Consider the following 57671-nt stretch of genomic DNA (forward strand, 5'->3'; position numbering starts at 1 on the left):
TATATATCGATACCGGTGCAATGTACCGCGCAGTTACTTTGTATGTGCTTGAACACGGCGATGATATTATTAAAGATATCGCTTCGCACATTCACATTACATTTGGCATCAACGACGAAGTATACTTAAATGATAAAGATGTCTCAAAAGAAATCCGCTCGCCGGAAGTTACAAATAACGTCAGCCGTGTTGCGGCAGCCGGCGAGGTCAGAACATATCTCGTTGACATGCAGCGTGAAATAAGCAGAACGAGCAGTGTTGTAATGGACGGCAGGGATATCGGCACGACTGTGCTGCCAGATGCGGACTTGAAAGTTTTTATGATGGCTTCTCCAGAAGTCAGAGCAGAGCGCAGGCTGCTCGAAGAGACTGCACGCGGCAACAACATAGATTTAGCCACACTGACTGCGGAAATCATCCGCCGCGATGAAATTGACAGCACGAGAGAAATTTCACCGCTCGTTCAGGCTCATGACGCAGTCCTTCTCGATACGAGTCAGCTGTCGATTGAAGAAGCTGAAGCAAAGATAATTCAGCTGGCGGAAGATAAACTGGAGGTACAGTAAATGATATATGAAAGTGCGAAGTTTTTAGTTAAATGCTATTACAAATTAAGATTTAAAATAACGGTAATCGGCGAAGACAGAGTACCATCATCGGGGCCGGTTATGCTGGTCTCAAATCATATTTCGGATTTCGATCCGCCGCTGATCGGTCTCGCTCTGGAACGCCAGCTGTCATTCTTTGCAAAATCGGAATTATTCGAACTGCCGGTCATCGGTAAAATATTCCCGAGCCTGAACGCGATTCCCGTATCCCGCGGGAAGAGTGACAGAGCTGCTCTGAAAACTTCTATTAATGCATTAAAAGAAGACCGCTGTCTGTTAATATTTCCGGAAGGCAGCCGCAATAAAGAAGACGTTAAAAAATTACAGCCTCTTCAGCAGGGGGCGAGCTTTATCGCCAGCAAATCAGAAGCACCGATTGTGCCTGTAATTATTAAAGGCGAGTATAATCGAAAAAAAGGTGTTACAATAGTATTTGGCAAGCCGATCGATACGAAAGAGTTTTTAGAGGCAGGCAATACACGCAAAGATTTAACGCTTAAATTAGAGGAAAATCTTAACAATTTACTATTTTCTGAATAATCACTTGACAAAAGACACGAATTGTAAGAAGTTATTTATATACACTGTATAGTAATTGGAGGCAAGCACATGGCGACAGAAGACATTAAGAACGAAGAATCAAACATTGAAGAAACAGAAGTAAACGATGCACCTGACAACAGCGAAGATTTACAGAATGAAACTGAAACGGCTGATAACAGTCCGTTTGCAGTTGGTGACACGGTAACAGGTACAATCTTTAACATCGAAGACAAGTTTGTAAAAGTTCAAGTGGATGATTCTGACTACGAAGGCATAATTCCAATCAGTCAGCTTACAAACAAACGCATCGAGCACCCGAATGACATTATTGCACTTGATGATTCAATCACTGCAGTAGTTATCAAAGTGGAAGATGATGCTAAAAACATCATCATTTCAATCCGCAAGCTCGATGAACAAAAAGCATACGAAGATTTAAAACAGAAACAGGATGCTGATGCAACGCTAGAAGGTACTGTTGTAGAAGCAGTTAAGGCCGGTCTTGTACTAGACGTCGGCGTGAGAGGATTTATCCCCGCATCACTTCTTTCTGATGAATATATTGAAGACCTTGAACAGTTCAACGGTCAGACTCTGGAAGTTAAAGTCGAAGATATCGATCAGGAGAAAAACAGAGTAATTCTTAACCGCAAACGCATCGTTGAAGGTGAGAAATCAAAACAGCGCCAGGAAGAACTTCAAAACCTGGAGATCGGCAGCATTATCGAAGGTGAAGTTGTACGTACGACTTCTTTCGGTGCATTCATTAATATCGGCAGTGCAGACGGTCTTGCACACATTTCAGAACTGAGCTACAGCCGTGTTAACAGCGTCGAAGACGCAGTTGAAATCGGACAAAAAGTTAAAGTGAAAGTTCTTGATGTTAATCCTGAAGAGGAACGCATCAGCCTTTCTGTGAAACAAGCCGGCGAATCACCATTCAATAAGTTTATCGATGCTCACAGCACAGGCGATGTGCTGACGGGAACTGTTAAACGTCTCGTTGACTTCGGTGCTTTCGTTGAAGTAGAACCTGGTGTTGAAGGACTGGTTCACATTTCAGAAATTGCACATGAACATGTAAATGTACCTGGCGATGTACTGAAAGAAGATCAGGAAATTGAAGTGAAAATCATCGGCTTAGACAAAGATAACGAAAAGATTTCACTGTCAATCAAGGCTCTAGAATCTGCTCCGCCAAAATCAAAACAGCCTAAGCGCGAAGAAAACGCACGCGTTTACACTGATGATACTGAAGACGATGCACCTACTTTAGGTGACGTGTTCGGCGATCGTTTTAAAAACTTAGACTTATAATATTAGAACTCATTAATGAATAAAGAGCGATGATACTATCGCTCTTTATTTTATTTGTGTTAAAATATATGTGCATACAGGGAGGGTAACAATGTATAAACCAACAGTAGCAGTAGTAGGTCGGCCGAATGTCGGCAAGTCCACACTTTTTAACAGAATTATCGGGGAAAGAAAGGCAATTGTCGAAGATTCTCCGGGCGTTACAAGAGACAGATTGTACGCCGAAGGTGACTGGTTAAATTATACTTTTAATTTAATTGATACCGGCGGTATTGAAATTAAAGATGAGCCGTTTCAGCAGCAGATTAAAATGCAGGCGGAAATCGCAATTCTTGAAGCAGATGTTATTTTAATGATTGTGAACGGCAGAGACGGTGTGACGAGCGATGATTTATTCGTTGCGAGAATTTTACAGAAGTCAAAAAAACCCGTCGTCCTTGCTGTAAACAAAATTGATAACTATGAAATGCGCAGTGAAATATACGAGTTTTACCAGCTTGGGCTCGGAGAACCCTGGCCGGTATCCGGATCACACGGTCTCGGACTCGGAGATGCGCTCGACGAAGTCGTCCAGCACTTTAAAAATCTGGAAACAGAAGTCGAAGAAGATCCGTCGATTAAAGTATCTTTAATCGGCCGTCCGAATGTTGGTAAATCCAGCCTGGTCAACGCTATTCTCGGCGAGGAGCGCGTTATCGTTTCCGATATAGCAGGCACGACGCGCGATGCGGTCGATACAGCGTATACTTTTGAAGATGAACCGTACACTTTAATCGACACAGCGGGTATGAGAAAGCGCGGTAAAGTATATGAAGCAACCGAAAAATATTCAGTGCTCCGTGCAACCCGGGCGATTGAACGTTCCGATGTTGTTCTCGTCGTGCTGAACGGTGAGGAAGGCATCCGCGAACAGGATAAAAGAATTGCAGGTCTTGCACACGAAGCGGGCCGAGCGATTATAATTGTCGTCAACAAATGGGATGCAGTCGAAAAAGATGAAAAGACAATGCGCAAATTTGAACTGGAAATCAGATCGAACTTCCAGTATCTGGACTACGCACCGATTACTTTCGTCTCTGCTATGACTAAAGTCCGTCTTAAAACTTTGTTCCCGCTTATTCAACAGGCGTACGCATCAAGTCATATGCGCGTAAAGTCGAGTACACTGAACGAAGTACTTGTAGACAGTGTCAGCATGAATCCAACGCCGACAGACTCAACAGGCCGCCGTTTGAGCATCTATTACGGTACGCAGGTGAGCGTCGGCCCGCCGACCTTCGTCCTGTTCGTGAACGACGTGGAGCTGATGCATTTCAGCTACAGGCGGTATATAGAAAATCAGCTGCGAAAAGCCTTTGATTTCACCGGCACGCCGATTCACATTATCAGCCGTAAACGAAATTAGAAAGTAGGGTATCAATATGAACATCTCAGTCATTGGAACAGGTAGTTTTGGTACAAGCCTCTCGATGGTCTTAAATGACAATAATAATCGAGTAATGATGTACGGGAGAAATCAAGATACTGTCCAGGAAATAAATGAAAGACACACCAACAGCCGATATTTAAAAGATATCAAGCTGTCTGAAACTATTACAGCAACAGCATCACTAAAAGAAGCTGCAGCACATGCTGAACTTTTAGTGCTTGCGGTACCCGTGAATGCGATGCGTTCAGTCGCGTCCGACTTAAACGGATACCTCGAAGAATTAAATAAACAGGTTCTTGTAGTACATGTAGCAAAAGGACTTGAATTAAATACCTACAAACGCGTTTCGGAAGTCCTCGAAGAAGTATTCGATGAAGCACGTGTCTCTGATATTTGTGTGCTCAGCGGACCGAGCCATGCAGAAGAAGTTGCTCTGAAGCAGCCGACAACTGTCAGCACAGCATCTCTTTCAGAAGAGGGTGCTGAAATTATTCAGGATGTCTTTATGACGGATTATTTCAGAGTATACGTTAATAACGATATGGTCGGAGTGGAAATCGGAGGAGCGCTGAAAAATATAGTTGCTCTCGCTGTCGGTGCACTGGCAGGTTACGGTTTCGGCGATAATCCTAAAGCTGCGGTTATTACACGCGGACTCCATGAAATCGCCCGTCTCGGTACGAAACTCGGGGCAAATCCGCTGACCTTCCTCGGCCTGGCAGGAATGGGAGATCTGATTGTTACAGCGACCAGCCAGCACTCGAGAAACTACCGCTGCGGCCAGATGCTTGCAGGCGGATTAACTCTTAAAGAAGCGACAGAACAAATGGGCATGGTGGTCGAAGGCGTCAATACGACCAGAGCCGCTTATGAGCTTTCTGAACAGCACGATGTTGAGATGCCGATTACGAAAGTTCTGTACGGTTACTTATTTAACGGCATCAGCGAAGATGAAGCATTCACTGCACTGATGAAGCGTGAAAAAACTTCGGAATCAGAAGGTTTGAAACAATTACTGGAGAGTCAAATAAAAAATAGTAAATAGTTAGAGGTAAATATATGTTTGATATTTCAAGAATGGACTTAATGTGGGTGTCATTTGTGTCAATCGGCTTTATGGCACTTGCGGCGGTCTTAATATATCTGGCAAGATTTGTTATTACTATTCGTTTTGTCAGCGTTATCGTTTCTTTAGTGGCGTGGGTGCTCTTAATACTCGCTTTTCTCCTGATGATTTTAGTTATCGGAGGATCCACACATGCGTAAACTGACTTATATTTTAACTGCAGCACTGGCGCTCTTCGTATTAACCGGGTGCATGTATCCGGACGACGAGCGCGCAGGAAGCAATATTCCGCCTGAAACCGATATAGACAACGTGCAGAGCGCAGTCGAAAACTTCAGGGAAAAGGAAGGCGGTATCCTGCCGATTAAAACGACTGAGGATTCTGCGGAGTATTTAAAATACCCGGTTGAATTTACCAGAATTGTACCTGAGTACTTAAGTGAGATTCCGGTAACAGCGTACGAAAACGGCGGGAACTTTCAATATGTTATACTCGATGCAGAAGATAATCCGACGGTAAAAATTGCGGATCTTGCCATTATCGAAGAGCTGCGTTCGCTGAGCCTCCGCATTAACGGTATGGGCGAGCACGTCGAACTCGGAGAACAGATTGGTCCGAACGTTTATCAGCTTGACCTGGAACATTACAATCTCGCTGAGAATCCGACTGTCACCAGCCCTTATACTGGACGCGAGCTGAATGTCTATTACAGCGGCGGTGAGGAATTTGTCGTCGATTACAGAGATGATCTGAATCTGATGATTGAAAACGAAGGACTCGAATTTGAAACGGGCGAGGATATCCGTGAAGTTCTTTATGAGCTTACCCCGATAGTGCCGATATATGCGCCTGAAATGACAGTTGACGAGAATAACGAAGCCATATTTATGACGAGTGTGCATAAAAGTTAATTTATGCCCTTTTTTTAAAGTAAAAAACGTTTAAATCCGTTGCAGTCCCTACGGCCGTATGGTAAAGTCAAAACATAATGATAAAATCATTATACAGATTATAGGAGGTCTATCAGATGAATAAGACAGATTTAATCAACGCTGTCAGCGACAAAGCTGACCTTACAAAAAAAGAAGCAGGAGCTGCAGTAGACGCAGTTTTTGAATCAATTCAATCTTCACTGCAAAACGGTGAAAAAGTACAGTTAATCGGATTCGGCAACTTTGAAGTACGTGACCGTGCTGCAAGAAAAGGCCGCAACCCGCAGTCTGGTGAAGAAATCGAAATTCCAGCATCTAAAGTACCTGCATTTAAAGCTGGTAAAGCACTTAAAGACGCAGTTAAATAATTTATCTACTAGGCCTAACATTGAAACGTTAGGTCTATTCATTTATAAGGTGATATTTATGAAATACTCAGCCCCGGAAACCTATAACGATTCGACACTTCAGGAATTGATTGAAAAACTGGATCAAAATGAAATTACTGAATTTTTTTCAGATAATAAAAATATAATTCATAAAAGACACATTTCTGATGCGGTTCTTTTATTTACATATGCTTTAAATCAGCTCGACAGAATACCATCTGCCGACAAGCGCGAACAGCATGTTCTGACAGGGGACTATTATTTCAGCGAGTTCTATTCGGCACTTGCACGCCACGGAGAAATGCAGGTTGTTCACGATATGGTTGAAATCTCGAAAAATCTGGCTTCTAAAAAATCCAGACAGTACGAACACGGGCTTGAACTTTCCGACAGCGAATTAAAGTACCTGCTATTTGCACCGCTTTTGTATTTAATAGATAATGGGTATGTGAAGTCTGACCTCGATGACGTACTCGGCTGTTTTATTAAAAACATGAACCGTTCGGAGCTGGCATACATAATAAATACAAAAGGTGAAAGCTAATGCAAACAGAAAATAGAATTCAGACAATCTTCAATTCCATTTCGGATGATTACGATCACATGAACGATATCATAAGCTTTAATCAGCATACGATATGGCGCAACCGGACGAACAAGGAAATCTTTGTGAAACCGGGCCATCAGGTGCTCGACCTGTGCTGCGGCACAGGAGACTGGACAATCCAGCTTGCCGAAGAAAATAAAGACGCTGATATTACCGGACTCGATTTCAGCGAGAACATGCTGAAAGTCGCAGACAAAAAAACTGCTGATCTTAAAAATATTACACTGGTGCAGGGCGACGCTACGGATCTTCCCTATGGGGATGATTCATTTGATATTATTACAATCGGTTTCGGCCTCCGCAACCTGCCTGATTATGAAGGTGCAGTCGAAGAGTTTTACCGCGTGCTGAAACCGGGCGGCCAGCTTGTGATTCTCGAAACTTCCAATCCTGAAAACAGCCTGATTAATTTCGGTTTTAATATTTATTTCGGTAAAATCATGCCGTTTCTCGGCCAGAAAATTGCCGGCAGTGGACAGGAATATACCTGGCTGTATGAATCGACGAGCAGCTTTTTAACAAAAGCTGAGTTGAAAATGATGATGCACCGCTCAGGGTATATAAATATCAAAGTAATCCCTCATACATTTGGTACTGCAGCAACTCATATCGGCTACAAACCGCTAGAGGCTGCAATGTGAAATCTTTAAAAAAATTCATGGCGGGAGAACTGACCCGTGTTAAAAAAATTGTTAAAGAGGAACTGAAACCAAATGGCACGATAGTTAACGATAAGAGTTTCGAGCTGTTTAACTCTGGGGGAAAGAAACTTCGTCCCATGTTTACGATACTTGCCGGTAAACTGGGAGGAGAAGAACATTATAATGATGTACTGAAAACAAGTGCGAGCCTCGAACTGCTGCATATGGCGACACTGGTCCATGATGATATTATCGATGACAGTGAGCTCCGCCGGGGCAAACCGACTGTATTTTATGAAGAAGGCTATTTTCAGGCAGTTAATACCGGCAACTATTTGCTTTCTTCTGCCCTGCAGATAGTCAGTAAAATAAACAATCCTGCCTTCCATGCAGTCTATTCTTCGGGCATCAGGGAAATTGTGAAGGGGGAGCTCGTCCAGTTTGATACGCAGTTTGATGCCGCTCAGACACTGGATGATTATTTCAAAAAAATCTACCGCAAGACTGCGCTGCTGATTGTTCTCAGTATTGAACTCGGCGCACATGCGGCGAAACTGGACGCTGAGCTGATGGAGAAACTCCGGACTTACGGCTATCATATCGGCATGAGCTTCCAGATTATCGATGACTGCCTCGATTTTACCGGCAGTACGAAAACGCTCGGCAAACCGAATTACTCGGATATTAAAAACGGGCATTATACGCTGCCTGTACTGCTTTTGAGAGACTCGGATTCCGAGTTTAAATCGATGCTCGAACAGTTTTCTCTGACAAAGGAAAATCCGGGCGCCTTGATTGACTATATATTAAAAAGTGATGCAGTGGACCGGGCACTTGCTGTCAGCACGGAACATCTCGAACTTGCCGAGGTTGAAATCAGCAATATCGATGAGCCGGTCAGACATTATCTGACGGAAATTGCCGGTATGTTGAAAAACAGGCGAAATTAGTTTGTAAACACACTGTATATAATGATAAAATGATATTCGAAAACACATTTAAGGAGCTTACTATAATGGAAAAAACATTTCTTATGATTAAACCTGATGGTGTCCAAAGAAATCTTATCGGACCTATCGTTGAAAGATTAGAAAACAAAGGTTTCAAAGTTGTCGGTGCTAAATTAATGCAAGTCTCTGAAGATCTTGCTAAAACTCACTACGGTGAGCACAGCGAAAGACCTTTCTTCGGCGAGCTTGTAGACTTCATCACTTCAGGCCCAGTTTTCGCAATGGTTCTTGAAGGTGAAAATGTTATTAAAACTGCACGTCTAGTTGTTGGTTCTACAAACCCTCAGGAAGCTGCTCCTGGAACAATCCGCGGAGATTTCGGTTTAACTGTCGGTAAAAACATTATTCACGGATCAGATTCACCTGAAAGTGCTGAAAGAGAAATTAACTTATTCTTCGACGAATCTGAAGTATTAGATTACGACCTATCTAATAGCGCTTGGATTTACTAAAACTTGCAACCAGGCTGGGTAATAACATTACTCAGTCTTTTTTTCATATATATAAATAATTCAGATAGAGGTGCTTACAATGAGATTTTTAACTTCAGGAGAATCACACGGCCCGAAAGTCAACGCCATTGTCGAAGGATTCCCTTCAAACCTTCCTGTTAACAAAGAACGCATGCAGGAGGAGCTGTTTAAACGCCAGGGCGGATACGGGCGCGGACGCCGTATGCAGATTGAAAAAGATACGTTCGAATTCGGTTCAGGCATCCGCCACGGCAAAACACTCGGCAGTCCGATTATGATGGAAGTCAATAACGATGATTTTAAACATTGGGTCAATATTATGGGAGCCGAGCCGATTACAGAAGAAGAAGAAGCCGAAATGAAACGCATTATTACGAAACCGCGTCCGGGACATGCAGACCTCGTCGGCGGAATGAAGTACAACCACCGCGATCTGCGCAATATTCTTGAGCGCTCTTCTGCCCGTGAAACAACTGCACGTGTTGCTGTAGGCGCACTCTGTAAAGAATTACTGTATGCTCTTGATATAAATATTACTTCCCGCGTGACTAAAATCGGCGAAGTTACAGATGACGGTGTATACAATTTCGATGAATTAAGTGATAAATCGTCTGATTCAAGTGTGCGCATGATTTCAGATGAGGCAACAAAACAGGCTGAGGAGACGATTGATGACGCGAAGAAGAGAGGCGATACACTCGGCGGTGTCGTTGAAGTCATTGTTGAAAATCCTCCTGTAGGCTTGGGATCACACGTGCATTACGACCGTAAACTCGATGCAAAAATTGCACGCAGCATCGTCAGTATTAATGCATTTAAAGGTGTCGAGTTCGGCATGGGCTTTAAGATGGCTGAAACTCCGGGTTCAAAAGTGCAGGATGAAATTAAATTCGACTCTGAAGACGGTTTTTACCGCAGTTCGAACAATCTCGGCGGTTTCGAAGGCGGCATGACAACCGGAATGCCGATTGTTGTCCGCGGAGTAATGAAGCCGATACCGACGCTTTACAAACCGCTGATGAGTGTCGATATCGAAACGAAAGAAGCATTTACCGCAACGATTGAACGCAGTGATCCTTGTGCGGTGCCGGCTGCATCCATTGTCGCTGAACACATGGTCGCAATCGAAGTGGCGGAAGCAATTTTAGACAAATTCCCAAGCGATGACTTCGGTGATCTGAAAGCTTCTCTCGAACTATACAACAAACGTTTAAGCGAGTATTAATATGGACATTTCGACGGCCTATAAAGATAATAATTATAAAATCCACGTTGACCGGAATATTTTAAAAAATTGTCTTGAAACTTATACCGAACAATACGAATCCGTATACTATATTATCGATGAGAATATCTATGATATATACAGGGATTCAAAATTATCATTTATAAAATCGCCGCTGGTCGTCACAGGAGGAGAATCGTTTAAATACGTTTCTCCTCTAATGCACACTATGGAAGCACTGCTCGCATCCGGCATCAAGAGGAATTCTCTGCTTGTCGTTATCGGCGGCGGCGCCACCGGGGATGCCGGCGGTTTTATCGCAAGCATTATTCTCCGGGGTGTGGATTATATTCATGTGCCTACGACACTCCTCGCACACGATTCCGCTATCGGCGGCAAGACTGCGATTAACTCCGAACATGGTAAAAACTTAATCGGCGCATTTTACCGCCCCCGGGCAGTCATTTATGATCTTGAATTTCTTGATTCGCTGCTGGAAGATGAAGTGCTGAGCGGTTTCGGAGAAGTTTTCAAGCATGCGATGCTTCACAGTCCCGCACTGCTGGATGAACTTATGGCGGCGACAGAGAACAGTATCGATATTACAGCGCTTCCGCCTTATATCATTAAAGGCATCGAAACAAAAATGAAAATTGTTATCGAAGATGAGCACGAATCGGGCAGCCGCAAGTTTTTAAATTTAGGACATACGCTGGCCCATGCTGTGGAATATAAATATAAAATTCCCCACGGCCAGGCAGTTATGCTCGGAATCATTGCAGCGCTTTATATATCTAACGAATTGAACGGCGCCGGTTTTGACCTTGATGCATACATTGCCTATATACGTCGTCACGGCTATCCGGTTCAGCTCCTTAAAGAGATGGATATTGACGAGATGATGCACTTTATGCAGAAAGATAAAAAAAATCACCGCAGTGATTATATAAGCTATGTTGTATTCGAAGATAAAAATACCCCTGCTGTCACGGATATAAAAATCGAAGATTTGAAAAATATGTTGACAGCATTAAAGGAGCGCATATGAAACAATTACTGAATGGAACATTCGAAGGCACTGTAAGAGTCCCCGGCGATAAGTCAATCACACACCGCGCTCTTATGCTCGGTGCACTGAGTGAGGGAACAACTCAGATTTACCGCCCCTTAATCAGCGCGGATACGCTCAGAACTTTTGAAAATATGCGTCAGCTGGGCGCGGAAGTGACCCAGGAAGGCGATGATTTTAAAGTTGTCTCAAAAGGGCATGACCATTTAATATCGCCTGATGCTGTCTTGTATACAGGCAACAGCGGCACAACAACACGGTTGATTACAGGCCTGCTCGCCGGTCTTAATAATATTACTGCATCGGTTGAAGGTGACGTAACAATCGCTAAACGGCCGATGGACCGCGTTGTTATACCGCTGTCGGAAATGGGTGCTGATATTTCTCTGAAAGACGACAGATATCCGCCGGTAAATATTCATCCGGCAGTATTAAAACCATTGGAGTACGATATGCCGGTTGCATCTGCCCAGGTGAAAAGTGCAATACTTTTTGCTGGACTGTTTACTGACGGGGAGACCGTCGTCCGTGAAACACACCAGTCCCGTAATCATTCAGAAATTATGATGGAACAGTTCGGTGCGGACATTTCCGTCTCGGGGACAACTGTTAAATTACAGGGCGGCAAAAAGCTTTCAGCCTCGGACGTGACCGTGCCGGGCGATATTTCATCGGCGGCATTTTTGATCGTGCTCGCACTGATTACGAAAGATGCTGATATTACAATTGAAAATGTCTCACTGAACGAAACACGGTCAGGTATTATCGACGTCGTGAAGGCATGCGGCGGGAACATCACAATTACCGAACACGATTCTAAAGGTGAGAAGTTCGGAGATATCAGAGTGCAGTATACACCTGATTTAAAACCTTTCCATATCAGCGGCGACATTGTTCCGCGCCTGATTGATGAAATTCCGATTCTCGCTGTGCTTGCAGTATTCGCTGACGGTGAGAGCACTGTCCGCGGTGCGGAGGAACTAAGATTTAAAGAAACAGACCGCATTACAGCTGTAATTGCGGAACTGTCAAAATTCGGTGTATCATTTGAAGAGTACGAAGACGGCTTTAAAGTGAAACCGGGATATAAAAAAGTTAAACAGGATGAACTGTTTAAAGGCTATCATGACCACCGTATAATTATGATGCTGATTGTCATGGCGGCAGCAGCGAATACAAATATTGAAATTGATGACCAGAGCGCAATAGACGTATCGTTCCCTTCGTTTGTTAGTGATCTTGAGGGTTTAAGAAAGGACCGGTAATATGCAGGAAGAAATACTCCGTATAATCGATAAGCTCCGGCAGGGGACTTATCCCGAAGAAGATTTAAATTATATACTGAACAGTTTAGAGCAGTTTCATTCGGATGAATCGCTGGAGGCTTTGTTCTTACTCGGCGATGCGCTGCAGAATGCAGGGCTCGACTATCAAGCAAGACAGGTCTTCCTACATTTAAACGACAATGTTGATCACGATGATTACGTCATCAGCTATCTCGTTGATTCGTATATCAATGAAGCGCGTTTAGACGAAGCGCTCACATTGATTAACAACAGTCCTGAAACACCGACGGTGCTGATGCTGAAATCTGAAATATTCCAGCAGATGAACTTAAATGATGTAGCCGTGCGTCTCTTGTTTGAAGCGAAAACGATGACGGATGATATTATTATAGACTTTGCAATCGCAGAGCTTTATTACACGCTCGGAGACCTTGAAGAAGCAATCCGTTTTTATGAAACAGTGCTGAACGAAGGTCTTGAGGAAGTCAACGGCATTATCATCAGCCTGCGCCTTGCGGATATTAACTTAAATCTTTTAAACTTCGACGACGCACGCGCATATTTTGACAACGTGCCGGACGAAAGCTACGGAAACGAAGACTTTTATAAAGAAGCTCTCCTCGAGTACAATTTAAAAGAATACGACCGTGCGAAAACTCTGCTTGATAAAGTTATCGATAATGAACCGTACTTTATCAATGCTTACATTCTTCTGATGAACATCTATGAAACTGAGCATAATCTCGATGAGGCCCTGGAAACGCTGCTCCGCTACCTGCGTGAAAATGATAAGAACGCATTGATATACTTCCATATCGGACGTCTTTACTTCAGGCAGAACAAACCGGAGGAAGCTATTGAAAACTTCAGTCTTGCAACATCGCTTGATGAAGACTACGATGACGCTTATCTCATGCTGTTTGAAAGCATTTTGAAAACAGGAGAAACAGAGACTGTGGACGAATACGTGAAACATCTTGACATCAACGCGCTGAGCGGGGAGTCCATTTATCTTCTTGCGAAGATTGAAGCAGAGAATGAAAACGACGAAAAAGCACTTAAGTATTACGAAGATGCGGAAGCACTGATTGGAGAATCAGCAGAATTTTACGCCGATTTCTATTACTATCTGATTGAAATCAATCATCCGAAGAAAAAAGAAGTACTCGAAAAATTAATCAAACTAGAACCCGATAATCTGGAATGGCAGCTGGATTACGAGCGAATAGCAGGTGAGGAAGACGAGTTTTAAAAAAGATTTTATAAATTATTGTTTGTATAATTATGAATTCAAAGACCATACTGCAGTGTGGATTTTAAATTTTATAAAATCCCATCCTCTGATAACGCATAATATTTCGTTTACAAAATCGGGACTCAGCCGCAAGCTCCGTATTGCTGAAAAGAGAACAAACCGGCCGACTTTAATGTTTGAAAAGAACGGCACGGTAACCGCTGACGGCGAGACGATTTTCCATGAGCTCAACCTGAACAAAACCGAAGAGCTGTACGTCGAATTTATCTTCTCAAAAAACGATGTCCGCTACAATCAGGCGAAGACTGAAGAACTGATGAAAAACGATGAAATTCTATTGGAAGATATTAAAGAACTCGAAGTTTTAATCGATGAGGCGCTCGTGTCAAAAGATAAAGAACGCTTTTTCGAACTGACAGATGAACTCCAAAAATTAAATGATAAAAGAGGTTAGTATTTGTGCTTTATAATAATCGCGATTTACGTGTGTTAAAAGATGAAATTGAATTTGTCGATACGGCAATCGTTCCTTTTGCCAAGGTTGATTTTGACGGCGATCTGCTGCATCACGCTAATAATCTGGAACTGGTTCAGCTCGTTACAATCCAACTTGAAAAGCAGCTGAAGGGCCGCCTGATGATTACTCCGGCTTTGACAAATGTAGGCGGGGACAGTTCGGCGCTCGAAACGTACAGAGACCAGCTTACGGGCTACGGTTTTAAACATGTAGTCAGCTTGTCGTTTGATTCCCTCGACATAGAAGGCGTCCATCATATAAAAATTAACAGCATCCCGATCAGCGATATGGATAACGAAATGAAAATTTCAATTATTAACGATGAGGTTAAAACCGTTATCAAACAGATAATCGGAGTGTGGAATCAATAATTAAAAGTATAATTACACATTTCTGTTTATAACATGTGTCAATTATTTGAAAACCGTATTGACCGCCTAGTTTTAATGAGCTAAAATTGAAATGTCCTAGTTATATTATATGTAAAAGTATGTGCGTTTGAGGGGGGAAAGAAAAATGTCGCAAAAAGTAACAAGACGCCAGTTCCTGAACTACTCATTAATGGGTGTAGGGTCGTTCATGGCGGCAGGTATGATTCTGCCAATGGGAAGATTCGCACTCGATCCGCTTTTCCAGGAATCTTCTGCAGGTGACATGATTACTACAAGTGTAAAGATTGATGACATCACAGAGGAACCGGTCAGTGTAGACTTCACATTCGAACAAGAAGATGGTTGGTATGTGAGTGAGGTAACGGATTTCGCTTGGGTTTACCGCGAAGGCGATGAAATCATAGCGTTATCACCTGTGTGTAAACATTTAGGCTGTACGGTTTCATGGGCAAGTGATGCCGCTAACCCGGATAGATTCTTCTGTCCGTGTCACAACGGGCTTTACGAAAAGAACGGTGCTAACGTACCGGGAACACCGCCTCGTGGACCGCTTGATATGTTCGAAGTCGGAGAATCAGACGGCTACCTGACAATTGGTGCTATACACGAGAATGAATTGGTATAGGAGGGAATTAAATGCTAAATCGTATTTATGATTGGATTGATGACAGAATTGACATCACGCCGATCTGGAGAGACGTAGCTGATCACGAAGTGCCAGAGCATGTTAACCCTGCCTACCACTTCTCAGCTTTCGTCTACTGTTTTGGAGGACTGACGTTCTTTATTACAGTAATTCAGATTTTATCTGGAATGTTTTTAACAATGTATTACGTGCCGGACATTATTAATGCCTGGAACTCTGTATACTTCCTGCAGCAGGATGTAGCAGCGGGTGTTATTGTCAGAGGTATGCACCACTGGGGTGCAAGTTTAGTAGTGGTTATGATGTTCTTACATACTCTCAGAGTATTCTTTACAGGTGCTTATAAGTCACCGCGTGAATTAAACTGGGTCGTAGGCGTTCTGTTATTCGCAGTTATGCTTGGTCTGGCTTTCACAGGTTACTTACTGCCATGGGACATGAAAGCATTATTCGCTACTAAAGTAGGCTTGGATATTGCTGAGAGTGTTCCGTTCATCGGAGAATGGATTAAGACACTTCTCGCAGGTGATTCAACTATTATCGGTGCACAGACACTTACAAGGTTCTTTGCCATCCACGTATTCTTCCTGCCTGCTGCACTATTTGTATTAATGGCAATTCACTTTATCTTAATACGTAGACAAGGTATCTCAGGACCACTATAAGGGGAGGGAAAATATATGAAACGCGGTAAAGGTCTCACTTTTGTCGGTGACTCACGAATTCAAAAATATGACAAACCAAAATTAAATCGTGACTATTCAGAATTCCCTGGTCGTACAGAGGAGTTCTGGCCCGATTATCTGCTCAAAGAATGGTTGGTCGGAGCAGTGTTCTTAATCGGATTCCTATGTTTGACGGTCGCTCATCCGGCGCCGCTTGAACGTATGGCAGATCCAACTGATACAGGTTATATTCCATTACCTGACTGGTATTTCCTTTTCCTTTATCAGATTCTTAAATACACATACGCTTCAGGTCCGTTCAACATTGTCGGTGCCATGATTATTCCTGGTATTGCTTTCGGTGCTTTACTTCTTGCACCTTGGCTTGACGGCAAAAAAGAACGCCACTGGAAAAAACGCCCGGTAGCAACAGGAATGATGCTGATTGCAGTTGGTATAATTTTCTATACAACTTGGGAATCGGTAGCTTACCATGATTGGGAACAGCAAAATCAGCAAGGACAGATTGTCTTCTCAAACTTAGATGCTGAAGACCCTGTCTTTAACGATCTGATTCGTACAAACTGTACGAGCTGTCACGGCGGAGAGCTTGCCGGGGGATCGGGTCCTAACCTGATTGAACCGGAACTTGCTCCGGAAATGGTTGAAGCTTTTGTTAGAAACGGTACAGAAGAAATGCCGGCCTTCGAAGGTCAATTAACAGATGATGAAATTACAGCAATTTCTGAGTATGTTGCAGGACTCGAACTGACAACAAAAGATGAAGCAGCGAACACTGAAGAATCAGCAGAATAATAATAATGACCCTTCTGGCAACAGAAGGGTCTTCTTATAGGTGAAATGATGATATATAACTTATATAAACTGATGTTTAACAGACTCTTCCTGGTCTTTCTTTTGATTTGCAACATCGCTGGAACAATATACGGTTATATATGGTACGGCGGCCAGCTGTCTATTACACCGTGGTATTTTTATCCATTCGTTCCTGACAGCCCGACAGCCACTCTGTTTTTATGTATATTAATTGTCTTAATATTATTCAATCAAAAATTTGGCCTGATCGATGCCTTGGCTTTTACTACGCTGATAAAGTATGGGGTATGGGCAGTAATTATGAATATCTGGAACTTTATCGATATGGGTTTTGTGTCTTGGATCGGACTGATGCTTATCGCTTCGCATGCTGCCATGGCGCTGATGGCATTTATGTTCCTGCCTTATATTGAAATTAAACCTTGGCATTTTTACGTTACAGCCGTCTGGCTGTTTCACAACGATGTCATTGATTACGTCTATATGCAGTATCCGAAATACGGCAATCTTCATCCGTATGCACAAGAGATAGGATATCTTGCCTTCTGGCTGACAGTCATTGTCCTCGTGCTATTATATAAGCTTGCGGCTAGACGTAATAATTGACTAAAGTAAAAACAGTTTAGTAAAATAGTGTTATGAATCAGACGGAGGGACTAACTTGTATCTTATAATCTATTTTGTAATTTTAATGATTGTACCAATGCTTGCACAGATGAATGTCAAATCCACCTTTAACAAATACTCCAAAGTACGCTCAACAAGCGGTTTGACAGGACAGCAGGTTGCAGAAGACATCCTCCGGGAAAATGGAATATACGACGTCACCGTTGAACGCGGGCAGGGTGTTCTCACGGACTACTACGACCCGAAAAACAAAAAAGTCGTTCTGTCTCCCGGCAACTTCGACAACCCGAGTGTTGCAGGCACAGCAGTAGCCGCACACGAAGTCGGGCACGCAATCCAGCATGCTACCGGCTATAAGTTTTTAAATTTCAGATCAGCATTGTTCCCGCTCGCACAGCTCGGAAGCAACTTCTCGTACTTCCTGATTATTGCAGGTATCATTCTGACAGCGGCACAAAGCGCTGCAGGCGGCGGACTTGGTGAAATACTTCTCTGGTCAGGTATCGGATTAATGGCCTTTGCCGTACTCTTCCAGATCGTTACACTTCCTGTGGAGTTCGATGCATCGAGACGGGCAATGAACCAGATTGAAGAACTGAACATCGTGAACAGTAAAGAATACCGCCACGCTAAAAAAGTGCTGAACGCTGCAGCAATGACTTACGTTGCCGCAACAGCAGTAGCTGTAGCCGAACTGTTACGCTTTATCATGATTGCAAGAAACTCAAATTAATAATTTTTAAAAGCAGCTGCAGAATCCTCATTACAGGATAGTGCAGCTTTTTTTGTTGAGTTTAGGGGTCGGTGTTGTACCGGTCATATGAGCTCATGGAGTTTCCATGCGCCTGATTAATACGCAATTTTTATTAAAACACAGCTTTCCAAACTTATATCATCAATGTAAACAGATTCATTTCCCTTATACTCTCATATTCATTATAATTAATATTGATAAACGATACTATAAGCATTAGAGGTGCATGATTATGAAAATTGGAATTACATGTTATCCAAGTGTCGGCGGCAGCGGTGTTATCGCTACGGAACTTGGTATTCAAATGGCCCGCCGCGGGCACGAAGTGCACTTTATTTCATCGAGTGTGCCGTTTAGGCTTGAGCATAATTATGATAATATATACACGCATCGGACAGAGGTTAATGACTACAGCGTCTTTAAATATCCGCCGTATGATATTACTTTATCGAGTAAAATATCAGAGATTATCAACCGTTACGAGCTAGATGTTATTCACATGCATTATGCAATTCCGCACGCAGTCTGCGGTATACTTGCGAGACAAATGTCGAAAAAGAAAGATGTCGGTATTGTCACTACGCTGCACGGCACAGATATTACAGTTCTCGGCCACGATATGTCGCTCGTCAGCGCCATAAAATTCGGCATCGACAACTCCGATATCACAACTTCTGTCAGCAGCAGCCTGACGGAGGAGACTTATGAGTTAATACAGCCTGAAAGCGAGATTGAGACTGTTTATAATTTCGTTGATGAATCCCGTTTTAATACCGGCAAGAGAGATGAAATTAAACAAAAACTGAAAGAAAAGCTCAATATTCCAAAGAACTCTAAAGTGCTTATGCACACATCGAATTTCAGGAAAATTAAAAATGCTGATGATATTGTCCGCACCTTTTATGAGACTTCAAAAGAAATCGACTGCCATCTGGTCTTTGTCGGGGATGGTCCCGATATGTACAGTATCAGATCTCTCGTCAGCAGTCTCGGCATTGAGGACCGTGTGCATTTTGCCGGTCAGCAGTCTGATGTGAGTTCATATTACAAATTAAGCGATGCTTTTTTGCTTTTGAGCGCTAAGGAAAGTTTCGGTCTCGCTATGCTTGAAGCAATGTACTGCGGTGCCGTGCCGGTGGGCTCGACAGCTGGAGGCATATCCGAAGTAATCAAACATAAGGAAACAGGTTATGTCGTCGAGGTCGGCGATTATAAGCAGGCAGCAGCCTATCTGATAGAACTGCTCAGCGATGATACATTGTACGAAGAGATGCAGGACAAGATGCTGAAAGATGTTAAAGAACGATTTAACATGGACAGTATCGTTACCGAATACGAAAATCTTTATACCAGACTTTTGGCAGGTGCAGACAATGACGGAACAAAATCTATTTAAAATCGGCGCCAAAATTATAGAGCGCTTGGAAGAAAATAATTATGAGGGCTACTTTGTCGGCGGGGCGGTGCGGGATTATACGCTCGGTCGCGCTGTCAGCGATGTCGATATTACGACGAACGCGCTTCCTGATGAAATCGAAGCTTTATTCGATAAAACAATCGATGTCGGCAAAGAGCACGGCACGATTATTGTCCTGATGGACGGACTTCCGTTTGAAGTGACGACTTACCGTGTCGAAGGCACTTATACCGATCACCGGAGACCGGATAATGTTTTTTTTACTCAGCATCTGAAAGAAGACTTAAGCCGCAGGGATTTCACAATTAACGCGATGGCGATGACTGCTGATATGGACTTGTACGACCCTTATAACGGCTTAAAAGATCTCAAAAGCAGGCTGATCAATACAGTCGGCACTGCTTCAGAACGCTTCGATGAAGACGCACTCCGCATGCTCCGTGCTGTCCGCTTTATGTCGCAGCTTAATTTTAAGCTTACTTCTGAGACAGAAAAAGCCGTTGCAGAACACGCCGGCATGCTCCGCTATATTGCCGTCGAGCGGATTACAGCAGAGCTTCGTAAATTATACCGCGGCATCAATGTTCAAAGTGCAAAAGATGTTATCGCAAAAACAGATATGCTCAGCTATCTCCCATTCTTTCAATCTATCGATAAAGAACAGTATATTCAGTCGAGAGCGCTGTCGCTGGAGCAGGAAGCTGTCGTTCATATTTACAGAGACAGCGCTTTGCAGAAACATCTCGGCACGCTGAAACTGGCTAACCGTCAGAAAACAGTGATAAAAGAATCTTTGAAAGCAATCGAAGCGCTAGAGAACGGCATGAATACAAAGCTTTTGGCTTACCGCTATGAAGAGGACATTTTAATTGGTGTAAATGATATAATAAAATTAAACGCACTCGTCAGTGCTGACCTTGAAGTTCATCTTGAGGCAGCCATTGATGCGCGTCCGCAGCTCGCTTTAAAGAACAGGAGCGAACTCGCTGCCGACGGCAATACTCTGATGACCGCTTTAAATGCAAAAGGCGGACCCTGGCTGCGCGAGTGTCTGAATGCAATTGAGGAAGAAGTGCTCCTCGGAAATCTTATCAATAACGAAAAAGAAATAGTTAATTGGGTGAATTTACATGTCAAAAACGAAGACGGAAATATTGTCTTTAATGATGGAAGGTAATTATCTGTCGGGCACCCGGCTCGCAGAGGAACTGAATGTTTCGCGGACTGCAGTCTGGAAAAATATTCAAAAGCTGAAAAGTGACGGCTATAATATTGAAGCTGTAACAAACAAAGGCTACAGGCTGCTTGAACCGCCGGGCAGAATTAATGAAACACTGCTCGCCGGCACGGTGCAGAAATCCGTTCTCTTTGAAGAACTGATTTTCAAAAAAACCATCGATTCCACGCAGAATCATGCATTCAGGATTTTAGACCGGTATGATGGTAATATAGTAATTGTCAGCGGTCAGCAGACCGCGGGACGCGGCCGCTTTAAACGCGAGTGGCTGTCGCCGGAAGAAACCGGACTCTATATGTCGCTTGTGCTCCGGCCCAAGGTGACTAACCAGGAAATGATTGTCTTTAATTTATTTATGTCGCTTGCCATCAGCAGCGCAATACGTGAATCGACAGGTTTAAAAAGCGGTATAAAATGGCCGAATGATATTTTTATCAACGATAAAAAAGTGTGCGGATTTTTAACGGAGGTCATCAGTGCGGACAATATCGTAGATACGATTGTCTGCGGAATCGGCATCAATATTAATCCTTCGCCTGTAACCGGTTCTCTCGGGACCGCGACATCGATTGCCGGTGAGCTCGGCAGAGAATTTGATGTCAATCATTTTACCGAGGTGCTGTTTGACAAAATAGAGTATTACTACGATAAGTTTTTACACGCGTCATTCAGTTCGATAAAAGAAGACTGGCTCTGTCAGGCAATCATTTTTAACCGCGAGCTGACAATCACGACTGTCAAAGAAAAATTGAGAGGCAAAGCTCTCGATATTACTGATGAAGGCTACCTGGTCATTTTAGACGGGGACCAGAACATACATAAGGTAATCAGTGCCGATATTGAAATTTAACTTGGTGATATAATGTTAAACAAAACATTCGCAGTCGTCGATCTGGAAACGACTGGAAATAATCTGAAAAAAGATAATATCATTCAATTAAGTATTGTGTTCGTACGTAATTTGAAAATTACAGGACAGTACAATACTTTTTTAAGTGATGAAACAGCTGTGTCACCGTTTATACGCGAACTGACGAATATTTCTTCAGACATGCTGGTCGGCGCACCAAAATTTAAAGACCTTGCAGAAGATTTGCTGAGCCAGCTTGAAGATGCGGTTTTCGTTGCACACAATGTTGATTTTGATCTGACTTTCCTGCAGGCTGCCTTCCAGTCTCAAGGTCTGTCCTACAAGCCCATGCACAAACTTGATACGGTCGAACTCGTCCGTATCTTTCTGCCGTCTGTATCCGGCTACCAGCTTCATCTCGTTGCGGAACATCTCGGCATCGAACTGTCTCAGGCGCACCGGGCGGATGAGGATGCCTATGCCACAGCCGAAGCGCTGATATTTATCATGCAAAAAATGATCGGCCTGCACCGTGAAACGCTGATAAAAATCTACCATCTGTCGAAGATGATGCGGACCAGCCTGACCGATTTGATTTTCTCAATATTAAACCGGTATACAGATGATAACGATGACAATATTATCAGCTACAACCAATTTTATATTAAGGATACGAGTGTTACCCATAAATCAATAGATCCTGTGAGCGTACATGATCTGTATCATAAATATCTCAGCATTACGGGGAATGACTACCGGGAAGATCAGTACAAGCTTGCGCTGTTAATTTACGACTCGCTGGTCGAAGAAAATTATCATGCGATTGAAGCTTATACCGGACTCGGAAAAAGCGATGCATTCTTAATAGCGGCTCTCAGCTATTACTCGGCTTACGACGGTCAGGTCGTCGTGTCGACCTCGCGGAAAATACTGCAAAATCAGCTGATTGAAGAGTCGCTGATGCGGCTCAGAAAAGTAGTGTCATACGATACGCCGTTTGCGCTCTTAAAAGGCAGGCTCAATTATGTTGACCTTAACGCTTTTACAGCTCTGCTCGGACTCGATGATGCAAATCCTGAAATATGCTTTCTTAAGATGCGCATGCTCATCTGGCTTATTGAAACAGAAACCGGCGATCTGTCAGAAGTAAATCTCCGGGGGCCGGAAAAATCGTATTATGAGACCATGCTGATTCAGGCAGGGAATAAAAAGCACCATTTTTATTTTAAGCGTGCGCTGTCAAACGCAAGGAAAGTGCCGATTATCGTTACCAATCATTACTTTTTAAACGACTGTCTCAATAATCTCAAAGACATTCAGGCGCTGATTATCGACGAGGCCCATCAGCTGAAACAGGCACTTGATCTGAAAGAACGCAGAAAGTTCAGCTATCCTGAACTGAAGTTCTTTATCGGCCAGGTCGGTCTGATTAATCAGGACAGACTGCTCAGCCAATACAGTAAAACCAACAGTGCAGTATCTATGTATCTGCTTGAGGATCTTGTAATTAATCTGAATAAAAATATCGATTTATTATTTCAGGAGCTGTCACGGAAAAAAGTGAGTGAGGCGCTCGAAACACTCGACAGTCTCATAAAATTTACCGATATGTTTTTAAGCACCGTACGCGGCACTGATAATTATCAGGCTTTGTATAATCACATGCATTATTTCGATGATTCCCTGAAGAATCTGCGCTATGCGCTCGCTTATGATGATTATCATATTAAAAACAGCAAAAACTTCCAGAAAACAGAAGTAACCATCCGGACAGATGTCCTCGACACACTGGCTGATGCCCTCAGATCCATTCCCTGTCAGATTCTCCTTTCCGGCACGCTGGAAGTGCACGACAGCTTTAAGCATTTAAAATACTGGTTCGGCGATTATGACTTTAAGACAACGGTCATGAACCGGACAGAAATGTATAATGATATTAAATTATTTATACCGAATGATATCAGCAGCTATGATCCGCATGACAGTGCCTATATCGTCGACATACTCGATTATATTGCGCTGTATTTAAGCGAAACGAACTCGAAGCTCATCGTTATATTTTCAAATTATGAACTGCTGGAGAGAGTTTACAGCTTTACCGAAGACATTGAACTGTTTGAACAGATTCCCGTTCTCCGCCAGTCTCATAACTCAAATAACGAGAAGCTGCTCAGCCAGTACAACCAGCTGAGCCAGTGCCTCCTTCTCGGCACCTATACTTTTACCGAAGGGATTAATCTCGTCAGCGATCAGGACAAGGCGCTGATGCTGACAAAACTTCCGTTCCCGGTGCCTAAAGGCGACAGTTTCAGAGATTTCTATACGGCAGACCTGCCGGAAGCTGTCATTCATTTCAGACAGATTATCGGCCGGGTCAAGCGGAGCAGAGAAGATAAAGGAATCGTACTCCTGTTCGATGACAGGATTATGACCAAGCCGTACAGGCAGGCATTTTTAAAATATTTTCCTAAAGAAAATATTATTCATGACACGAGGGAAACTTTTAAAGCGCTGCTTTTTGGTTTATAATAAGGAAAACATAATTGTTAGGAGACTGCAGCTTGGAATTATCAAAAAAGGTAAAGTCAATCACGCCCAGCCAAACGATAGAAATTACTAATACTGCAAGACAATTAAAAGCTGAAGGCGTCGATGTTATCAGTCTGTCAGCCGGGGAGCCTGATTTTAACACGCCCGATGAAATCATCGATGCTGTGAATGCTGCTGCTAAAGCGGGGCATACGAAATATACAGCTTCTGCCGGGCTGCCGGAATTACGCGAAGCTATTGCTAAAAAAATGCAGCGCGATAATAATTTGACGTATGATTCAACTGAAATATATGTCGGCAACGGCGCCAAACAAGTGCTGTACAATATTTTTCTCGCGACCTTGAACCCGGGAGATGAAGTGATTGTGCCGTCACCTTACTGGGTCAGTTATACTGAACAGATTAAAATGGTCGGCGGCGAACCGGTCACTGCAGTTACCGGAGAAGATACTCATTTTAAATTAACTCCGGAGCTCCTCAAAGCTCATCTGACTGAAAAAACGAAGATGCTCGTTTTAAACAGTCCGAACAACCCGACAGGTTCTGTCTATTCCAAAGATGAACTGCAGGCGCTTGCAGATGTGCTCGCTCACACTGACATCATCATCGTTGTCGATGAAATTTACGAGGTGCTCACTTACGGGACCAAACATGTTTCAATCGCATCTCTCAGTGATGAAGTTAAAGCCCGGACTATCATTGTTAACGGCGTCAGCAAGTCGCATTCTATGACAGGCTGGAGAGTCGGCTACGCCTGCGGCGATGCCGAGCTTATTTCTGCACTCGCAGCTTTAACATCACAGTCTACTACAAGTGTGGCAGAACCCGCGCAGTACGGTGCTATTGCAGCATACAATATGGATCCTGGAGAAACTGAAACGTACAGGGCGATATTTGAACGCCGCCGGGATAATGCATACGAAAAAATTTCTGAACTGCCGCATGTCACATGCCTTAAACCGGAGGGTGCATTTTATCTGTTCCCTCACATGCAAACATGTGCAGAAACATGCGGTTATAAAACAGTGAATGAATTTGTTAAAGATATTCTCCGCGAAAAACATGTTGCTTTTGTTCCAGGATCAGGCTTCGGGGCTCCGGAATATGCAAGAATCAGCTATTCGCTGGGTGAAGAGAAATTTAACGAAGCAATCTCTCGCATTAAAGAATTTATCGAAGAAAAAACTCAACTCTAAGGATGTATTAAGTTATGAAAATCACTATTAACCAGGCACCACAATATACAGGACAGGAAGTTACTATCGGCTGCTGGCTGCTGCAAAAACGCGGCAGCGGAAAGCTGCAGTTTCTTCAGCTCCGTGACGGCACAGGTTTTATGCAGGGTGTTGTAGTCAAAGCTAATGATGAAGATTTGTTTGCCACAGCTAAAGGACTGCACCAGGAAACATCGATGTATGTTACAGGAACTATTAAAGAGGACGAACGTTCTTCTTTCGGCTACGAGATGGAAGTTTCAAATATTGAAATTATTCAGGCTGCAGAAGGCTATCCGATTACACCGAAAGAACACGGTCCTGAATTTCTTTTAGATAACAGACACTTATGGCTGCGTTCGAGAAAACAGCATGCAGTGATGAATATCAGAAATCAAATTATTAAAAGCACGCATGATTTTTATTTCAACAACGGCTTTAAGAAAATTGACTCGCCGATTTTAACGAGCAGTTCTCCTGAAGGCACGACGGAATTATTCCATACTAAATACTTCGATGAAGATGCTTACTTGTCACAAAGCGGTCAGCTGTACGCTGAAGCTGCTGCAATGGCACACGGCAAAGTCTTTACTTTCGGCCCGACTTTCCGCGCTGAAAAATCAAAAACGCGCCGCCACTTAATCGAGTTCTGGATGATCGAGCCGGAAATGGCTTTTTACGATCACGAAGACAGCCTGGTAGTGCAGGAGCAGTATGTTGAATACCTGGCTAAAAATGTACTTGAAAACTGCAAACTCGATTTAGAAGCACTTGGACGTGATACGACAGCGCTTGAAAAAATTAAAGCACCGTTCCCGCGTATTTCATACACGGAAGCAATCGATCTGCTGCATGAAAAAGGTTTCGATGATATAGAGTGGGGCGATGATTTCGGTTCACCGCATGAAACTGAAATTGCAAACAGTTTCGACAAGCCGGTCTTTATCGTCAACTATCCGAAAGCAATTAAATCATTTTACATGAGTACAAATCCGGAAGATCCTCGTACAGTGCTGTGCGCCGATTTAATCGCGCCTGAAGGCTACGGAGAGATTATCGGAGGCAGTGAACGTATTTCCGACTACGATGAGCTGAAAGAGCGCATTGTGGAGTCAGGACTGAACCTTGACGCTTATGAATGGTACCTTGACCTCCGTAAATACGGCAGTGTGCCGCATTCAGGTTTCGGACTCGGTCTCGAGCGTGCAGTTGCCTGGTTCTCAGGTGTTCAGCACGTCAGAGAAACTGCACCATTCCCAAGATTATTAAATCGTTTATACCCGTAAAATCAATGGAGATGTTAGGTTCCCTAATGTCTCCATTCTGCTGTTGGAGGGAAATATATGGTTAACGATTATTTAAAATATATTACGATTCCGGTCAATAAAATACTGCTGGATAATTATGCAAAAATAGGGCTTGATGAAGCCGGTGTCATTATTTTAATCAAGCTGCTCGAACGCTACCGCACACATAATACGCCGCTTAATTTCAGCGAGCTGCTTGCCGGCACGACTTTAAACGAGAGTGAATTGACTCATATTATTCAGTCGCTGATAAAAGAAAACCTGCTCGAACTCGATACGCATCAGATCGACGGCAAGTACACCGAAACGTATAATTTTGAACCGCTGTATAATAAGCTCGAGGATTTTATCATGCTGGAAGAAAAAGCACCGGTCAAAGACGATACGACGCTGCGCGGTTTGTTCGAATATATTGAGCAGCTGTACGGCAGGGCGATCAGTCCGAACGAGTACGAGCGTCTGAACAGCTGGATGAACGATTCAAACTATCAGCCGGAAGCTATTCAGGATGCGGTGGATATCGCGTATAAAAGCAATATTACATCGCTGCAGTACGTGGAGCGTATTTTGAGCAGCACGTCGAAAAGCGAATCGGTAAAAGGGACAGGACTGCCTGTTATATCATGGCTGGATGGAGGTAGCCGACTTGACAACAAGTAAGAAAAAAACGATGGAAATGATCGACGTTATCGCAGAGATGTTTCCGGATGCTGAAGCAGAACTTAATTATACAAACCCGTTTGAACTGACCATTGCTGTGCTGTTAAGCGCACAGACGACAGACGTCGGGGTAAACAGGGTGACGGAGGGACTGTTTAAGCGCTTTAAAACGCCGGAAGATTATTTGGAAGTCGATGTTACAGAGATCGAACAATACATTAAAACAATTGGTTTATATCGTACAAAAGCTAAAAATATTCAAAAACTCTGCCGTGATCTAATCGATAAATACGATGGCGAGATTCCGGGGAACTACGATGATTTAGTGTCGCTCGCGGGCGTCGGCCGGAAGACTGCGAATGTCGTTTTATCCGTCGCATTCGATACGCCGAGAATCGCAGTCGACACGCACGTTGAACGGATCGCAAAGCGTTTAGGCATCGCACGCTACAAAGATTCACCGCTGCAGGTTGAAGAAACTTTGATGCGCAAAATTCCTGCCGAACGCTGGAGCAAGACACACCATCAGCTGATTTTCTTCGGCCGTTATCACTGTCTCGCGCGCAATCCTAAATGCCACGTCTGTCCGCTGCTGGATGAATGCCGGGAAGGACAGAAACGTTTGAAAAAAGGATTAGTTAAAAAGTAATGATTGGATGTTCGAGCCGCATTTCCTGTGAGGAGGTGCGGTTTTTTTGTTTTGGATAATGAAGATTCGAGGCTGTCTGGTAAATGTTATTTTTCTCATTTTAAACGTAAATAAAAGCAAGACTACTTCAGAATAGACAAACTTGCTCATAATGTGTATGAAAATGAGCAGGGTATAGTCGAAAACGGCAACCTTGCTCGAAAAGCGATCAAAAATGAGCAAGGTCAATCAAAAATGAATGAGCTTGCTCATAATGTGTATGAAAATGAGCAGGGTATAGTCAAAAACGGCAACCTTGCTCGAAAAGCGATCAAAAATGAGCAAGGTCAATCAAAAATGAATGAGCTTGCTCATAATGTGTATGAAAATGAACAGGGTATAGTCAAAAACGGCAACCTTGCTCGAAAAGCGATCAAAAATGAGCAAGGTCGATTAAGAATGAGTGAGCTTGCTCATAAAAGGTGATAACTCCAGCAAACTCCCCTAACTTATCACCATATACAACTTATCCAGACGATAAACGTCATCGCTAATATAGATCAGCAAAAAAACACCCCCAATCACTGAGTGATTGGGGGTGTTCGGCAATTCATACATATTATTCTTCGTCAGCTGCGTCTTCTTCATCTTCCGATGAGCTTGAGCCTGAGTCAGATGCTCCTGAATCTTCGTCTTCAGCTGCGTCATCCTGCGGGGCAGGGTCTTCGTCTTCTCCAGAGTCTTCCGGTTCAGCGAGATCAGCGTCTTCAGGCAGTTCACCTTCAGGCACATCACCTTCTGTTTCTATTTCACCGTCTTCGTTGTACTGCCAACTCCAGGCGCCGCCTGTCGAGCCGCTGCCATTATTATTACTGTTGGAGTCAGAGTTACTGCTGCCATTGCTATTGCTGTTAGAGTTATTGTTGCTGCCGCCGCTGTTCCAGAAACCGCCACCGCCGGCAACTCTAAATTCATTGCCGTTAATCTGTTCAACGCTGTCAGGCTGTTCAAAGTCCTGCCCGTTGAATGTACTGATATACTGCATGATATCTTTGAAGAACCACTGCGGTGTAATGTGTTCATCAGTACCGACAAATACTTTGTCTTCAGAGTAGCCTGCGGATGCATTATCGAATCCTGTCCATACGCTCATCGTATATTCAGGGGTATAGCCGACGATCCATGCGTCTTTTGCACTGTTGCTCGGCAGATTGTTTTCTTCCAGAATACTCGTATCAAGCGAAGTGGTTCCTGTTTTCGCTGCGATATTCAGACCGTTCATCTGAATGTAGTCGGCGCTTCCCTGATTTTCGAATGTATCTTTCAGCATATCTGTCAGCATGAAGGCTGTAGAGTCTTTCATAGCCTCGTGTGTTTCGTTGTCAAATTCAATTTTATCGCCTTCTGCTGTAACGATGTAGCGGATGGACTGCGCTTCATTGAATTCACCATTGTTGCCGAGTGTCGCGTAAGCCTGGGCCATCTGCAGCGGGCTGAAGCGTGATTCTCCGCCGCCGAGCACGTCGTTAAATGATACGGTATAATCTCCCTCATTTTTCGTTGAGTAGTCGAGGCCCGCTTCAGCTGCAAATTCTGCCGGTGCATTGTAGCCCGCTTCTTCCTGAACCGCTTCGAATGCTTTTACGGCCGGGACGTTAAAGCTCTGACGCAGGGCGTCACGCATCGTCACATTTCCGTGTCCCTGATTATCGTAGTTGTAGACCGTGTTGTTTGGACTGTCTTTTGGCGTATACGACTGTTCATCCTGGATGGTCTGATTCGTTGCCCATTCCATATGTTCAATTGCCGGACCATATGCCAGGAACGGTTTCATCGTGGAACCGACGTTGTGCTGGACAAGTGCTAAGTTCTGGTCGACCACTTCCTGATAATCGCGGCCGCCTGATATTGCCACAAGGCCGCCGGTTGATGTGTCGAGAATCGTCGATGCGATATTAAAGTCATCGCTCTGGAATTTATCGTTATAGTAGTAGTTTCTGTTATTCGTCATATTCTGAAGGTAGGACTGAACGTTTGAATCCATATTCGTATAAATCTGTATGCCGCTTGATAGTACTTCAGAAATGTCTCTATTGCGGAATTCATCATGTGACTGAAGCTCTGTTTTAATGTAATTAATATAAGATGCGTATTCCGGATCTTCCTGTTCTGTCGAGAAGCGTTCTGCCTCGTCACGCGGTACTAAATTTTCCGTAATATCGATATTCATTGCCTCATCGTACTCTTCCTGCGTAATTCTCTCGTGTTCGAGCATCAGGTATAAGACCGTGTCTGTCCGGCTCTTCGCCGCTTCCGGATCCATGTATAAGTTATACACGTTCGGCAGATTTGAGAGCCCTGCCAGGTAAGCACTTTCTGCGATGTTTAAATCAGCAAGCTCTTTATCGAAATAATATAAGCTCGCTGTACGAATGCCGTAGATGCCATCGGAGTAGTAAATCTTATTCAGATACATTTCGAGAATGTCATCCTTTGAATACTCCTGCTCGAGGCGGTATGACAGATACGCTTCCTGTGCTTTACGTTCGATTGTCTGTTCTTCTGTCAGGAAGGCGCGTTTAACAACCTGCTGGGTAATCGTACTGGCCCCTTGAGAGGCAAAGCCGTCCGTAAAGTTGCTGATGACCGCGCCGCCGAGACGGATAAAGTCAATTGCACCGTGATCGTAAAACCGGTTATCCTCTATTGCAAGCACCGCGTCCGACACATGTGCCGGCACATCTTCGATACTGACATATTCCCTTTTCTGACCCTGAAAGAGGGTGGTAACCAGTTCATCGTTCTGGTCATAAATTTCAGCGGGAACAGGATCTTTCAGCTTTTCATCGCTGAAAGCGGGCGCCTGTGATGCGTAATAGGCAAACAGCACCGCTCCGATAACAAGACCGATCAGTGCAAGCAGTGCACCATATAAAAACACTTTTTTAATAATTGATGATTTGGATTTTGACTGCTTTTTCTGTTCGGATTTCGCACCGGACTGTTTACTCCTTTTAAAATTCGATTCCATATATATTCTCCCTATTCAAAATAAAATTCGTCAACTGCAGCTAAATAATCATAACGCGGATTGTATTTTATTGGTAGTAAAATACTCTCTTTCTTAATGTCAGCATAGGTTATGGACTTTCTTCCGTCGCCTAAAAAGTCATCCCAGTGTTTAACAAAATGTTCAAATGGATAAAGATAGACTTCATCGTAAACGGTAAACTTAAGAATGATAAAAACAAGGCCGCCCTGATTATGACAGGCGCGCATATGCTCGACCTGGTGTCCATGGATGTTGATAAAAGGAAAGCGTGTTTTGTTGCGTGTTTCCTTCGCTTCAAAATCGATATATCTTCCTTTATATATACCATTATAGTCACTCGTCGAGGGAACTTTAAAGTAAGCTTCCGTTATTTTAGCTTTTTTCCGTGACGGATAATCCACGTCGACAATCTGTACCGGTGTCGGCTTTTTATGAATGATTGCCCGCTTCGTATCCAGATAAAACTGATTGGTCTTATCGAGATCTTTTTCCAGTGTCATGCCGCGCTGGCCGTAGTTAATTTCTTTATTCGCACGCGTTATATTGGATTTGTTTCTCTTGACTCCCTGAGGGTACTTCATTAAATTCGCACTCCAAACTATTATTATATATACTGTTTATTATATATTAATTAAAGTTTGATTAACATTTCATTATTATAGGTGGTGTGTCCAATTTGTCAAGAAATGCATCGTACAGCGATTACCGGGCTATGCTCGAAGAAATTGCGAGACGCTATGACAAGGCAAGAACGGGTTACGAGTTTGATTTTAAAACTGAAATAGAACCCTTTTTAAATGAAAATAAAAAACTCGCAGACCAGCTGCTTCATATAGAAACCGATGAGCGGCTGACTGAACGGGTCAGAGAAATTATGAGCGATGAGCTGATGGAACTCTTAATGAGCTGCCACGTTTCCCGCTTCAGTTTAAAATTGTATCATGAAAAATTCAAATATATTAATATGTGGGTCAATCACGCCGGGAAAGAAGGATTGCTGTGAGAGTATTGATTACAGGCTACCGTCATTACGAGCTCGGCATCTTTAAAGACTCGCAGCCGGAAGTCAAAGTGCTGCGCGATTTTTTACGCGCCCGCATTATTAATCTCGCAGAAGAAGGCGCGGAGTGGTTTATCATCCAGGGCTATACGGGCATAGAAATGTATGCCGCCAATGAAATTATCGATCTGAAAGCGGACTACGATATTAAACTCGGTGTCTTAAAGCCGTTCCATAAGTTCGATGACCGCTACAATGAATCCGATAAAATTAATTTAAACAATATACTCGAGCATGCCGATTTTCATCAGTTTATCTTTGAGAGAGAGTACCGGGATCCGGGGATGTTTAAAGCGATTAATCAGTTTTTGACCGCCCACACAGATTACGGTCTGATTGTCTACGACAGCGAGACGGAAACAAATTTAAAATATATATACAGTGTTATGCTTGAATTAAGCGAGAAAAGTCATTATAATATTGAAAGAATACAATTTGATGATATTAATGACTTTATTAATGACAGATATGATAGTTAAGAGGTGTAAGTATGAGTGACTATACGCTAAAGCTGTCTGCAAAGGATATATTCGAGAAAGAATTCGAAAAATCACTAAGAGGTTTTAAACCGATAGAAGTAGATAGTTTTCTTGACGACGTTATCAGTGATTATCAGAAAATGGCAGACATGAACAACAATATTAAAAAACTTGAAGAAGAAAATGCAAGATTAAAAAAAGAAGTTGAAGACCTCCGCATCAGGGTGGCAACAAATACACGCACCCAAGGCGGCAATGGACAGAGTCAGCAGATTGATATTTTAAAACGTCTGTCGAGTCTCGAAAAGCAGGTTTTCGGCAGTACAGCAAAACAGTAAGACAGATTATATGCATGTATTTTAAGAACTTTAAAATACACAGACGGTAACTCGGATAATCGCTATGCAGCATGCCTGCATAGAGGAAAGTCCATGCTCACACGGACCTGAGACGGCCGTAGTGTTCGTGCCAGACGAAACAATAAGTCTGGGCAATGATATTTTATATCTTGACGGCTGCGAAATATTCTAAGTGTGTAAACATACGGATAGAGTAGCTTTAAAAGTGCCACAGAAACGAGCTTCAGAAGAAATGATGAAGATGGAACGCGGTAAACCCCTCGAGTGAGCAATCCAAATTAGGTAGGAGCACTTTCCAACAGGAATTCAACTGGCGGAGAGATATTATTCATTTAATATAGACAGATGATTATCACCAATGTGCGAGTGTATACTAGTGCACGCCGGCAGCACAGCGGGACAGAACATGGCTTATAGAGAAACCGGACTAGACAAAAAGCTCTCCACTTATGAGGAGAGCTTTTTTTATGCCTATATTCATACTATAATGTAAACAAATCTAACTTTAGGAGCTTCTTAATATGAACTTTAAATTTATAGTCAATACACCGATGGGACTTGAACGCGTCGTCTCGGATGAAATCAAAGCACTCGGCCTCGACACTACTTTAGAAAACGGCCGCGTCTATTTCGAAGGCGATGAACGCACCATCGTCGAAACCAATTTGAAACTCCGCACGGTCGACCGTATCAGAATTGTCCTCGGCGACTTTACTGTAAAAACGTTCGACGAGCTGTTTGAAGCGGTAAAAGCTTTGCCGCTGTCAGATATTCTCGGGCCGAATGCAGAATTCCCGGTGACAGGACGCTCCCATAAGTCGACCTTATACAGTGTGCCGGATGTGCAGCGTATTACGAAAAAAGCCATTGTTGAACATTTAAAAGAAGCGTTCAGCATGACAGGCAAACTGCCTGAAGACGGCCCCCGCTATAAAATCGATATTAATATTTTAAAAGACAGAGCGGTGCTGACTGTAGATACGAGCGGAGACGCTCTGCACAAACGCGGCTACAGACTCGCCCAGGGGGATGCTCCGATTAAAGAAACGCTCGCTGCCAGCATGCTGAAGCTTGCCAACTATACAGGGGACAATACGCTGTATGATCCGTTTACCGGTTCGGGCACTATAGCGCTTGAAGCGGCGATGATTGCCCGCAATATCGCTCCGGGTTCCAACCGCACCTTCGACAGCGAGTCATGGGATATTATCCCGGAAGAATTGTGGACGGAAGTCCGTACACAGTGCGAGCACGAAGCAGATTTCGACAAGGATGTTAAAATTTACGCGACAGACATTGAACCCGATATGATTAATATCGCGATTAAAAACGCGGAAGAAGTCGGTCTGGAAGCAGATATTGAATTTGGCACACTCGATGTGCACGATTTAAATCATCTGGATTCAAATGCCCAGCTTGTAACCAACCCGCCTTACGGTGAACGTATCGGGGAAGCGAAAGCCGTGGAGTCGATGTACGCGAAGGTCGGCGAACTGATGAAAGAAAATCCGTCGCTGAACGTTTATTTAATGACATCGAACAAAGAGTTCGAAGAAATCATCGGCAAAAAAGCAACGAAACGCAGAAAGCTGTTTAACGGCTACATTGAAACAACCTTCTACCAATATTGGGGAGTGAAAGAATAGTTGTCATCACAAGGGGAAAACAGACAGACACTTAATACGCTGTATAAACTAAAAAAAGAAATTCTGAAGTCGGACAACGATACACTCGTATCACAAATTGACCACGCAATCCAAAAGACGTATAACGACCAGCTGGTATTTTCATTTATCGGCCATTACTCTGCAGGGAAGTCGAGCCTGATTAATTATCTTTTAAATCAGGACATCCTGCCTTCATCACCGGTGCCGACGACAAGCAATACCGTCTCGGTGCAGATCGGCAATAAGAGCGGAATCCAGGCCTTTATCAACCAATATCAGTATGCCGCAGTCGATAACTACGAAGAATTAAAAGCGCTCAATACTAAAGATATGGATATCCAGGCGATTACGATGGACATCCAGTCGGATGACTATCAGCAGAATACAGTCTTCCAGGATACACCGGGTGTGGATTCCAATACGGACAGCCACGAGGAAGCGGCCAACAGATTTTTACTGAACAGCGATTTAATCTTCTTTACGGTGGAATACAACCACGTGGAGAGCGAGCACAATTTAACGCTGTTAAAAGAAATTGCCGGCCTCGGTATTCCGCTCGTTTTAATTATTAATCAGATCGATAAGCACGACGACCGGGAGATAACGCTCGACACCTTCTTAAATCGCGTTAAGACGACGCTCACGAACTGGAATATTTATCCGGAGCATCTGTTTACAACGTCCATCTACGAGTCGACACACAACCATATAGACGATTTAAAAGCTTTTATTAAAGAGATGGAAAAGAAACGCGCTGAACTTGAAGCGGCCTATGACACCCGTATTACAAAGAATATAGAAGATAAACAGCTCGAATATTTACGAGATGAGCTCGAGACGCTGACAGACGAACTGCAGCTTGATAATCCACTGACGAAAGAACGGGCAGCAGAACGTATTGACTATTTAAACAAGGAAATCGAAAAAGCGGAAATCGATCATCTCCGGAGCGACGAAGATGAATTAAGATTCCACGTGAAAGAGTCCGTTAAAAAACTCGTTAAAGACAGCTACTTATTTCCGCATCAGGTGAAAGACGCCATAACGGAATATTTAAAGGTTATGGCAGGGGAGAAGAAGGCAGGGGGCTTGTTCGGTAAAAAGAAAAAAGAACAGGCGCTGCTGGAAGATACCCTCGCTCTAGTAGATGAGGCGATACAGCCGGTCATACATACTGAAATCAATGCGAACATTAACAGTTTCTTTCAGTCGCTCGGTTTAATCGGTGAACCGTTCAAATTTGAATGGAATCATGCGCTCCTTGGAGACGAAAAGATTACTTCGCTGAACCAGACGTATATAAGCAATTACTTCGATAAGCTGAAGAGCAGTCTGACTCAGGAAGTTTCCGAGCGGAGCGTTTCGCATCTAGAGACGCTGACACCTGAAGAGACGGGAGAGATAAAAGCGCAGACGACACTCACAAGAGAGAAAGCTTTTTATATTAAAGCAAAAGACCTGCTCGAACTGATAGAGTCGCTCGATACACAAAATTACCGCCATTTCTACATTCATCTGGATGACGAGATCGATAAGCTGAATCTGCTGGAAGAGATTACTTTGACGTACGATGAGGACAAGCAGACAGAAGCGGAAGAAAGTAGACATAACGAATTTACAGTTAACAATGAGGACAGCATGAATTTACAGGCCTTCCGCGAACTTAGAGATTTACTGGAAGACTCACCGCGCTATACGGACTATCAGCGCCTGTTAAACGATAAGCTTTCACGAATTGATAACGGTAAAGCCAATATCAGTGTCTTCGGCGGCTTCAGTGCCGGGAAAACTACTTTTATTAATGCCCTGCTCGGCGATAAGTACTTAGCGACGAGTCCAAATCCGACGACCGCAACGATCACCGAAATTAATAATGATGACACCAGTACAGTCGTGTATAAGAGTGAAGCGGATTTAACAGAAACGCTTCAGACACTGTCCGGGGAAGACCATAAGACAGCGGACGGTTATAAGAAATGGATTAATAAAAATATCTCAAAAGTTGATGAAACCTATAAACCGCTTCTGTCGGGAATTCTCGAGAATTACGACAAGTACAAAGACGATTTAGGTCAGACGGTGAGTATCGATACGGATGTGCTCATAGAAAAAATAAGCAATGATAAAGATTCGACCTTTATCCATAAGGCGAATGTGTCACTCGAAAATGAAATGACAGAAGCTTATACGCTGGTGGACTCGCCGGGGATTAACTCTATAAACGCCCGTCATACGTCAGAAACGAGAGATATTATTACAGAGAGCGATATGATTATATACGTTTCTTACTATAATCACGTCTTTTCGCGCTCGGATGAAACCTTCCTGCAGTATATCCAGTCGCTGAAAGGTAAAGACTTCCCGATTATTTTCATTATTAACGCGGTGGATTTAATGAAGTCTGAAGCGGATAAAGAAAAAGTACTCGACTATATGAGGAATGCTTTAAATACTATGCATATTAAACATGTCCTGTATCCTGTTTCCAGTAAACGGGCACTTGACGGAGGAGACGGGTATTTCAATACAGCACAGAAAGAGATTAAGGAAATTGCTGACCGGCAGTCTGGGAACGTCCAATATCAGACACTGAAGGAAACGCGCCAGCAGCTCTTGAATACACTGGAGAGCAATATACGCCAGTTTGAAGATAACGGGGAAGAGCGCAGCAAACTGCTCGACTTAAGACAGAATCTGTTACGAGATATTGGGAGTATTAAAGCAGACAGTCTTAATGAAACCCTGAAGCAGGAAATTGATATTATCTTGACGTATCTGACGAAGCGGCTTGAACTTCAGCTGTACGACCACTTAAAAGGTCTGCTGACAGTATCGCATATGAGCGACAGGCATTATCTAAAGGACAACAGTTCTGTACTCGTACGGAATATCGAAGACTTCCTGACGCTAGAGACGAGTATTGCCTTTAACGCAGTCTACCGGCAGGCGGATCAAAAAACGCTGCAGATGATTACGCAGTTTAACGAACGTCTTGCCTTATCAGGTACACCGGGCACCTTGTCTGTAACGAGTGTCAAAATAGAGGAGCCTCATGTTCGTATTGATGCGGACGTATTAAAACCTTTTGGCAAAATTCTTTATCAGCACAGAAATAAAACACAAGATTATAGAGAGACCCTGCTGGAGCTTGCAGAAACGCTTGTCCGTTCAGTGGATCAAAACGACTTAAGAGCTCAGATGGAAAAACTGGCAGAAGAATATACGGCACTGCTCGACAGACAGCTGTCAGCAGACCGAAGAGAGATAACCGCAGCGCTTAAAGAAGAGCCTGAAGAAATATCACGTACGGATTACGATAGAGACCGAGCTCTGCTTAAAGCAGTACAGCACATCTCTATATAACCATGGAGGGAACTTTTTGACACAGCATACTTTAATAATAGACGGCATGGCCTTACTTTTCAGACACTTCTACGCAACGAGTTTCCGCAATCAGTTCATGTACAATAACAAGGAACTCCCGACGAACGGTGTTCAGGGCATGCTGAGGCATACTTTCAAACTGCTCGACCTGACTCAGCCGGATAATGTGATTATCGCCTGGGATATGGGGTCGAAGTCGGTGCGGAATGAATGGTACGAAGGCTATAAAGCAAATCGGGTAGCACCGCCTGAAGAAATGGTGCCGCAATTTGATATGATCAAAGAAGTCATGCATGATATCGGATTTTACCAGGATGGCATTGCAGGCTATGAAGCGGATGATGTTATCGGCACAGTTGCACAGCATGTCGATAATCTGACGATTGTCAGCGGCGACCGCGACCTCCTGCAGCTGATTAACGGGACCAACCGGATCTGGCTGACGAAAAAAGGCTATACGGAATATCATTATTATGACTACGAAGCATTTAAAGAACAATACGGAATTACCCCGCAGCAGTTTATCGACGTCAAGGCGCTGATGGGGGATGCGAGTGATGGATATTCAGGTGTTCAGGGTATAGGAGAAAAGACCGCGCTTAAGCTGATTCAGACTCATGGTTCGGTTGATACGCTTCTCGATAACCTCCATATGCTGACACCGAAAATGCAGGAGAAGATTACCGTTGATATGGAATCTCTCCGCATGTCGCAGCGTCTGGCCGAAATTATTACGGATGTGCCGATTAAACTCGACGGCCTGATGGACAAGAGCCGGCTTAATTTCGATACTGCACACGTTAACAAAGTTTTGAAGGACCATGACCTCCGTCTCGCGGAGAAGTATTTATCAACTTTAAATTTAGGGTGATGTAAATGGCGAAAGTATATATCGATGCGGCAGCGAGTTTTGAACCGAAATTTGCCTGCGGCGGGGTGATTATTAAAGACGCGGACCTCGACTTTCAGGAAACTGTCCTGCTCGGCGAAATGGATAACCATGAAGCGGAATGGGCGACACTTGAATTTGCCCTGAAAGCAGCAGAGGAATTAAAGCTTACCTCGCTGATTGTCTATACGGACTCTAAAATTATCGTCGACACGTTCGATAAACAGCACGTCAAAAATAAAACGTTCAAATCTTACTACGACAGAGTGCTTCCTTTAACAAACGCGCTCGATATGTTTATAATTACTCATACACCGAGAAAAAATAACCGCGGTGCGGATAAACTGGCTAAAGACCGTTTATACAAAGAACGCAAAAAATTAAATCTGAATTAGCTGTTTTGCAATTTTAAGTAATGAGGTATGATAATGAATACGAAAGTCCTTGATAAAATTAATCATCTTGAACGCACTTACTGCAGAGGATGTCTCTTGAAAGAAGTCAACAGAACCGAAGGTTCGAAATCAAGCGCGCATTCATTCTGCATTACGGAGTGTTCCGTCGGCATTGAAATGAAAATGCACGGCAATAAACTATAATACTGGAGGCACGACTATGGAAATCGTAAGAATTGAACCGACACCAAGCCCGAATACTATGAAAATCACTGTCAATGAAACAAAAGAAGAAATGAAATCTTCAACTTATAAAGAAATCACAGAGGATACACCGACATTTATTGCACGTGTGCTGGAACTTGAAGATGTCACAAGCGTCTTCCATGCACTGGACTTTATCTCTGTAGATAAAAGTGCCAAAGCTGACTGGGAAACACTGGTTCCGAAAATAGAGGCTACTTTTAATAATGAGGATGCTGGTGAAGTAAAAAAAGACTGACACCTGAGTCGAACTTTGGTGAAGTGAACACTCAGGTGCTCATGTTTAAAGGCATTCCTTATCAGATCAAGTTAAATGACGGCGGGGAGCACCGGCGTGAACTGCCCGTGCGTTTTACTAAAGCTGTGGAAGAAGCGACCCTGCCCGAAGACAATATTATTTTCGACCGCAAATGGGAAACTTTAAGCACCCGCTACGGTACACCGGATGAAGTATTTTCAGAGGTTATTGAAGAGCTTGAAGCACTTTATCCGGAAGCTGTATTGAGAGAGCTCGTCGAAGAAGCGAAAAACCGTGTGCAGCCGGCGCCGATGAAATACTTTAAAGTTTCGCTTGATGAATTTAAAAATACAGAAGACTGGAAAGAGCGGCTCTATATGCTCAATCACTTTGATACCCCGGATGAGAGCGATTATCCACTCCTCGAGTACGCGCTTTCTGATGAAAAAATGCAGGTCAGACGGATGAGTGTCAGCCTTCTTGCCATGATTGAAGTGCCGGAAACGCTCAAATTTTTAAAAATTGCGATGGCAGACCGGGCAATTCCGGTCAGAAGAACAGCGGCTGACGCTTACAGCGATCTCGGTTTTAAAGAAGGTCTTCCCGATATGTATGAAGCACTCGGCGATAAAAACCCGATTGTCCGCTGGCGCGCGGCAATGTTTATATACGAAACAGGCGACGAGGACAGTCTCGGAGTATTAAAAGCGCATCAGCATGATCCGCAATACGATGTGAGACTGCAGATTGAAATGGCGATTGCCCGTATTGAAGAGGGCGAAGATGCACTCGGCAGTGTATGGAAACAAATGCAGAACAGGGAGCGATAACATGGATGCATATCAGGCATATATGAGAGAAATTGCAGAACCTATGAGGCAGGAACTGACAAATTATAATTTTGAAGAGTTAACGACACCTGAGGGTGTGCATGATTTTATGAAGGACGCCGGAGAAGATGACACGACTTTCGTCGTTATTAACAGTGTCTGCGGCTGTGCAGCAGGGCTCGCAAGGCCCGCTGCAGTAACAGTCACGAATCAGAATCCGGTTAAACCAGACCGTCTCGCGACAGTCTTTGCCGGCCAGGAGCGTCCGGCAACAGCTGCTATGCGTGAATATATTACAGCTGAACCGTCAAGCCCTTCCTTCGCTTTATTTAAAGGAAAAGAACTCGTCTCATTTACAGGACGGGAAAACATTGAAAATAGAAGTATTGAAGATATTATGATGGATCTGAAAGCGGATTTTGACGAATATTGTGCAAAATAAAAAAAGGAAAGGGCGCACCCTTTCCTTTTTTTATAAGTCGCTGCCTACTCGTAGATGCACATTGTAATCATGTAGCCCGCAAGTAAAGTCAAACCGATTGTGAATAAAATTTCCATTATGAACACTCCGATCACAATTATTTTTCTCGTCTCATTAATACTAATTATATAGAACTGCACAATAAAAGAAAAGGGTGATTTTAATGAATTCATTTGATAATACTTATCACAATCTGATGAACCGGGTCATGGAGTCGGGCACTGAAAAAACTGACCGGACCAATACAGGGACTAAATCTGTCTTCGGCCATCAGATGCGTTTTGATTTAAGTAAAGGTTTCCCGCTTCTTACGACTAAAAAAGTATCTTTTAAACTCGTGGCAACCGAGCTGATCTGGTTTCTCCGCGGCGATACGAATATTAAATATCTACTCCAGTATAACAACAATATATGGAACGAATGGGCCTTTAAAAAGTATGTCGAGTCCTATGACTACACAGGACCGGATATGACGAATTTCGGTCACCGGGCGCTAGAGGACGAAGCATTTAACGAGCAGTATAAAGCTGAAATGAAAACTTTTAAAGAGAAAGTGCTGAACGATGATGATTTCAGCAAGAAGTACGGAACACTCGGCAATGTTTACGGCAAACAGTGGCGTCACTGGGTCGGTCCAAACGGTGAGGTCATTGATCAGATGAAGAATCTTATCGACGGTCTTAAAAATAAGCCCGATTCGAGACGTCATATCGTCAGCGCATGGAACCCGGCGGAAATTGAAACGATGGCGCTGCCGCCGTGTCATACGCTGTTCCAGTTTTATGTCGCAGACGGCAAATTAAGCCTGCAGCTCTATCAGCGGAGCGGGGATATCTTCCTCGGCATTCCGTTTAATATCGCAAGCTACAGTCTGCTTTTAGCCTTAGTCGCACGCGAATGTAATCTGGAAGCTGCCGAGTTCGTGCACACGATAGGGGATGCGCATATTTACTCCAATCATTTCGATGCGGTCAATACTCAGCTGTCCCGGACAAGCTACGCACCGCCTCAGCTTAAAATTAAGTCGGACAAATCGATGTTCGAACTTGAATATGAAGACTTTGAAGTTGAAGGCTATAAATCCCACCCGGCAATCAAAGCACCGATTGCAGTATAGGAGGAGACAGATGGTATCATTAATAGTTGCTCATGCAGACCAGAACGTCATCGGCTTTAAAGGTGATATGCCCTGGAGCCTGCCCGCAGACTTAAAAAGATTAAAAAAACTGACCACAGGGAACACTATAGTTATGGGCCGTAAAACTTTTGAGACACTTGGACGTCCGCTGCCGAACAGAAAAAATGTCGTGCTCACATCGAATAAGGATTTTTCAGCACAGGGCGCGGAGGTTATCCATTCAATTGATGAGATTAAAAACCTGCCGGGTAAAGTGTTTATTTTCGGCGGCAGTACGCTTTATGAACAGACCATGCATCTAATCGACGAGATGTATATTACAGTGATTGACAAAACTTTTGCAGGCGACACGTTTTTCCCTGACTACACGATGAACGAATGGACTGTGGAATCAGAAGAGGACGGTTCAGAAGACGAGAAAAACCGCTATCCGCACAAGTTCCTGCACCTGACAAGAGAGCTGTAATATGAAGAAGAATATATGGATGATTCTGTTCTTTGTCTTACTTGCGGTAAATATAGCGGTAATTATTATTGCCGTGTCTTTCTTCAATCAGTCTTACGAACAGACGAGCGGCGAGGCGCCGCCGGAAGAGCCGCAGGAGCTCGAGTTTATTTTAACGAACAGTACAGTTGAAACATTAATTAATGATAATATTCCATATGACGAATTTACCGTTAATATTAATACTGAAGGTATTACGGTTGATATTGAACAGAAAGTGCTCGGGTTTTCCATCAATTCAAGTATTTCCGGCGAACCCGTTGTCAGTGGCAGTAATATTATTATTCACTTAACAGATTTGAATTTAGCAGGGCTGCCCCTCTCAGAAGATGCCCTGTATACAGCACTTAGAAAGCTCGTCGACTTGCCTGACGGCATAGCGATGAGCGAAACAGAACGCGCACTTGTCATCGACATGTCGCTGTTTGAACAGTATTTCGGCGTAGAACTTCAAGCCGATAAAATAGACTATGAGAACAATGCGTGGTATTTTTCAGTAAACAACACTTTCTAGGAGGAATTTATTTATGGCAACAGCAACTTTAGCAGGCGGATGTTTCTGGTGTTTAGTTAAACCGTTTGACCAGTGGGACGGCGTAAAAGAAATCGTCTCGGGTTATTCGAACGGCGATGAACCGAATCCGACTTACGAACAAGTTTCAACAGGTACGACAGGACATATCGAAGCTGTGCAGATTGAATTCGACGAAGACGTTATGAGCTACCGTGAACTGCTGGAAGTATTTTTCAAGACTTTCGATCCGACCGATACCGGCGGCCAGTTCGGCGACCGCGGACCGCAGTATATGCCGGCGATATTTTACCACGACGAAGCACAGCATAATACAGCACTTGACGTAATTAAAGAGCTCGATGAAGCAAATGTTTTCAATGCGCCAATTAACACACCGGTGCTGCCTTATAAAAACTTCTACAGAGCAGAAGATGAGCATCAGGACTTTTACAAGAAAAATGCAGGACACTATAATGCGTACTATAAAGGATCCGGACGTAAAGGATTCGTTGAAAATGTATGGGGTGAAAAATAATGGCAAGAAAAGATATCAGTGAATTAACAGAACTTGAAAGAAACGTGATGAAAGAAAATGGTACGGAATCACCATTTGAAAACGAGTACTGGAAACATTTCGAAGAGGGGATTTACGTCGATAAACTGAGCGGCAAGCCGCTGTTTACGTCAAAAGATAAATTCGATTCTTCATGCGGCTGGCCGAGCTTTGCCCGCTCGCTGTCTGAAGACGATGTATCCGAACATGTAGATACGTCATTCGGCATGCGCCGCACAGAAGTCCGCAGTGAAACTTCGGACTCGCACCTCGGCCATGTTTTCCCTGACGGACCGCAGGAACTCGGCGGCTTAAGATACTGCATCAACTCTGCAGCGCTTGATTTTATCCCTAAACAAGACCTTGAAAAAGAAGGTTACGGGGAATACGTCAATCTCTTAGATTCAGAGGAGTAGTATGAAAGACCGTCCATATTATCAATATATGAAGACACAGCTCGGGGCAAAGACCGCTGTCGGGAAACTCGCAGATTATATTGCAGATGACATGTCCTTCCCGAAATACTCAAATAATTACGATGAAATCTCGGATTATCTTGAAAAGAACCCGTATCTTAATATATCATTAGATACGTTCGATGAAAGTTTTTCAGACTACAGAGAATGGCTACAATCATAGAGGAGATGAAAATATGAGTATTCATATTAATGCGAAACAGGGCGATATTGCCGACACTATTTTACTGCCGGGAGATCCGCTCCGTGCGAAGTACATCGCCGAGACATTTTTAGAAGATGTTGTGTGCTACAACGAAGTCCGCAATATGTTCGGCTACACTGGTACTTATAAAGGCAAGAGAATTTCAGTTCAGGGTACGGGAATGGGTGTACCGTCAATTTCAATTTACATTCATGAACTGATGCGCGACTACGGCGTTAAAAACTTAATCCGCGTCGGTACTGCAGGCGCCTTAAAAGAAGAAGTTAAAGTACGTGACGTTGTTATCGCACAAAGTGCGACAACTGACTCTTATCAGAACGTTAAACTATTTGAAAACGTAAGCTATGCACCGACATCAGACTTCGAGCTGCTCTTAGCAAGCTATAACGAAGCTCAAAAACGCGGTCTCGATGTGAAAGTCGGCAATGTCTACACAGCAGACTCGTTCTACGATTCTAAAACAGATACTAAACAGCTTGCTGACTACGGTGTTCTTGCTGTTGAAATGGAATCTGCAGCTCTGTTCACTATCGCACAGGAATACAAGGCGCGCGCACTGGCTATTCTGACGATTTCTGACCACCTGATAACAGGCGAAGCAACAAGTGCCGAAGAAAGACAGACAACTTTCAATGATATGATTGAAGTTGCACTCGATGCAGCAGTGCCATTTATCGGAAAATAGAAGATTAATTTGAAGAACAGTGATTTCACTGTTCTTTTCTTTTCTTTAATCAAGTAAACTGATAATATATGAGTAATACATAGGTAGAAATTGGGTGCATATCTTGAGCGAAGAAAACAATGATAAGAACGTCCAGCATAAGCTGCGGTCCGTTCAAATGAATATATTCTGGTTTATCGTCATTATTTTAACGACGATAATTGCCAGTGTAGTAATTACAGCCGTCGCCATATCAAATAATCAGGAGCGTGCAGTCAACGTCGGAACGGATACAAGAACCGAGTTTGCAAAACTGTACAGCGTCTACGATACGCTGACTGAAAATTATTATGAAGATGTCGATTCGGACGCTTTAATCGAATCATCCATCCGCGGCATGGTCGAAGGACTGGAAGATCCGTACAGCGAATATATGAATATCGACGAAACTGATGAGTTCGAAGAGAGTATTACCGGAGACTTTGAAGGCATCGGTGCCGAAGTGATGCAGGAAGGCAGTAAAATTATTATTTCAAGTCCAATGAAGGGCTCTCCTGCAGAAGAGGCCGGTATTGAACCCGGCGACCAGATTCTTGCTGTTGACGGCGAATCGCTCGAAGGCATGACGACGACGGAAGCTGTCCAGCTGATCCGCGGCGAACGCGGCACTGATGTTGTGCTTACTATTCAGCGCGGCAGCGGCAGCCCGTCGGATATTACGATTACGAGAGATACGATTCATATCGACAGCGTGACGTATGAAGAAATCGAAGGTGTCGGTCATATCAGTGTCAACCGGTTCCAGCAGGGCACAACCGATGAATTCAGCGGATTTATCGACCAGGCGGCAGAGGACGATGTCGACGAGCTGATTGTCGACTTCCGCTACAATCCGGGCGGCCTTTTGAATGAAGCAGTCACACTGATCAATCAGTTCATTGAACCGGATACTGCTGCACTGTACCTTGAAGATAACCAGGGCAATCAGCAGGAAATACTCACAGAAAATGAGAAAAATCCGAATGCTGAATCATTTGACGAAGTGTACATTTTAATTAACGAAGGCTCTGCAAGTGCTTCTGAAGTATTTACAGGCGCACTCGATGATTTAACAGATGTCACAATTGCGGGAACGACTTCCTTCGGTAAAGGTGTCGTCCAGCGCACGAGCGAGTTTAAAGACAACTCGATGCTGAAATATACGAATACCAAATGGCTGACGCCGGACAAGACCTGGGTGCAGGATAAAGGTATTACACCGGATATCGAACTGATCAATCCGGATTACTACCGTATCGAGCTCTTGACCGAAGATGAAGTCTTCGCAGAAGGCCAGACCAATGAAAAAGTGCTGTCTATTAAAGTCGCACTCGATGAGCTCGGCTACGACATTACCAATTTCAATGATACATTTGATGCCGAGCTGACCGAAGCCGTAATGGCATATCAGAGCGATGAAAATCTCGAAGCTGACGGTATTGTGACCGGAGAAACAACAACGGGTATTCTGTCGGATATTCGCGACCAGATTAACGACAACGATGCTCAGCTGAATTATTTAATCGATTATATTAACGGTGACATGTCAATTAAGGAAATTGAACAGGAGGCGCGCGATAATGCACCGCATATCCCGCCGGTCATTGAAGATGAACAGAATTTAAATGATGAAGAAGAATAAGACATCAAATTCCGTACAGTTCACGCTTGTACGGAATTTTTTGTTGTAGACATTTTGTAAATAGTTTAAAGTAAAGTCACTAAGTATTATGGAGGGCGCTTATGGTTTCAGAAAATAAAAAAGTAATGCTGACAGGCGGCGGTACAGTCGGCCATGTGATGCTGAACAAACTTCTAATCCCTGAATTTCAAAAGCAAAATATTGAACCGCATTATATCGGTTCGAAAAAAGGCATAGAGAAAGATATCATTTCGGAGCTCGATATTCCTTACCATGAAATTTCGAGCGGCAAGCTGCGCCGGTATTTATCATTTGAAAATTTAAAAGATATTTTCAAAGTGCTGAAAGGTGTCACCGACGCTAAGAAAATTTTAAAACGTGAACAGCCGCTGTTTGTCTTTTCAAAAGGCGGCTTCGTGTCGGTCCCGGTTGTCCTGGCAGCAGCTGCAAAAGACGTGCCGGTTTATATCCACGAATCGGACTTAACACCGGGACTTGCCAACAGAATTGCGAGCAAGTTTGCAACAAAAGTATTCTCCACCTTCGAAGCGACAGCAGAACAGTTTACTGATGCAAAGGCCGAATACCTCGGCCCGGTCATCCGGCCTGATCTGATGGAAGGAAACAAGGATGAAGGCTATGCTTTAACCGGCTTTAATTCTGATAAACCTGTAGTCATCGTGATGGGCGGTTCGCTCGGTGCGAAAAAAATCAATGATTTCGTCCATGAGCATATTGATGTTCTCACGGAAAAGTATCAGCTTATCCATTTAACAGGGAAAGGCAATATGAAGCAGAAAATCCAGAAGGCGGGCTACAAACAGTTCGAATTTGCCGGTGATGAACTGGCTGATCTGTTAGCCATCAGTGATATCGTGCTTTCACGCAGCGGCTCGAATGCAATATTTGAACTGCTCCTCGCGAAAAAACCGATGATTTTAATTCCGCTTGGTCTCGACCAGAGCCGCGGTGATCAGATTCAAAATGCAAAACACTTTAAAAAAGAGGGTTATGCGGAAGTTCTGAAGGAAGAAGACTTAAATCTTGAAAACTTACAGGAGAAACTGGAGTTTATCGAAGAGAACTACAGTGATATTACGTCTAAGATGACACAGTTCAAACACGGCTTTAATCCTGCCGAACTTGCAGATAAACTAATCGGGGAGGCATCAGTGTGAGCCGGAGCAAGAAAATGTCCTTATTTTTAGTCTTCACTTTAATATTCGGCGTGATTGCCATCTTTCATGAATCGAGGCTCGGCCGCTGGATTGACCGTGAAGTCTATGAATTTATTTACGCATCTGAAAGTTTTATAACGACAGCGCTCATGCTCGGCTTTACCCAGCTCGGCGAAGTGCTGTCCATGATCGTAATGTCGCTTATCCTGATATCAATTCTAATGCTGTATAAACTGAAGGTGCACACGCTGTTCATTTTAATTTCGATGATTGCATCGAGTATTTTAATTCCCGTCTTAAAAAATTCATTCGACCGGGAACGTCCGTCGATGCTCCGTCTGATCGAAATTTCCGGCTTCAGTTTTCCGAGCGGACACGCAATGGGTTCAACGATATTCTTCGGCTCGCTCGGGGCGATTATTAAACATACAGATTTAAACAACAAGGCGCTCTTAATGACGGTGTGCGCGACCTTTATCCTGATGATTTCATCATCCCGCGTCTACCTCGGCGTCCACTATCCGACAGACGTTCTCGCAGGCGTTGTAATCGGTCTCGCAGTAGTGGTTGGAACGAGTGCACTGCTTCACAAGAAGTTCAAAAAGCCGGTTTTAATTTAAGTGAATTTATTTTGAAATATTATCATTGCTTAATATTTTCCGAGGAATTATAATGAAATTACTTTGGGTATTATTAAGACGGCAGGTGATGATATGGCAATAAATTTATATGAAAACATTACGCTTGAAAACGACAGAATTCGACTCGTGCCCATGCAGTTGAGCCACGCCGCAGAACTTCAGTCTATTAATCACGACAGTATTTGGACCTATATGCTTTTTCAAGCCACAACTGAAGAAGCAATGAGCGAATGGATTCAAAGTGCCATTGAGCTCCGCAACCAGTTGAAATCGATACCGTTTGTTGTCGTCTTAAAAGCAACAGGCGAAGTCGTCGGTGCCACGCGCATTCAGCATATCGACTATGAACGTCAGAGCTGCGAAATAGGCGCCTCTTGGTTCGGCACCAAAGCCCAGCGTACTTTCATTAACTCAGACAGCAAATTCCTACTGCTTGAATACTGCTTCGAAGTGTTAAAGCTCATGCGCGTCCAAGTGCGCGCAGACGAAAGAAACGAGCGCAGCAACAAAGCAATTGAACGGATCGGCTTCACCAAAGAAGGCGTGATACGTAAAGAACGCTCGCTCTACGGTGTTCCGCGCAATTTAATAATCTATTCAATTATCGATGATGAATGGCCCGAAGTGAAAACGAATCTACTCATTAAACAGCAAAGCTATATGATGGACACACCAAATACAATTGTAAGCTAACCATATTTATTTAATTTGAACCGGGGACCTTGGAGAAAGGGTGTCCGGTTTTTTGTGTTGTTTTATATTTGGGTGGGTGACGCCGGCGGATAGACGTTGTCGATTTGATAAAGTACATGTAGCAACTTTATCGCTTTTTTATATTAATTTACTATGTCAATCTCACATGGGCATCCAAACCCCTTTAAATTACCATGTCAATTCAACATGGGCATCCAAACCTCCTTAAATTACCATGTCAATCTCACATGGGCATCCAAACCCCTTTAAATTACCATGTCAATCTCACATGGGCATCCAAATCCCTTTAAATTACCATGTCAATTCAACATGGGCATCCAAACCCCTTTAAATTACCATGTCAATCTCACACGGGCATCCAAACCTCTTTAAATTACCATGTTCATCTCACATGGGCATCCAAACCTCTTTAAACTACCATGTCAATTCCACATGGGCATCCAAACCTCTTTAAATTACCATGTCAATTCCACATGGGCATCCACCTCACATCCAGTCCCCCCAATCAACTCCTTACCTCGCAAAATCCCCATCATAACCAGTAAAACCAGCAAATCATCCGCAAACCCCCGCACCCCGCACCTTTAATTTTTAATCCGGTATAATTTCATGATAATATGTAGACAAAGTAGGTGAGGCTTATGCCGGAAGTATTAGTTGTTGAAGACGAAACGAATTTAGCCCGTTTCATAGAGTTGGAATTAGGCCACGAGGGTTACAGTGTAACGCTGGCAGCGGATGGTCAGGAAGGTTTTAATATGGCGAGTGAAAATGATTACGATGTCATTTTGCTGGACTTAATGCTGCCGAAACTGAATGGTCTCGAAGTGTGCAGACGGCTGCGCAAAACAAAGGATACGCCGATTATTATTATTACAGCGAAAGGTGATACATACGATAAAGTCGTCGGTCTCGATTACGGGGCAGATGATTATATCGTGAAGCCGTTTGAGATTGAGGAGCTGCTCGCGCGCCTCCGGGTGATTATGCGCCGCAACAAGACTGCGGAGACGAGTCACTCGACACTCGAACTGCACGGCATTTCTATCGACACGTCGGCCTATACTGTCGCGATTGACGGCACGCCGATTGAGCTTACAAAAACGGAGCACGAACTGCTGCATCTGCTCGTTAAAAATATGAGTATCGTTATGAAACGCGAACAGATTCTCGATATTATCTGGGGCTACGACAGCGAAGTGGAAACGAATGTTGTCGATGTGTACATTAGGTATCTCCGCAACAAATTAAAACCGTTCGGCAAGGATAAACTGATTGAAACCGTCCGCGGAGTCGGATATGTGATCAGACAATGAACCGCGTGACATCTCTCAGAACGCAGTGGCTGAAACTGTCCATTTTAATTATTACAATTACTTATATACTGTTCAGCTCGCTCCTGATTTACGCGACGAGCGTCTATTTAAAAGACCAGGAGTACCGCGCAGTGTCGAGGAGTCTGACGGATGTCAGCTCGCTGTATGAGAACCAGCCGTTCAACTCGATTACAGAACGTGATATATATACGAGTCTGTACGATAATCAGCAGATGGGTCTCTACACGCTCAGCGGCGAAGAGGTTTACCGTTGGCCAATCCGCACTCAGCTGAATATCGAGACGGATTTTGAAGCGAACTTAAATCCTGTCATTGAACCGGCGAGTGTCGACGGCGATGATTATCTCGTCGGCACACGCATGCTGCAGTCGGATTACTGGCACGGTTACATCTCCGTTGTCCATCCGCTGAACGAGTACAATACGATTATCCGGATGATGTTGTTCATCGCAACGATTATCGGGTTTTTATCGATTACATTCACATCGGTTATCAGTTATTTCTTCTCGATTCAGATGGTCAAGCCGATCGGCAGATTCACCGGCCAGCTGAAGAAAATTGAGAATCAGGGCTTCGCCGAACGGCTCGATTTAAAAACGAACATTATTGAAACCGATTATATGATTGAATCGTTTAATAATATGATGGAGGCGCTCGAGGAGTCCTATAATCAGCAGAAGCAGTTCGTTGAAGATGCATCCCACGAGCTCAGAACGCCGCTCCAGATTATTCAGGGGCATCTGCAGCTGATTAACCGGTGGGGCAGGAACAGCCCTGAAGTGCTGGACGAGTCTCTCGGCATTTCAATCGAAGAGCTGAAGCGCATCAACAAGCTTGTCGAGGAACTCCTCCTGCTCACTAAAAACGAAGGGGCGGATTATCTCCAGACTGAAAGCATTAATTTAAACGATGAGATAATGAGCCGTATTGAAAGTCTCGATAAAGTTCATCCGGATTATACGTTTGAAGCGAAACTGGATAAAAGCAAGCTGATGTATCCGATTAATAATTATCATTTTGAACAGATGCTGATTATCTTCCTTGATAACGCGATTAAATTCGATACGGAGCATAAGCACATTACTGTATCGTCGGAACGTCTTAAAGACGGCAGCATCGAAATAGCGATTACGGATTCCGGAATCGGTATCCCGGCAGAGGAAATCGATCAGGTATTCAACAGATTCTACCGGGTGGACAAATCAAGAAGCCGCGATCAGGGCGGAAACGGACTCGGTTTATCGATTGCTAAAAAAATCGTCGAATTATACCGCGGAAACGTATGGATATCAAGCAAAGAAGGAAAATCGACTACAGTTCACATCAAATTTCCAAAATTGAAAAACTAATTTATAAAACATTAGTGACAATCTGTAATTGCGCTTTCAAGAAGCAGTGTTAAATGGTAAAATTTTATACGTAAAGAGTATTTAAAAAATATAAAGAGGTGGCAGTACAATGCAACAAAATGAAGTTGAGAATGCTCCTGTAAGATTTGGAACAAATCTAGGCATGATTCTTGAGTATTTTGACATGTACAAAGAAGACCCGGATTCAGTCTCGGAGGAAATGCAGTTATTATTCGACAGCATTTCTTCGAATGAAGGAAGCAATACTCGTCATTCAGATAAGGCTCTTACTCCGGCCGGACAGGATAAAATCAAAGGTATCTTGCAATGGTTAAATGACATCAGGCAGTATGGTCATTTAAAAGCGGATGTCTATCCGGTATATTCACCGGAAATTGACAACGCACCTGACTTTGATTTTAACGCCTACGGTTTTTCAGATGCTGATCTTGAAAACCTGCCGGCAGGTATCGTTTCTGAAGCGATTGCCGATAAATTCGACAACGCGCTTGAAGCAGCACGCTACCTGGAAAAAATCTACACTTCACCGTTATCATATGAATATACTCATATTAACAACACTGAAGAAAGAAACTGGCTGCAGAACACCATTGAAGGACTCGGAGAAGTTGAACTTTCCAGCGATAAGAAAGTTTATCTTTTCAAGGAACTAGTTAAAACTGAAGGCTTTGAAAAGTATCTTCATAAAAACTTTGTCGGCGCCAAACGATTTTCAATCGAAGGGGTGGACTCGCTCGTGCCGATGCTCGATCACCTGCTCGGGCGTATGGCAGAGGAAAACATTCCTCATCTGCAGATTGGTATGGCTCACCGCGGTCGCCTAAACGTGCTGACACATACGCTCCAAAAACCGTACGCTATGATGCTGAGTGAGTTTATGTCGACAGACCCGATGAAATTCCTCCCGGAAGACGGTTCGCTCGTGCTTACCAACGGCTGGATGGGCGATGTGAAGTATCACCTCGGCGGCGTTAAGACGAGAACAGACAAAGGTATCGAACAGACAGTGACGCTTGCCAATAACCCGTCACACCTTGAAATTGTCGGACCTGTTGTTCAGGGACGCACGCGCGCCCAGCAGGAACAAACTGATCAGGCGGGCAAAGCGGTTCACGATGTGGATAATTCACTTGGTGTAATTATTCATGGTGACGCTGCCTTCCCGGGACAGGGTGTAAACCCTGAATCGATGAACTTATCGAATCTTAACGGCTACTCAGTCGGCGGTGCTATGCATATTATTACTAATAACCGCATCGGCTTTACGACAGAGGAGTGGGATGCACGTTCAACACTGTACGCATCTGATATTGCCAAAGGCTTCGATATGCCGGTCTTCCACGTCAACGCAGACCGTCCGGAATATGTGCTCCGCGTCATCGATATTGCGATTCAGTACCGCCAGAAATTCAAAAAAGATTTAGTCATTGATCTTATCGGCTACCGCCGTTACGGCCACAATGAAATGGATGAGCCGATGACGACGAACCCGAATCTTTACAACGAAGTTCATGAATATCCTTCAATCGATAACCTTTACGGTGATAAACTTGTCGAAGAAGGCGTTATTACACAAGAAGACAAAGACAGTATTATGCAGGCGATTCAGGATGAATTAAGAGCCGAACATGATAAGATTGACAAAAATGATACTGTTGTCACTGAAGATATTCAGACGCCAAAAGAAATTATGGAAGGCCAGGCGAATGAAACAGAAGAAGATATTACACGCGACCGTCTTCAAAAGATAAACGATGAACTGCTCGAATATCCTGAAGGATTCGCGCCGCTTAAAAAACTGAATAACGTATTATCAAGACGTAAAAAACCATTTGAAGATGACACAGCTCTTGTCGACTGGGCACATGCGGAAGCTCTTGCTTTTGCAACGATTAACCAGGACGGCACGCCGATTCGTTTCACAGGTGAAGATGCAGAGCGCGGAACATTCGCACACCGTCACGCAGTGCTGCACGATCCTGAAACAGGTAAGAAACACACACCGCTCCATAACATCAGCGATGCAGAGGCGTCATTTGAGCTGTACAACTCGCCGTTAACTGAAATGGCAGTCGTTGCTTACGAGTACGGCTATAACGTTGAAAACAACAGCGCGCTGACAATCTGGGAAGCACAGTACGGAGACTTTGCCAACATGGCTCAGCCGATTTTTGATGTGTTCGTATCATCTGCTCATTCCAAGTGGGGCGAAAGAACTGCTTTAACGCTGCTTCTGCCGCACGCACAAGAAGGTCAGGGACCAGAGCACTCATCTGCACGTCTGGAAAGATATTTACAGCTTTGTGCTGAAAACAACATGACAGTTGTAAACTTATCGAGCAGTGCCAACTACTTCCACCTCTTAAGACGTCAGGCGAAGTATTTAAATACTGAAAAAATGCGTCCTTTAGTTGTTATGTCACCGAAAAGCCTGCTGCGCAACACGACAGCGAGCCAGCCGGTCAGCGAATTTGTTCAGGGCCGTTTCCACGAAGTAATCGTACCTGAATATAAGAAATCAAAAGTGAAAACAGCAGTCATTGCCAGCGGAAAAGTCGCTGTTGATCTGCTTGAAGCACAAGCTAAAGCTGAAACACCAAACGACGAAGTAATGATTATCAGACTGGAACAGCTGTACCCGTTCCCGGCTGAAGCAATTAAAGAAGTATTAGATGATATTACAAACCTGAAAGAAGTACGCTTCGTTCAGGAAGAGCCGCAAAACCAGGGTTCATATCATTTTGCACTGCCTTACCTGCTCGATATCGTTCCTAAGAAAGCAGAACTGAACTATATCGGCAGAAAACCGAGCGCTTCAACTTCTGAAGGCAACGGCGGTTCTTACAAACTTGTACAGCAGAATATAATAGAAAAAGCTTTAAAATAATAGGGGGTAAATTATAAAATGGCTGAAATTATCGTGCCTGAATTAGCAGAATCAATCACAGAAGGAACAATATCTACATGGTTTAAGCAAGTAGGGGACACAGTGGAAAAGGGAGAGAACGTACTCGAACTTGAAACTGATAAAGTAAACGTTGAAATCGTCAGCGAAGAAGCAGGCGTGATTTCAGAACTTAAAGCCGAAGAAGGCGACACTGTTGAAGTTGGACAAGTCATCGCTGTTGTCGGTGAAGGCTCAGGACCTGCTGCTGATAAGAAAGAAGAAGCAAAAGAAGAGAAGTCTAAAGAAACTAAGGACAGCGCACCTGCTGCTGAGCCAGCTGAAGAAGACGAGAACGATGAACTTGTCGTTGCGACACCTTCAGCAAGAAAACTTGCCCGCGAAAAAGGGATTAAAATCTCGGATATCAATCCGACCGACCCCCGCGGTCTAGTACGCAGCCAGGACGTTGAGAACCACGGCAATGCGCCTAAAGCTGAAAGCAAGCAGGAAGAGAAGAAGGCAGCACCTAAAGCTGATGCGGCACCTGAAAAACCGGTCAGACGCGAAAAAATGTCCCGCCGCAGACAGACTATTGCCAAACGTCTTCTCGATGTATCGCAAAATACAGCTATGCTGACAACGTTTAATGAGATTGATATGACGAACGTTATGGAACTTAGAAAACGTAAGAAAGAAAGCTTCCAGGAGCGTAACGACGGTACTAGACTCGGCTTTATGTCATTCTTTACCAAAGCTGCTACAGCTGCACTCCGTAAATACCCGGCAGTAAACGCTGAAATCGACGGTACGGACTTTATCTACAAAGAGTTCTTCGACGTATCGATTGCAGTATCTACCGATGAAGGTTTAGTTGTACCAGTTGTCCGCGACACGGACCGCAAAACATTTGCTGAAATTGAAAATGATATTGCTGAACTTGCTAAGAAAGCAAAAGATAAAAAATTATCTCTTGACGATATGGCCGGTGGATCATTTACAATTACTAACGGCGGAGTCTTCGGTTCACTCATGTCTACACCGATTATCAACGGCACACAGGCGGCGATTCTAGGCATGCACACAATTCAAAAACGTCCGGTGGCAGTAGGCGACGATATTGAAATCCGTCCGATGATGTATATTGCACTGAGCTATGATCACAGAATTATCGACGGTGCTGAGTCAGTCGGCTTCCTGAAGACGATTAAAGAATTAATTGAAAACCCTGAAGATTTATTATTAGAAGGCTAAAATATAACAATTTAATAAGAGAAGGTATCCTCGCGATACCTTTTCTTTTTTACTTAGGAGGAATAATTATGCTTCAAAATGAATGGGAAAATAATAATATCAGAACTGTGACCGTAAAACATGTGGATGCTGAAAAATATAAAGTATCCGATATGCTTACAGTGGGCAAAGAATATACAGTAGTCAATGAAACTGAAGAGTACATTTTCGTCAAAGATAATTCAGGAAAAGTAGGCGGCTACTACAAAACGTATTTTTCATAATTTAAAAGTCAGATAATTTAAAATACTTATGGATTTTTTTGCTAGAGTAAGGTAGAATTATTGCATATTAATTATTATAGAAGAGGCGATGCCCATGAGTACAAAACAAGTCATTATGGTAGGGTTTACTTTATTTGCCATGTTCTTCGGAGCTGGTAACTTAATTTTCCCGCCTGCACTCGGATTTTCAAGCGGGGAATACTTCTGGACAGCAATAATTGCATTTGTCCTGACAGGAGTAGGACTTCCTTTAATCGGAGTTATCGTAGGTTCAATTTCAAAAGACGGATATAAAGAATCACTTAAAAATATCCATCCTGCATTCGCAGTCATTTTCCTGGTTGCAATCTATTTAACAATCGGGCCGTTCTTTGCAATACCGAGAACAGCAACAACTGCTTATGAAATGTCAATAGTGCCGTTCTTAAGTGAAAACACAGGCATGTGGCTGTTAATTTTCTCTTTAGTTTACTTTATCGTAGTCTTATTATTAAGTCTTAAACCCGGCACACTGGTTAACAGTATCGGGCAAGTATTAACGCCGCTGCTATTAATTGGAATCGTACTGTTAATTGCCGTTGCAGGATATACATATTTCAATAATCCAATTAACCCGGCTGTTGAAACATTTGAAGGTTCTTCAGCATTTACAACCGGCTTTACTGAGGGTTACTTAACTATGGATGCCATCGCAGCGATTGCGTTCAGCGTCCTTGTTCTTAACTCAATCCGTCAGCTTGGTGTAACCAACCGTAAAGATTTACTTATCGGAACGATTAAATCAGCACTGCTTGCTGCCGTACTTTTAGCTGCCATTTATATTTCACTCGGATGGCTTGCAAACAGAGTCGATCTTGGCGGTGCCGCAGTCGATGACCAAAACCTTGGAACCTTCCTGCTGACCTTTATGAGTGATGAAGTGTTCGGTATCTTTGGACCGATACTACTCGGTTTAATCGTATTATTTGCCTGTATCACTACAGGAACAGGACTTATCGTATCTGTTTCGGAATACTTTAACAGTATTTTACCGAAAGTGCCTTA

Annotated in this window: 60 protein-coding genes, 1 other RNA gene and 1 pseudogene (2 of these 62 only partly in view); 60 read left to right on the plus strand and 2 right to left on the minus strand. The window is 43.5% G+C overall.

Annotated features, from left to right (window positions below; genetic code table 11):
- From cmk to IR135_RS03840, 32 genes are all read left to right on the plus strand, one after another.
- On the plus strand, window positions 1-566 hold the 3' portion of the coding sequence (gene cmk / locus IR135_RS03685) for a (d)CMP kinase (RefSeq protein ID WP_135096817.1). It extends 88 nt beyond the left edge of the window; the window shows 566 of its 654 coding nt (coding positions 89-654); its start codon lies beyond the left edge, outside the window; it ends in the stop codon at window positions 564-566.
- Window positions 567-1148, plus strand: a complete 582-nt coding sequence (locus IR135_RS03690; RefSeq protein WP_135096819.1) for a lysophospholipid acyltransferase family protein — start codon at window positions 567-569, stop codon at window positions 1146-1148.
- Between the two features lie 69 nt (window positions 1149-1217).
- Window positions 1218-2468 carry a 30S ribosomal protein S1 gene (gene rpsA / locus IR135_RS03695; RefSeq protein WP_135096821.1) on the plus strand — a complete coding sequence of 417 codons (1251 nt, stop codon included), beginning with the start codon at window positions 1218-1220 and terminating at the stop codon, window positions 2466-2468.
- A gap of 91 nt (window positions 2469-2559) precedes the next feature.
- Window positions 2560-3873: a ribosome biogenesis GTPase Der gene (gene der / locus IR135_RS03700; RefSeq protein ID WP_115884315.1), complete on the plus strand. Its 1314-nt coding sequence runs from the start codon at window positions 2560-2562 to the stop codon at window positions 3871-3873.
- Window positions 3874-3889: 16 nt separating this feature from the next.
- A complete protein-coding gene (locus IR135_RS03705; protein ID WP_135096823.1) occupies window positions 3890-4942 on the plus strand; it encodes an NAD(P)H-dependent glycerol-3-phosphate dehydrogenase in 1053 nt (350 codons plus the stop codon).
- Window positions 4943-4956: 14 nt separating this feature from the next.
- Window positions 4957-5163 carry a DUF2768 family protein gene (locus IR135_RS03710; protein WP_194194244.1) on the plus strand — a complete coding sequence of 69 codons (207 nt, stop codon included), beginning with the start codon at window positions 4957-4959 and terminating at the stop codon, window positions 5161-5163.
- Window positions 5156-5875: a hypothetical protein gene (locus IR135_RS03715; protein WP_135096825.1), complete on the plus strand. Its 720-nt coding sequence runs from the start codon at window positions 5156-5158 to the stop codon at window positions 5873-5875. Before IR135_RS03710 ends, IR135_RS03715 begins: the two co-directional genes overlap by 8 nt.
- Window positions 5876-5991: 116 nt before the next feature.
- Complete coding sequence (locus tag IR135_RS03720) at window positions 5992-6264, plus strand: HU family DNA-binding protein (protein ID WP_115884312.1); 273 nt, start codon at window positions 5992-5994, stop codon at window positions 6262-6264.
- Between the two features lie 58 nt (window positions 6265-6322).
- Window positions 6323-6829 carry a hypothetical protein gene (locus tag IR135_RS03725; protein ID WP_135096827.1) on the plus strand — a complete coding sequence of 169 codons (507 nt, stop codon included), beginning with the start codon at window positions 6323-6325 and terminating at the stop codon, window positions 6827-6829.
- Window positions 6829-7533, plus strand: a complete 705-nt coding sequence (locus IR135_RS03730; RefSeq protein WP_135096829.1) for a demethylmenaquinone methyltransferase — start codon at window positions 6829-6831, stop codon at window positions 7531-7533. The genes IR135_RS03725 and IR135_RS03730 overlap by 1 nt, the downstream gene beginning before the upstream one ends.
- The gene (locus IR135_RS03735; RefSeq protein WP_135096831.1) at window positions 7530-8483 is read left to right on the plus strand and encodes a polyprenyl synthetase family protein; all 954 of its coding nucleotides are present in this window, start codon (window positions 7530-7532) and stop codon (window positions 8481-8483) included. Before IR135_RS03730 ends, IR135_RS03735 begins: the two co-directional genes overlap by 4 nt.
- Before the next feature lie 65 nt (window positions 8484-8548).
- Complete coding sequence (gene ndk, locus IR135_RS03740; RefSeq protein ID WP_115884308.1) at window positions 8549-8995, plus strand: nucleoside-diphosphate kinase; 447 nt, start codon at window positions 8549-8551, stop codon at window positions 8993-8995.
- Window positions 8996-9074: 79 nt separating this feature from the next.
- Window positions 9075-10241, plus strand: coding sequence for a chorismate synthase (aroC, locus tag IR135_RS03745; RefSeq protein WP_135096833.1), 1167 nt, complete (start codon window positions 9075-9077; stop codon window positions 10239-10241).
- 1 nt (window position 10242) lies between these two features.
- Window positions 10243-11289, plus strand: coding sequence for a 3-dehydroquinate synthase (locus IR135_RS03750; protein ID WP_135096835.1), 1047 nt, complete (start codon window positions 10243-10245; stop codon window positions 11287-11289).
- On the plus strand, window positions 11286-12575 hold the full coding sequence (aroA, locus tag IR135_RS03755; RefSeq protein ID WP_135096837.1) for a 3-phosphoshikimate 1-carboxyvinyltransferase: 1290 nt from the start codon (window positions 11286-11288) through the stop codon (window positions 12573-12575). Before IR135_RS03750 ends, aroA begins: the two co-directional genes overlap by 4 nt.
- A 1-nt stretch (window position 12576) precedes the next feature.
- A complete protein-coding gene (locus tag IR135_RS03760; protein ID WP_135096839.1) occupies window positions 12577-13848 on the plus strand; it encodes a tetratricopeptide repeat protein in 1272 nt (423 codons plus the stop codon).
- A complete protein-coding gene (locus IR135_RS11725; protein ID WP_115884303.1) occupies window positions 13829-14305 on the plus strand; it encodes a YpiB family protein in 477 nt (158 codons plus the stop codon). The genes IR135_RS03760 and IR135_RS11725 overlap by 20 nt, the downstream gene beginning before the upstream one ends.
- Window positions 14306-14310: 5 nt before the next feature.
- Window positions 14311-14739: a DUF2487 family protein gene (locus IR135_RS03770; RefSeq protein WP_135096841.1), complete on the plus strand. Its 429-nt coding sequence runs from the start codon at window positions 14311-14313 to the stop codon at window positions 14737-14739.
- 145 nt (window positions 14740-14884) lie between these two features.
- Entirely contained in the window at window positions 14885-15385 is a 501-nt protein-coding gene (locus tag IR135_RS03775) for a ubiquinol-cytochrome c reductase iron-sulfur subunit (protein WP_115884301.1), read from the plus strand.
- A gap of 11 nt (window positions 15386-15396) precedes the next feature.
- The gene (qcrB, locus tag IR135_RS03780; RefSeq protein WP_026858063.1) at window positions 15397-16071 is read left to right on the plus strand and encodes a menaquinol-cytochrome c reductase cytochrome b subunit; all 675 of its coding nucleotides are present in this window, start codon (window positions 15397-15399) and stop codon (window positions 16069-16071) included.
- 15 nt (window positions 16072-16086) lie between these two features.
- Entirely contained in the window at window positions 16087-16887 is an 801-nt protein-coding gene (locus tag IR135_RS03785) for a menaquinol-cytochrome c reductase cytochrome b/c subunit (RefSeq protein ID WP_115884300.1), read from the plus strand.
- 45 nt (window positions 16888-16932) lie between these two features.
- A complete protein-coding gene (locus IR135_RS03790; protein ID WP_115884299.1) occupies window positions 16933-17514 on the plus strand; it encodes a DUF1405 domain-containing protein in 582 nt (193 codons plus the stop codon).
- Between the two features lie 55 nt (window positions 17515-17569).
- Window positions 17570-18268: a zinc metallopeptidase gene (locus IR135_RS03795; RefSeq protein ID WP_228063404.1), complete on the plus strand. Its 699-nt coding sequence runs from the start codon at window positions 17570-17572 to the stop codon at window positions 18266-18268.
- Window positions 18269-18521: 253 nt separating this feature from the next.
- Entirely contained in the window at window positions 18522-19685 is a 1164-nt protein-coding gene (gene bshA / locus IR135_RS03800) for an N-acetyl-alpha-D-glucosaminyl L-malate synthase BshA (RefSeq protein ID WP_135096843.1), read from the plus strand.
- A complete protein-coding gene (locus tag IR135_RS03805) occupies window positions 19663-20883 on the plus strand; it encodes a CCA tRNA nucleotidyltransferase (protein WP_167753355.1) in 1221 nt (406 codons plus the stop codon). Before bshA ends, IR135_RS03805 begins: the two co-directional genes overlap by 23 nt.
- Window positions 20837-21793: a biotin--[acetyl-CoA-carboxylase] ligase gene (locus IR135_RS03810; protein WP_135096847.1), complete on the plus strand. Its 957-nt coding sequence runs from the start codon at window positions 20837-20839 to the stop codon at window positions 21791-21793. Before IR135_RS03805 ends, IR135_RS03810 begins: the two co-directional genes overlap by 47 nt.
- A 12-nt stretch (window positions 21794-21805) precedes the next feature.
- On the plus strand, window positions 21806-24322 hold the full coding sequence (locus tag IR135_RS03815) for a helicase C-terminal domain-containing protein (RefSeq protein ID WP_135096849.1): 2517 nt from the start codon (window positions 21806-21808) through the stop codon (window positions 24320-24322).
- Window positions 24323-24354: 32 nt separating this feature from the next.
- The gene (locus IR135_RS03820; protein WP_135096851.1) at window positions 24355-25539 is read left to right on the plus strand and encodes a pyridoxal phosphate-dependent aminotransferase; all 1185 of its coding nucleotides are present in this window, start codon (window positions 24355-24357) and stop codon (window positions 25537-25539) included.
- 14 nt (window positions 25540-25553) lie between these two features.
- Entirely contained in the window at window positions 25554-26843 is a 1290-nt protein-coding gene (asnS, locus tag IR135_RS03825) for an asparagine--tRNA ligase (protein WP_135096853.1), read from the plus strand.
- Between the two features lie 57 nt (window positions 26844-26900).
- The gene (locus IR135_RS03830) at window positions 26901-27524 is read left to right on the plus strand and encodes a DnaD domain-containing protein (protein WP_135096855.1); all 624 of its coding nucleotides are present in this window, start codon (window positions 26901-26903) and stop codon (window positions 27522-27524) included.
- Window positions 27525-27534: 10 nt separating this feature from the next.
- Complete coding sequence (gene nth, locus IR135_RS03835) at window positions 27535-28173, plus strand: endonuclease III (protein WP_228063425.1); 639 nt, start codon at window positions 27535-27537, stop codon at window positions 28171-28173.
- Window positions 28174-28326: 153 nt separating this feature from the next.
- Window positions 28327-28638: a hypothetical protein gene (locus IR135_RS03840; RefSeq protein WP_135096859.1), complete on the plus strand. Its 312-nt coding sequence runs from the start codon at window positions 28327-28329 to the stop codon at window positions 28636-28638.
- A gap of 133 nt (window positions 28639-28771) precedes the next feature.
- Here IR135_RS03840 and IR135_RS03845 read toward each other — a convergent pair whose 3' ends face one another.
- The gene (locus IR135_RS03845) at window positions 28772-31183 is read right to left on the minus strand and encodes a transglycosylase domain-containing protein (RefSeq protein WP_135096861.1); all 2412 of its coding nucleotides are present in this window, start codon (window positions 31181-31183) and stop codon (window positions 28772-28774) included.
- Window positions 31184-31194: 11 nt separating this feature from the next.
- Window positions 31195-31785, minus strand: a complete 591-nt coding sequence (gene recU, locus IR135_RS03850) for a Holliday junction resolvase RecU (RefSeq protein WP_135096863.1) — start codon at window positions 31783-31785, stop codon at window positions 31195-31197.
- Window positions 31786-31880: 95 nt separating this feature from the next.
- On the opposite strand from recU, the gene IR135_RS03855 reads away from it, so the two are divergent.
- The 28 genes and pseudogenes from IR135_RS03855 to brnQ form a co-directional block, all read left to right on the plus strand.
- Window positions 31881-32207, plus strand: a complete 327-nt coding sequence (locus IR135_RS03855) for a DUF1798 family protein (protein ID WP_228063405.1) — start codon at window positions 31881-31883, stop codon at window positions 32205-32207.
- Window positions 32204-32743, plus strand: a complete 540-nt coding sequence (locus IR135_RS03860) for an SLOG family protein (RefSeq protein WP_135096865.1) — start codon at window positions 32204-32206, stop codon at window positions 32741-32743. The genes IR135_RS03855 and IR135_RS03860 overlap by 4 nt, the downstream gene beginning before the upstream one ends.
- Before the next feature lie 11 nt (window positions 32744-32754).
- Window positions 32755-33081 (plus strand): cell division regulator GpsB, encoded by a 327-nt coding sequence (gene gpsB / locus IR135_RS03865; RefSeq protein WP_115884280.1) that lies wholly within the window; start codon window positions 32755-32757, stop codon window positions 33079-33081.
- A 47-nt stretch (window positions 33082-33128) separates the two neighbouring features.
- Window positions 33129-33521, plus strand: an RNA gene (gene rnpB, locus IR135_RS03870) — RNase P RNA component class B.
- Window positions 33522-33623: 102 nt separating this feature from the next.
- Window positions 33624-34748: a THUMP domain-containing class I SAM-dependent RNA methyltransferase gene (locus tag IR135_RS03875; RefSeq protein WP_135096867.1), complete on the plus strand. Its 1125-nt coding sequence runs from the start codon at window positions 33624-33626 to the stop codon at window positions 34746-34748.
- Complete coding sequence (locus IR135_RS03880) at window positions 34749-38132, plus strand: dynamin family protein (RefSeq protein ID WP_135096869.1); 3384 nt, start codon at window positions 34749-34751, stop codon at window positions 38130-38132.
- Window positions 38133-38148: 16 nt separating this feature from the next.
- A complete protein-coding gene (locus IR135_RS03885) occupies window positions 38149-39024 on the plus strand; it encodes a 5'-3' exonuclease (RefSeq protein ID WP_135096871.1) in 876 nt (291 codons plus the stop codon).
- Window positions 39025-39029: 5 nt separating this feature from the next.
- Complete coding sequence (locus IR135_RS03890) at window positions 39030-39437, plus strand: ribonuclease HI family protein (RefSeq protein WP_135096873.1); 408 nt, start codon at window positions 39030-39032, stop codon at window positions 39435-39437.
- A gap of 33 nt (window positions 39438-39470) precedes the next feature.
- Entirely contained in the window at window positions 39471-39641 is a 171-nt protein-coding gene (locus IR135_RS03895; protein ID WP_115884275.1) for a zinc-finger domain-containing protein, read from the plus strand.
- Between the two features lie 16 nt (window positions 39642-39657).
- Window positions 39658-40769: pseudogene (locus IR135_RS03900) on the plus strand (conserved virulence factor C family protein).
- Window position 40770: 1 nt separating this feature from the next.
- Window positions 40771-41211 carry a BrxA/BrxB family bacilliredoxin gene (locus IR135_RS03905; RefSeq protein ID WP_135096875.1) on the plus strand — a complete coding sequence of 147 codons (441 nt, stop codon included), beginning with the start codon at window positions 40771-40773 and terminating at the stop codon, window positions 41209-41211.
- 202 nt (window positions 41212-41413) lie between these two features.
- On the plus strand, window positions 41414-42367 hold the full coding sequence (locus tag IR135_RS03910) for a thymidylate synthase (protein WP_135096877.1): 954 nt from the start codon (window positions 41414-41416) through the stop codon (window positions 42365-42367).
- A 10-nt stretch (window positions 42368-42377) separates the two neighbouring features.
- Entirely contained in the window at window positions 42378-42854 is a 477-nt protein-coding gene (locus tag IR135_RS03915; RefSeq protein ID WP_135096879.1) for a dihydrofolate reductase, read from the plus strand.
- A 1-nt stretch (window position 42855) separates the two neighbouring features.
- Window positions 42856-43407, plus strand: a complete 552-nt coding sequence (locus IR135_RS03920; RefSeq protein WP_135096881.1) for a DUF2140 family protein — start codon at window positions 42856-42858, stop codon at window positions 43405-43407.
- Window positions 43408-43420: 13 nt separating this feature from the next.
- Window positions 43421-43942: a peptide-methionine (S)-S-oxide reductase MsrA gene (gene msrA, locus IR135_RS03925; RefSeq protein ID WP_115884270.1), complete on the plus strand. Its 522-nt coding sequence runs from the start codon at window positions 43421-43423 to the stop codon at window positions 43940-43942.
- Complete coding sequence (gene msrB / locus IR135_RS03930; RefSeq protein ID WP_135096883.1) at window positions 43942-44376, plus strand: peptide-methionine (R)-S-oxide reductase MsrB; 435 nt, start codon at window positions 43942-43944, stop codon at window positions 44374-44376. The genes msrA and msrB overlap by 1 nt, the downstream gene beginning before the upstream one ends.
- A gap of 1 nt (window position 44377) precedes the next feature.
- The gene (locus IR135_RS03935; RefSeq protein WP_115884268.1) at window positions 44378-44599 is read left to right on the plus strand and encodes a sterile alpha motif-like domain-containing protein; all 222 of its coding nucleotides are present in this window, start codon (window positions 44378-44380) and stop codon (window positions 44597-44599) included.
- Between the two features lie 13 nt (window positions 44600-44612).
- Window positions 44613-45326 carry a purine-nucleoside phosphorylase gene (gene deoD, locus IR135_RS03940; RefSeq protein ID WP_135096885.1) on the plus strand — a complete coding sequence of 238 codons (714 nt, stop codon included), beginning with the start codon at window positions 44613-44615 and terminating at the stop codon, window positions 45324-45326.
- Between the two features lie 94 nt (window positions 45327-45420).
- On the plus strand, window positions 45421-46986 hold the full coding sequence (locus IR135_RS03945) for a S41 family peptidase (RefSeq protein WP_318272265.1): 1566 nt from the start codon (window positions 45421-45423) through the stop codon (window positions 46984-46986).
- A 101-nt stretch (window positions 46987-47087) separates the two neighbouring features.
- Window positions 47088-48164 carry an undecaprenyldiphospho-muramoylpentapeptide beta-N-acetylglucosaminyltransferase gene (locus IR135_RS03950; RefSeq protein ID WP_135096889.1) on the plus strand — a complete coding sequence of 359 codons (1077 nt, stop codon included), beginning with the start codon at window positions 47088-47090 and terminating at the stop codon, window positions 48162-48164.
- Window positions 48161-48784, plus strand: coding sequence for a phosphatase PAP2 family protein (locus IR135_RS03955; protein ID WP_135096891.1), 624 nt, complete (start codon window positions 48161-48163; stop codon window positions 48782-48784). Before IR135_RS03950 ends, IR135_RS03955 begins: the two co-directional genes overlap by 4 nt.
- A gap of 93 nt (window positions 48785-48877) precedes the next feature.
- Window positions 48878-49498 carry a GNAT family N-acetyltransferase gene (locus tag IR135_RS03960; protein ID WP_115884263.1) on the plus strand — a complete coding sequence of 207 codons (621 nt, stop codon included), beginning with the start codon at window positions 48878-48880 and terminating at the stop codon, window positions 49496-49498.
- A gap of 662 nt (window positions 49499-50160) precedes the next feature.
- Window positions 50161-50835: a response regulator transcription factor gene (locus IR135_RS03965; protein WP_135096893.1), complete on the plus strand. Its 675-nt coding sequence runs from the start codon at window positions 50161-50163 to the stop codon at window positions 50833-50835.
- Window positions 50832-52205, plus strand: a complete 1374-nt coding sequence (locus IR135_RS03970; RefSeq protein WP_135096895.1) for a sensor histidine kinase — start codon at window positions 50832-50834, stop codon at window positions 52203-52205. Before IR135_RS03965 ends, IR135_RS03970 begins: the two co-directional genes overlap by 4 nt.
- A 109-nt stretch (window positions 52206-52314) precedes the next feature.
- Entirely contained in the window at window positions 52315-55113 is a 2799-nt protein-coding gene (locus IR135_RS03975) for a 2-oxoglutarate dehydrogenase E1 component (RefSeq protein WP_135096897.1), read from the plus strand.
- A gap of 18 nt (window positions 55114-55131) precedes the next feature.
- The gene (odhB, locus tag IR135_RS03980) at window positions 55132-56364 is read left to right on the plus strand and encodes a 2-oxoglutarate dehydrogenase complex dihydrolipoyllysine-residue succinyltransferase (RefSeq protein ID WP_135096899.1); all 1233 of its coding nucleotides are present in this window, start codon (window positions 55132-55134) and stop codon (window positions 56362-56364) included.
- Between the two features lie 68 nt (window positions 56365-56432).
- The gene (locus IR135_RS03985) at window positions 56433-56627 is read left to right on the plus strand and encodes a DUF6501 family protein (protein ID WP_115884258.1); all 195 of its coding nucleotides are present in this window, start codon (window positions 56433-56435) and stop codon (window positions 56625-56627) included.
- A gap of 94 nt (window positions 56628-56721) precedes the next feature.
- A protein-coding gene (gene brnQ / locus IR135_RS03990) for a branched-chain amino acid transport system II carrier protein (RefSeq protein ID WP_135096901.1) crosses the window boundary here: on the plus strand, window positions 56722-57671 show its 5' portion. It continues 364 nt past the right edge of the window; only the first 950 of its 1314 coding nucleotides appear in the window; the start codon lies at window positions 56722-56724; its stop codon lies off the right edge, out of view.

Origin of the sequence: Jeotgalicoccus nanhaiensis, assembly GCF_015235105.1 — a bacterium.
Classification (GTDB): domain Bacteria; phylum Bacillota; class Bacilli; order Staphylococcales; family Salinicoccaceae; genus Jeotgalicoccus; species Jeotgalicoccus nanhaiensis.

Bases quoted from the DNA above. Each gene is read 5' to 3' on its own strand.
- IR135_RS03985 (WP_115884258.1), top strand. From the start codon at position 56,433: ATGCTTCAAAATGAATGGGAAAATAATAATATCAGAACTGTGACCGTA.
- qcrB (WP_026858063.1), top strand. From the start codon at position 15,397: ATGCTAAATCGTATTTATGATTGGATTGATGACAGAATTGACATCACG.
- IR135_RS03715 (WP_135096825.1), top strand. From the start codon at position 5,156: ATGCGTAAACTGACTTATATTTTAACTGCAGCACTGGCGCTCTTCGTA.
- IR135_RS03815 (WP_135096849.1), top strand. From the start codon at position 21,806: ATGTTAAACAAAACATTCGCAGTCGTCGATCTGGAAACGACTGGAAAT.
- deoD (WP_135096885.1), top strand. From the start codon at position 44,613: ATGAGTATTCATATTAATGCGAAACAGGGCGATATTGCCGACACTATT.
- IR135_RS03910 (WP_135096877.1), top strand. From the start codon at position 41,414: ATGAATTCATTTGATAATACTTATCACAATCTGATGAACCGGGTCATG.
- IR135_RS03905 (WP_135096875.1), top strand. From the start codon at position 40,771: ATGGATGCATATCAGGCATATATGAGAGAAATTGCAGAACCTATGAGG.
- IR135_RS03785 (WP_115884300.1), top strand. From the start codon at position 16,087: ATGAAACGCGGTAAAGGTCTCACTTTTGTCGGTGACTCACGAATTCAA.
- IR135_RS03875 (WP_135096867.1), top strand. From the start codon at position 33,624: ATGAACTTTAAATTTATAGTCAATACACCGATGGGACTTGAACGCGTC.
- IR135_RS03935 (WP_115884268.1), top strand. From the start codon at position 44,378: ATGAAAGACCGTCCATATTATCAATATATGAAGACACAGCTCGGGGCA.
- IR135_RS03720 (WP_115884312.1), top strand. From the start codon at position 5,992: ATGAATAAGACAGATTTAATCAACGCTGTCAGCGACAAAGCTGACCTT.
- IR135_RS03890 (WP_135096873.1), top strand. From the start codon at position 39,030: ATGGCGAAAGTATATATCGATGCGGCAGCGAGTTTTGAACCGAAATTT.
- IR135_RS03805 (WP_167753355.1), top strand. From the start codon at position 19,663: ATGACGGAACAAAATCTATTTAAAATCGGCGCCAAAATTATAGAGCGC.
- IR135_RS03730 (WP_135096829.1), top strand. From the start codon at position 6,829: ATGCAAACAGAAAATAGAATTCAGACAATCTTCAATTCCATTTCGGAT.
- ndk (WP_115884308.1), top strand. From the start codon at position 8,549: ATGGAAAAAACATTTCTTATGATTAAACCTGATGGTGTCCAAAGAAAT.
- aroC (WP_135096833.1), top strand. From the start codon at position 9,075: ATGAGATTTTTAACTTCAGGAGAATCACACGGCCCGAAAGTCAACGCC.
- IR135_RS03965 (WP_135096893.1), top strand. From the start codon at position 50,161: ATGCCGGAAGTATTAGTTGTTGAAGACGAAACGAATTTAGCCCGTTTC.
- IR135_RS03975 (WP_135096897.1), top strand. From the start codon at position 52,315: ATGCAACAAAATGAAGTTGAGAATGCTCCTGTAAGATTTGGAACAAAT.
- rpsA (WP_135096821.1), top strand. From the start codon at position 1,218: ATGGCGACAGAAGACATTAAGAACGAAGAATCAAACATTGAAGAAACA.
- der (WP_115884315.1), top strand. From the start codon at position 2,560: ATGTATAAACCAACAGTAGCAGTAGTAGGTCGGCCGAATGTCGGCAAG.
- IR135_RS03775 (WP_115884301.1), top strand. From the start codon at position 14,885: ATGTCGCAAAAAGTAACAAGACGCCAGTTCCTGAACTACTCATTAATG.
- msrB (WP_135096883.1), top strand. From the start codon at position 43,942: ATGGCAAGAAAAGATATCAGTGAATTAACAGAACTTGAAAGAAACGTG.
- IR135_RS03750 (WP_135096835.1), top strand. From the start codon at position 10,243: ATGGACATTTCGACGGCCTATAAAGATAATAATTATAAAATCCACGTT.
- IR135_RS03915 (WP_135096879.1), top strand. From the start codon at position 42,378: ATGGTATCATTAATAGTTGCTCATGCAGACCAGAACGTCATCGGCTTT.
- IR135_RS03920 (WP_135096881.1), top strand. From the start codon at position 42,856: ATGAAGAAGAATATATGGATGATTCTGTTCTTTGTCTTACTTGCGGTA.
- IR135_RS03705 (WP_135096823.1), top strand. From the start codon at position 3,890: ATGAACATCTCAGTCATTGGAACAGGTAGTTTTGGTACAAGCCTCTCG.
- IR135_RS03960 (WP_115884263.1), top strand. From the start codon at position 48,878: ATGGCAATAAATTTATATGAAAACATTACGCTTGAAAACGACAGAATT.
- aroA (WP_135096837.1), top strand. From the start codon at position 11,286: ATGAAACAATTACTGAATGGAACATTCGAAGGCACTGTAAGAGTCCCC.
- msrA (WP_115884270.1), top strand. From the start codon at position 43,421: ATGGCAACAGCAACTTTAGCAGGCGGATGTTTCTGGTGTTTAGTTAAA.
- IR135_RS03725 (WP_135096827.1), top strand. From the start codon at position 6,323: ATGAAATACTCAGCCCCGGAAACCTATAACGATTCGACACTTCAGGAA.
- nth (WP_228063425.1), top strand. From the start codon at position 27,535: ATGGAAATGATCGACGTTATCGCAGAGATGTTTCCGGATGCTGAAGCA.
- odhB (WP_135096899.1), top strand. From the start codon at position 55,132: ATGGCTGAAATTATCGTGCCTGAATTAGCAGAATCAATCACAGAAGGA.
- IR135_RS03790 (WP_115884299.1), top strand. From the start codon at position 16,933: ATGATGATATATAACTTATATAAACTGATGTTTAACAGACTCTTCCTG.
- IR135_RS03970 (WP_135096895.1), top strand. From the start codon at position 50,832: ATGAACCGCGTGACATCTCTCAGAACGCAGTGGCTGAAACTGTCCATT.
- IR135_RS03760 (WP_135096839.1), top strand. From the start codon at position 12,577: ATGCAGGAAGAAATACTCCGTATAATCGATAAGCTCCGGCAGGGGACT.
- IR135_RS03895 (WP_115884275.1), top strand. From the start codon at position 39,471: ATGAATACGAAAGTCCTTGATAAAATTAATCATCTTGAACGCACTTAC.
- IR135_RS03710 (WP_194194244.1), top strand. From the start codon at position 4,957: ATGTTTGATATTTCAAGAATGGACTTAATGTGGGTGTCATTTGTGTCA.
- recU (WP_135096863.1), bottom strand. From the start codon at position 31,785: ATGAAGTACCCTCAGGGAGTCAAGAGAAACAAATCCAATATAACGCGT.
- IR135_RS03690 (WP_135096819.1), top strand. From the start codon at position 567: ATGATATATGAAAGTGCGAAGTTTTTAGTTAAATGCTATTACAAATTA.
- bshA (WP_135096843.1), top strand. From the start codon at position 18,522: ATGAAAATTGGAATTACATGTTATCCAAGTGTCGGCGGCAGCGGTGTT.
- IR135_RS03950 (WP_135096889.1), top strand. From the start codon at position 47,088: ATGGTTTCAGAAAATAAAAAAGTAATGCTGACAGGCGGCGGTACAGTC.
- IR135_RS03810 (WP_135096847.1), top strand. From the start codon at position 20,837: ATGTCAAAAACGAAGACGGAAATATTGTCTTTAATGATGGAAGGTAAT.
- gpsB (WP_115884280.1), top strand. From the start codon at position 32,755: ATGAGTGACTATACGCTAAAGCTGTCTGCAAAGGATATATTCGAGAAA.
- IR135_RS03845 (WP_135096861.1), bottom strand. From the start codon at position 31,183: ATGGAATCGAATTTTAAAAGGAGTAAACAGTCCGGTGCGAAATCCGAA.
- IR135_RS03830 (WP_135096855.1), top strand. From the start codon at position 26,901: ATGGTTAACGATTATTTAAAATATATTACGATTCCGGTCAATAAAATA.
- asnS (WP_135096853.1), top strand. From the start codon at position 25,554: ATGAAAATCACTATTAACCAGGCACCACAATATACAGGACAGGAAGTT.